This window comes from Alkalinema pantanalense CENA528, assembly GCF_050753345.1.
Lineage (GTDB): Bacteria > Cyanobacteriota > Cyanobacteriia > Leptolyngbyales > Leptolyngbyaceae > Alkalinema > Alkalinema pantanalense.
In genome coordinates this window covers 1-57,671 of record NZ_JBLZFX010000017.1, presented here as the reverse complement: position 1 = coordinate 57,671, position 57,671 = coordinate 1, and the positions used below count along the sequence as shown (strand labels likewise).

General features: G+C 49.9%; 42 protein-coding genes (1 of these 42 running past the window's edge). 20 read left to right on the top strand and 22 right to left on the bottom strand.

Annotated elements, in window-relative coordinates; translation table 11 throughout:
- The 4 genes from ACN4EG_RS07965 to yidD form a co-directional block, all read right to left on the bottom strand.
- Window positions 1–1,597, bottom strand: the 5' portion of a protein-coding gene (locus ACN4EG_RS07965; protein ID WP_431628806.1) for a family 10 glycosylhydrolase. Its footprint begins 5 nt before the window's first position; 1,597 of the gene's 1,602 nt are visible here — the first part of the coding sequence; it begins with the start codon at window positions 1,595–1,597; its stop codon lies off the left edge, out of view.
- A 207-nt stretch (window positions 1,598–1,804) separates the two neighbouring features.
- The gene (locus ACN4EG_RS07960; protein ID WP_431628805.1) at window positions 1,805–1,993 is read right to left on the bottom strand and encodes a hypothetical protein; all 189 of its coding nucleotides are present in this window, start codon (window positions 1,991–1,993) and stop codon (window positions 1,805–1,807) included.
- Complete coding sequence (locus ACN4EG_RS07955; protein WP_431628804.1) at window positions 1,977–2,684, bottom strand: M15 family metallopeptidase; 708 nt, start codon at window positions 2,682–2,684, stop codon at window positions 1,977–1,979. Before ACN4EG_RS07955 ends, ACN4EG_RS07960 begins: the two co-directional genes overlap by 17 nt.
- 258 nt (window positions 2,685–2,942) lie before the next feature.
- The gene (gene yidD, locus ACN4EG_RS07950; RefSeq protein ID WP_431628803.1) at window positions 2,943–3,158 is read right to left on the bottom strand and encodes a membrane protein insertion efficiency factor YidD; all 216 of its coding nucleotides are present in this window, start codon (window positions 3,156–3,158) and stop codon (window positions 2,943–2,945) included.
- 306 nt (window positions 3,159–3,464) lie between these two features.
- Between yidD and ACN4EG_RS07945 the strand changes: the two genes are divergently transcribed.
- Window positions 3,465–4,538, top strand: coding sequence for a diguanylate cyclase domain-containing protein (locus tag ACN4EG_RS07945; RefSeq protein ID WP_431628802.1), 1,074 nt, complete (start codon window positions 3,465–3,467; stop codon window positions 4,536–4,538).
- A gap of 1 nt (window position 4,539) precedes the next feature.
- Here the strand turns inward: ACN4EG_RS07945 and cofG are convergent, their stop codons facing one another.
- Complete coding sequence (cofG, locus tag ACN4EG_RS07940) at window positions 4,540–5,499, bottom strand: 7,8-didemethyl-8-hydroxy-5-deazariboflavin synthase subunit CofG (RefSeq protein ID WP_431628801.1); 960 nt, start codon at window positions 5,497–5,499, stop codon at window positions 4,540–4,542.
- 502 nt (window positions 5,500–6,001) lie between these two features.
- On the opposite strand from cofG, the gene smc reads away from it, so the two are divergent.
- From smc to ACN4EG_RS07905, 7 genes are all read left to right on the top strand, one after another.
- Entirely contained in the window at window positions 6,002–9,634 is a 3,633-nt protein-coding gene (smc, locus tag ACN4EG_RS07935; protein WP_431628800.1) for a chromosome segregation protein SMC, read from the top strand.
- Between the two features lie 325 nt (window positions 9,635–9,959).
- A complete protein-coding gene (locus ACN4EG_RS07930; RefSeq protein WP_431628799.1) occupies window positions 9,960–10,892 on the top strand; it encodes a phytanoyl-CoA dioxygenase family protein in 933 nt (310 codons plus the stop codon).
- 149 nt (window positions 10,893–11,041) lie between these two features.
- Window positions 11,042–12,265, top strand: coding sequence for a class I SAM-dependent methyltransferase (locus ACN4EG_RS07925; RefSeq protein ID WP_431628798.1), 1,224 nt, complete (start codon window positions 11,042–11,044; stop codon window positions 12,263–12,265).
- Between the two features lie 338 nt (window positions 12,266–12,603).
- Window positions 12,604–13,818, top strand: coding sequence for an L-2-hydroxyglutarate oxidase (gene lhgO, locus ACN4EG_RS07920; RefSeq protein ID WP_431628797.1), 1,215 nt, complete (start codon window positions 12,604–12,606; stop codon window positions 13,816–13,818).
- Between the two features lie 233 nt (window positions 13,819–14,051).
- A complete protein-coding gene (locus ACN4EG_RS07915) occupies window positions 14,052–15,647 on the top strand; it encodes a VanZ family protein (RefSeq protein ID WP_431628796.1) in 1,596 nt (531 codons plus the stop codon).
- 304 nt (window positions 15,648–15,951) lie between these two features.
- On the top strand, window positions 15,952–17,457 hold the full coding sequence (locus ACN4EG_RS07910) for a polysaccharide biosynthesis/export family protein (protein ID WP_431628795.1): 1,506 nt from the start codon (window positions 15,952–15,954) through the stop codon (window positions 17,455–17,457).
- Window positions 17,458–17,557: 100 nt separating this feature from the next.
- On the top strand, window positions 17,558–19,786 hold the full coding sequence (locus tag ACN4EG_RS07905; protein WP_431628794.1) for a GumC family protein: 2,229 nt from the start codon (window positions 17,558–17,560) through the stop codon (window positions 19,784–19,786).
- A 10-nt stretch (window positions 19,787–19,796) separates the two neighbouring features.
- Here the strand turns inward: ACN4EG_RS07905 and ACN4EG_RS07900 are convergent, their stop codons facing one another.
- Complete coding sequence (locus ACN4EG_RS07900) at window positions 19,797–20,555, bottom strand: fatty acid desaturase (protein ID WP_431628793.1); 759 nt, start codon at window positions 20,553–20,555, stop codon at window positions 19,797–19,799.
- A gap of 331 nt (window positions 20,556–20,886) precedes the next feature.
- Here ACN4EG_RS07900 and ACN4EG_RS07895 point away from each other — a divergent pair, with 331 nt between their 5' ends.
- Window positions 20,887–22,494: an Hsp70 family protein gene (locus tag ACN4EG_RS07895; RefSeq protein WP_431628792.1), complete on the top strand. Its 1,608-nt coding sequence runs from the start codon at window positions 20,887–20,889 to the stop codon at window positions 22,492–22,494.
- 45 nt (window positions 22,495–22,539) lie between these two features.
- Here the strand turns inward: ACN4EG_RS07895 and ACN4EG_RS07890 are convergent, their stop codons facing one another.
- Both ACN4EG_RS07890 and ACN4EG_RS07885 read right to left on the bottom strand, forming a co-directional pair.
- On the bottom strand, window positions 22,540–23,691 hold the full coding sequence (locus ACN4EG_RS07890) for a hybrid sensor histidine kinase/response regulator (RefSeq protein ID WP_431628791.1): 1,152 nt from the start codon (window positions 23,689–23,691) through the stop codon (window positions 22,540–22,542).
- A 184-nt stretch (window positions 23,692–23,875) separates the two neighbouring features.
- Entirely contained in the window at window positions 23,876–25,198 is a 1,323-nt protein-coding gene (locus ACN4EG_RS07885) for a PAS domain-containing sensor histidine kinase (protein ID WP_431628790.1), read from the bottom strand.
- Between the two features lie 455 nt (window positions 25,199–25,653).
- Between ACN4EG_RS07885 and ACN4EG_RS07880 the strand changes: the two genes are divergently transcribed.
- Window positions 25,654–28,113 carry a GGDEF domain-containing response regulator gene (locus ACN4EG_RS07880; RefSeq protein WP_431628789.1) on the top strand — a complete coding sequence of 820 codons (2,460 nt, stop codon included), beginning with the start codon at window positions 25,654–25,656 and terminating at the stop codon, window positions 28,111–28,113.
- Window positions 28,114–29,338: 1,225 nt separating this feature from the next.
- On the opposite strand, the gene ACN4EG_RS07875 is transcribed toward ACN4EG_RS07880, so the two are convergent.
- From ACN4EG_RS07875 to hisH, 8 genes are all read right to left on the bottom strand, one after another.
- Window positions 29,339–30,085 carry a hypothetical protein gene (locus ACN4EG_RS07875; protein ID WP_431628788.1) on the bottom strand — a complete coding sequence of 249 codons (747 nt, stop codon included), beginning with the start codon at window positions 30,083–30,085 and terminating at the stop codon, window positions 29,339–29,341.
- A 493-nt stretch (window positions 30,086–30,578) separates the two neighbouring features.
- Window positions 30,579–30,791 carry a hypothetical protein gene (locus tag ACN4EG_RS07870; protein WP_431628787.1) on the bottom strand — a complete coding sequence of 71 codons (213 nt, stop codon included), beginning with the start codon at window positions 30,789–30,791 and terminating at the stop codon, window positions 30,579–30,581.
- A 734-nt stretch (window positions 30,792–31,525) separates the two neighbouring features.
- Complete coding sequence (locus ACN4EG_RS07865; RefSeq protein WP_431628786.1) at window positions 31,526–32,074, bottom strand: SH3 domain-containing protein; 549 nt, start codon at window positions 32,072–32,074, stop codon at window positions 31,526–31,528.
- A 229-nt stretch (window positions 32,075–32,303) separates the two neighbouring features.
- A complete protein-coding gene (locus ACN4EG_RS07860; protein ID WP_431628785.1) occupies window positions 32,304–32,717 on the bottom strand; it encodes a hypothetical protein in 414 nt (137 codons plus the stop codon).
- Window positions 32,718–33,090: 373 nt separating this feature from the next.
- The gene (locus tag ACN4EG_RS07855; RefSeq protein WP_431628784.1) at window positions 33,091–34,299 is read right to left on the bottom strand and encodes a 4-hydroxy-3-methylbut-2-enyl diphosphate reductase; all 1,209 of its coding nucleotides are present in this window, start codon (window positions 34,297–34,299) and stop codon (window positions 33,091–33,093) included.
- A gap of 137 nt (window positions 34,300–34,436) precedes the next feature.
- A complete protein-coding gene (locus ACN4EG_RS07850; RefSeq protein WP_431628783.1) occupies window positions 34,437–35,522 on the bottom strand; it encodes a GDSL-type esterase/lipase family protein in 1,086 nt (361 codons plus the stop codon).
- Window positions 35,523–35,551: 29 nt separating this feature from the next.
- Window positions 35,552–36,133 (bottom strand): 16S rRNA (guanine(966)-N(2))-methyltransferase RsmD, encoded by a 582-nt coding sequence (gene rsmD, locus ACN4EG_RS07845; protein ID WP_431628782.1) that lies wholly within the window; start codon window positions 36,131–36,133, stop codon window positions 35,552–35,554.
- A 15-nt stretch (window positions 36,134–36,148) separates the two neighbouring features.
- On the bottom strand, window positions 36,149–36,790 hold the full coding sequence (hisH, locus tag ACN4EG_RS07840) for an imidazole glycerol phosphate synthase subunit HisH (RefSeq protein ID WP_431628781.1): 642 nt from the start codon (window positions 36,788–36,790) through the stop codon (window positions 36,149–36,151).
- Between the two features lie 656 nt (window positions 36,791–37,446).
- On the opposite strand from hisH, the gene hpf reads away from it, so the two are divergent.
- Window positions 37,447–38,115, top strand: a complete 669-nt coding sequence (gene hpf, locus ACN4EG_RS07835; protein WP_431628780.1) for a ribosome hibernation-promoting factor, HPF/YfiA family — start codon at window positions 37,447–37,449, stop codon at window positions 38,113–38,115.
- A 163-nt stretch (window positions 38,116–38,278) separates the two neighbouring features.
- Here hpf and murG read toward each other — a convergent pair whose 3' ends face one another.
- From murG to ACN4EG_RS07820, 3 genes are all read right to left on the bottom strand, one after another.
- The gene (gene murG, locus ACN4EG_RS07830) at window positions 38,279–39,370 is read right to left on the bottom strand and encodes an undecaprenyldiphospho-muramoylpentapeptide beta-N-acetylglucosaminyltransferase (RefSeq protein ID WP_431628779.1); all 1,092 of its coding nucleotides are present in this window, start codon (window positions 39,368–39,370) and stop codon (window positions 38,279–38,281) included.
- A 9-nt stretch (window positions 39,371–39,379) separates the two neighbouring features.
- A complete protein-coding gene (locus ACN4EG_RS07825; protein WP_431628778.1) occupies window positions 39,380–40,129 on the bottom strand; it encodes a phosphorylase family protein in 750 nt (249 codons plus the stop codon).
- Window positions 40,130–40,219: 90 nt separating this feature from the next.
- On the bottom strand, window positions 40,220–40,903 hold the full coding sequence (locus tag ACN4EG_RS07820) for a hypothetical protein (RefSeq protein ID WP_431628777.1): 684 nt from the start codon (window positions 40,901–40,903) through the stop codon (window positions 40,220–40,222).
- A 424-nt stretch (window positions 40,904–41,327) separates the two neighbouring features.
- On the opposite strand from ACN4EG_RS07820, the gene hpnA reads away from it, so the two are divergent.
- From hpnA to ACN4EG_RS07800, 4 genes are all read left to right on the top strand, one after another.
- Complete coding sequence (gene hpnA, locus ACN4EG_RS07815; protein ID WP_431628776.1) at window positions 41,328–42,320, top strand: hopanoid-associated sugar epimerase; 993 nt, start codon at window positions 41,328–41,330, stop codon at window positions 42,318–42,320.
- Between the two features lie 232 nt (window positions 42,321–42,552).
- The gene (locus ACN4EG_RS07810; protein WP_431628775.1) at window positions 42,553–44,634 is read left to right on the top strand and encodes a thioredoxin domain-containing protein; all 2,082 of its coding nucleotides are present in this window, start codon (window positions 42,553–42,555) and stop codon (window positions 44,632–44,634) included.
- Between the two features lie 61 nt (window positions 44,635–44,695).
- A complete protein-coding gene (locus ACN4EG_RS07805) occupies window positions 44,696–45,649 on the top strand; it encodes a class I SAM-dependent methyltransferase (protein WP_431628774.1) in 954 nt (317 codons plus the stop codon).
- Window positions 45,650–46,831: 1,182 nt separating this feature from the next.
- The gene (locus ACN4EG_RS07800) at window positions 46,832–48,199 is read left to right on the top strand and encodes a glycosyltransferase family 4 protein (RefSeq protein ID WP_431628773.1); all 1,368 of its coding nucleotides are present in this window, start codon (window positions 46,832–46,834) and stop codon (window positions 48,197–48,199) included.
- 139 nt (window positions 48,200–48,338) lie between these two features.
- Here the strand turns inward: ACN4EG_RS07800 and ACN4EG_RS07795 are convergent, their stop codons facing one another.
- Window positions 48,339–49,478: a quinone-dependent dihydroorotate dehydrogenase gene (locus ACN4EG_RS07795; protein ID WP_431628772.1), complete on the bottom strand. Its 1,140-nt coding sequence runs from the start codon at window positions 49,476–49,478 to the stop codon at window positions 48,339–48,341.
- 469 nt (window positions 49,479–49,947) lie between these two features.
- Between ACN4EG_RS07795 and ACN4EG_RS07790 the strand changes: the two genes are divergently transcribed.
- The 3 genes from ACN4EG_RS07790 (at window position 49,948) to ACN4EG_RS07780 (ending at window position 55,486) form a co-directional block, all read left to right on the top strand.
- A complete protein-coding gene (locus tag ACN4EG_RS07790) occupies window positions 49,948–52,740 on the top strand; it encodes a sensor histidine kinase (RefSeq protein ID WP_431628771.1) in 2,793 nt (930 codons plus the stop codon).
- A 314-nt stretch (window positions 52,741–53,054) separates the two neighbouring features.
- Entirely contained in the window at window positions 53,055–53,543 is a 489-nt protein-coding gene (locus ACN4EG_RS07785; RefSeq protein ID WP_431628770.1) for a hypothetical protein, read from the top strand.
- A gap of 167 nt (window positions 53,544–53,710) precedes the next feature.
- Window positions 53,711–55,486 (top strand): peptidoglycan D,D-transpeptidase FtsI family protein, encoded by a 1,776-nt coding sequence (locus tag ACN4EG_RS07780; RefSeq protein ID WP_431628769.1) that lies wholly within the window; start codon window positions 53,711–53,713, stop codon window positions 55,484–55,486.
- A 106-nt stretch (window positions 55,487–55,592) separates the two neighbouring features.
- Here the strand turns inward: ACN4EG_RS07780 and ACN4EG_RS07775 are convergent, their stop codons facing one another.
- Window positions 55,593–56,579, bottom strand: a complete 987-nt coding sequence (locus tag ACN4EG_RS07775) for a cation diffusion facilitator family transporter (protein WP_431628768.1) — start codon at window positions 56,577–56,579, stop codon at window positions 55,593–55,595.
- 42 nt (window positions 56,580–56,621) lie between these two features.
- On the opposite strand from ACN4EG_RS07775, the gene ACN4EG_RS07770 reads away from it, so the two are divergent.
- Window positions 56,622–56,930, top strand: coding sequence for a hypothetical protein (locus ACN4EG_RS07770; protein WP_431628767.1), 309 nt, complete (start codon window positions 56,622–56,624; stop codon window positions 56,928–56,930).
- Here the strand turns inward: ACN4EG_RS07770 and ACN4EG_RS07765 are convergent.
- On the bottom strand, window positions 56,927–57,106 hold the full coding sequence (locus ACN4EG_RS07765; RefSeq protein ID WP_431628766.1) for a KGK domain-containing protein: 180 nt from the start codon (window positions 57,104–57,106) through the stop codon (window positions 56,927–56,929). The two genes, ACN4EG_RS07770 and ACN4EG_RS07765, sit on opposite strands and share 4 nt — an antisense overlap.
- Window positions 57,107–57,276: 170 nt before the next feature.
- Here ACN4EG_RS07765 and ACN4EG_RS07760 point away from each other — a divergent pair, with 170 nt between their 5' ends.
- Entirely contained in the window at window positions 57,277–57,543 is a 267-nt protein-coding gene (locus ACN4EG_RS07760) for a hypothetical protein (RefSeq protein WP_431628765.1), read from the top strand.
- Window positions 57,544–57,671 lie beyond the last annotated feature (128 nt).

The following is a 57,671-nucleotide window of genomic DNA, read 5'->3' as shown; positions in this document are numbered from 1 at the left end:
ACTGGCGCGATCGACAGAACTTACGATCGCGATCGTATTCCGGTTCCTGCCAGGAAAAGGCAAAATGACTCACCGTGTCCACTTGGGGGAAAATTCGGCGAATTTCCTGCATCTGCACTTCCAAGGGCGGACGGTTGCTGATGGATTGTTGCCAAATTCCTGCCAATACAGGCTTAACAATATTGCGGTTCATCGATTTATCCAAAGTCCGTTGCACTTGGCTGGTGATGCAGTTGGCTTCTCCGCAGGTGGCGTAGGACATGGGATGACGCTCAATGTTTTCAGGGAAACGATCCCAAGGTTGCAGGCGGGAATCATAGCCCTGACCAACCGTTTGGTTCGCATCCGGGAAAAAGACAGCTCCGGTAGGCAGCCCAGCCTGTTGGGCCACATTACTCGCGAGAACTAAATAATCTACAACACCCTGCATGGCATGTCCCACTGCTAAGCGCCACAATTCTTTCTGCAAGAGGGTTTGGCGCTGGCTAAGGGAGAGTTTATTTTCCTGGGGATTGGCCGATCGACCATGCCAGAGGGGCGGATCGAGTTCCTGGGGATAGCGGCGATCGACCTCTTGAATATCACTCGTCGTAATGCCGCCCTGTTGTAAGTAGCGATCGATCAAATCTCGACCTTTATTATTCAGCGCCCTTTGCAAAATTGCAGTACGAGATGCCTCCCCATAGATCCAGAGATCGCGGACATCATTGGCGACAGATTCCTTACCTCGACCTTTGGGATAGCGAATGTAGTCGAATAACATGCCATCGGGTTTACGCTTGGCCACTTCCTGCACCATGGCGAGATAATCCTGTCGCAGAGTGGGATGGTAAGGATCGGCAAAGGCTTCGTCGGGGTTGAAGGTGTTGTTGAGTTCCTTGGTGGCAAGATTGGTGTCGATCGTGGTTTGTCCGCGACCATTCACCGCGATCGTGCCTCGTTTATCTAGCTTGGTGACGTAGGGATAGCCCACATTTAGGCTGAACATCCAGCTATACACCTTCAGGCCGCGCTGCCGCCCTTTGCGAATCACCTCCGCCAACAGATCCACCTGATCCTGTCCCGGCGTTTGGATCATCGACTGCCAAGCCGTACGATTACTGGCCTTGGGTAGCAGGACTTGGCCATTAAAGAAGGTCTCGACGTAAACCTGGTTGTACCCCCGATCGACGATGCGATCTAAAACGGCTTCGAGGGCACCGGGACGGGTATCACAGGCATAGAGCCGCAGCCACATCCCTTGGTTGCGGAGCCAGTTCTGCTGCCGACATTGGCGCAGATAATCAGCATGCTGTTTAGTTAGTTCGTCATAGCGTTTTTGGCTTTCCCGATCGCCCTGAACGGCCTTTTTCCGAAGCGTATCCTTTTGTTCAATGGCTTGGGCGGTCTGTTGGCAATAGGCCGGAAACGCCTGAGAACTGGGTTGGGCGGTGCGGGCGATCGAGGGATTCGAGATCGAGGGATTCACGATCGACGGGCTTTGCGCTTGGGCCGCTACAGGACTGATCCAAAAACTTTGGCTCAACAGGCTAGTTAGGATAAATCCATGACCGAGGTACAAGCAGCTTTGATTCCATGTTTGCCCAAAGGTGGGCATTGTTCTATTCCGGGGGGGTCTATGAGTCCAAACCATGCGTTATAAAGAATCCTTCCATCACCAAAAATCTGACTACCGTTCTCTAGGTTGAGGTTCCACAAATCAAAAGAAACCAGCGAAAAAAGCTTGGAGACGGGTTTGAAACTCAGCTTGTATTCCCAATCGCCCTAAAGCACTTTTACAAAATGCCCTAAAGCACCATCACAATTACTGCACTGCCCGATCTGCCTGCAAACAAATGCTCCCGAAATAACCGCCCAGGGAAGCCATGACTTGATCCAGTAAGGTAAGCCTGTTAACTGCCACTGGATTCTCTGACCGATCGATCGAGTCCGGGAAATTTTGCAACTGTAAACTCAAAATTGAGAGCAGCGGAAATTTAGATGGCTCGGCCATAGCAGGCAACAAAAGTCCGACTAGGATCCTGCCGCTGACTGAGCCATGCCCACAATTGATCGCCCCAGGAAAAATGCCACCACTCATGGTAGTGCCGCTGAAACCCAGCCCGACCCATGACGTAGTTCAGCAGTTGCCGATGGGTATCATACCGCTCTGCTGAAGCATCCGGTAACCCAACATAGTGATCGGGATACGATCGCGGCGAGAGTTCATCGATTTCGGATCCCATGTCTACGACCTCTCCCGTTTCGTCCACCAAAGTCAGATCGATCGCAGCTCCGGTGCTATGGGGCGGTGGCGTCAGGGGATTGGGATTTGGCATGGCCCAAAACTGATAGACCTGTTGCAGGGCTTCGGTGCGTTGGGGTTCGGTTAAAGCCTCGATCGTCCATCCGCGCTCTGCGACCACTGCTTGAAACGTATAGTCCACCATGAACTGCTGTACTAAGATTGGGCGATAGGCATCAAAAATTTGTAACCGCCAACCGGGTTTAAGTTGTTGCAAATATTGCTGGGCCTGGATGAGTCGATCGTGAACCCCCTGCCGCACGGAAAACGGTGAGCGATCGCCGTAGGGGGCTCCTAATTTCTCATAGGGATGGGGGTTGACCAAGCAAAAAATTTGGGAACTGAGGGACACCAGCGGTTCATGACACTCTTCGATCGGAATACGTTGGTACGGTTTCATGGAATGGCCCGCAGAGATCACAGGGTACAGGGTACTCGGGATTCCTGCATTTGCAGTGATTTTTTAGCTAAAACCACCCAAACTCTAATTTTTATCTTGATTTAATTCCTATCCTGAATATTTACGTCGGTAATAGATATTGTTCTCGCTCTGGCATTACCTCGTGAAGTCCAACTGTGATATCCAACTGTGATGTCCAACTGTGATAGATAGAGGTGGCTTTTTGATCTGGATGCTGGATACTGCCCTCTTCCTGTATTACGTTGGTGGTACTGGGTCGTAGCCACTTCCACCCCAGGGGTGACAACGGCAAATTCGGCGGGTCGCTAACCAACTGCCTTTGAGCGGGCCATGGGTGTCGATCGCCTCGATCGCGTACTGGGAACAGGTGGGTGTGTAACGACAGCAAGGCAGATACAAGGGCGAAATGAGGATGCGATAGCCTCGAATTAAACCTAGTAATAAGACTTTCATTTTTGCATGTCCCTCTAACGCAGAGACCTTTGGGGGATTCCCATAGATCTTAATCAGTAATCCCTCCCTTCCATCTTTAGATTACTAAACAACGTAGCGAGGATTCTAGGATTTATAGGTGTAATTGTGGGAAAAAGGGGATTGTAGAAGGCTTGTTGAGGGCTAATAGTCCGTAATTTCTAGGAACAATAAATAGAATTGTTAGAGAATCGCTGAAGGTATCGGAAGTTCCAAAAAAGTTGGGAATAATGACTTGTAGGGCAACCTAAATTTATTCAGTTGCCGTAAGAAAGTTGCGCAGATCGAATGCCAACCTTGAGCTGCGGGGAGATTCAGCATCCCCAAACCAATGGAAACTATTTGATGCCAGATGTCATGACCTTCTCACCCCATAATCCGCCATTGATCCTAGTGGCAGATGATGACAAGGTAATGCGGGTTTGTCTACGTCAAGCCATGGAACAAGAAGGCTACCAAGTCGTCGAAGTGATGGATGGCGAAAGTTGCCTCGCTGCTTATACCCAACTGCGTCCAGATGTTGTGTTGCTGGATGCGGTGATGCCCACTATGGATGGTTTTACCTGCTGTACTCACATTCAAAATCTGGAAAATGGCAATCCCTATACTCCCATCCTGATGATTACAGGGTTGGAAGATGAGGCATCTGTAGAACAAGCATTTGCGTCTGGGGCATTTGATTTTGTCAGCAAACCGATTCATTGGGCCGTTTTACGGCAACGGGTCAAGCGGTTGATACAGCAAGTCCGTCTTTATCACCACTTACAGGCTACAAATGATGAACTGATTCGGTTGGCTGCCTCCGATGGATTAACCCAAATTGCCAACCGTCGTCGGTTTGATCAATACCTGCATCAGGAATGGCATCGTCTGCTTCGAGAGCACCTACCAATCTCTCTCATTCTCTGCGATATTGATTTTTTCAAAATTTATAATGATACCTATGGTCATCAAACTGGAGATGATTGCCTGCGTAAAGTGGCCAAGGAACTGGAGTTTTCGGCTCGTCGATCGGTGGATTTAGTGGCGCGCTACGGGGGAGAAGAATTTGCGGTCATTTTACCCAATACCGACATAGAAGGTGCAATTCAAGTCGCCCAGGCGATCCACAAGAGTATTGATGCCTTAGCGATTCCCCATCTCGGATCCAACGTTAGTGACGTGGTGACCGTTAGTATGGGGGTCAGCTCTACAATTCCCTCCCAGTTAATTGACCCCAAAATGCTAATTACAGTAGCCGATCAAGCGCTGTATCAAGCCAAAGCTGCCGGTCGGAACCAGTTTAAAACATTGGAAATTCCTAGGACATTGGAACTTTCTGAGACACGGGAACTTCCTAAGACACTGGAAATCCCCAAGTAGACTACGATCGACCCAACGCATAACGCCAGCGGGTCACAGCCGTTTGGAGATTGGGCAACAACCACCGATCGTACTGAGGGTAAAGGGGTAGACGAGGAACCAATTGCCACCCTGCGGGTTCTAAGCACGCTCGCAGTTGGCTGGGGGTGGGATGGGGATAGTCAGGATTCACTTCATCGATCGGGCTCAGTCCTCCCAAATCTCTGGCTCCGGCTTCTAGACAGGCCAAGAGAATCTCCGGTTGGTGCACTAAGTTGGGTGGAATTTGCAGGGTAATACTCTCTGGCAGAATGGATCGGGCGGTATGAACCAATTCAGGCAGTGCCTCTAGCGGAAATCCCTCGCTAACCCAGGTTTCACTGGTACCGGGGCTATAGGGTTGCAGAATGCATTCTTGGATATGGCCGTATTGGGCCTGAATGTGAGCGATCGCTTCCAGACTGGCAATGCGATCGTCCGGCTGCTCCCCCAGTCCTAGCAAAATTCCTGTGGTAAAAGGAATTTTTAGCTCTCCTGCTTGGATCAGTTGCTGGTAGCGCAGTTCTGGATCCTTGCTAGGGGCATGGCGATGGACGGTTTGCAAAAGATCGGGGGTGAGTTGTTCTAGCATCAGTCCCATAGAGACATTGACCGCCTTGAGTTGCTGCATTTCTTGGCGAGATAATGGCCCCACATTAGTATGGGGTAACAATCCTAGATCAAGCGCCAGTTGACAGAGTTGCTCAATATGCTGCAACCAAGCCGATCGCTGGGGACTCTGGGGATGCACCTCGCCACTGAGGATTAAAATTTCACAGGTGGTTGGGGGTAGCGCCCGTAGTTGGGCTACAGCTTGGTCGATCGCTAACCAACCCTGGGAACCTAGATCCACTCGGAAATTGCAGTAACTACAGCGATTGAAGCATTCATGGGTCGGTACCAAGGTATAGGCAGGGCTATAGGTGACTTGTGGGTTCGGCATCCTCTGCTCAGTTAAATAAAAATCTGGGTTAGATGAACATCGAACATCTGGACTAGATACAAAATGTAGGTTGAGCGAAAACCGGGCTTCCTAGAATTCGAGCATTGCTGCACGACGTCCAAACATCCATTACCGTTTAGGTTACAAGGTGCCGATTATTCTAAAGATCAGGTAAATTAAATCAAGTTCACTCGGTATATTCCTCGATCGAGATTCTACAGAGAGACCTCTGTCCACTATCCTTAGGCCAACGCTTGACGACCCGCTCCCAGTTCCATACCCCATTTCTAGGATTATTAGGGATTCATCGGCCTGAAACTGACGGATAGCAGTAAACTTGGCTTTTCAAGGTAGCACAATTGTACTAAACTAAATATAGTGGTTCATTTCCCCTAAAAGACACTACACTAGACAGCAATTTTCATTGTGCATAATCCCTGTACGGCGTCTCGATCGCTCTCTTTCTCTATTTTTTGCTCAGCCCTGCTAGTCCCCGAAGCCTGTGTTTGTTAAACGCCTGGAACTCACCAATTTCAAGTCCTTTGGGGGCACAACTCAGGTGCCTGTTTTGCCTGGATTTACTGTTATTTCCGGGCCGAACGGTTCTGGGAAGTCGAATCTATTGGATGCCATTCTGTTCTGTTTGGGTTTAGCGGGCTCCAAGGGAATGCGGGCGGAGCGCTTGCCGGACTTGGTCAATCAGTCCCAATCTAGCCGAGGCCGCACCGTCGAAGCCAGTGTGACGGTGACCTTTGATCTGTCAGACGATCGGGAATTGTTAGAAGCGATTCGGCAGGAGGCGATCGAGGCGGGGCAGGAGGATGCCCGCTTTAGCGTACAGCGTACGGAAGCGGGGCAGGTGATTGAGTGGAGTGTCACCCGTAAGCTGCGCGTCACCCAGCAGGGAACCTACACCTCCAACTACTACATTAACAATGAGCCTTGCACGTTGACAGAACTGCACGATCAGCTCAATCGCCTTCGGGTTTATCCAGAAGGCTACAACGTTGTGCTGCAAGGGGATGTGACGCGGATTATTTCCATGAATCCTCGGGAGCGGCGAGAAATTATTGATGAACTGGCGGGGGTGGCTTCCTTCGATCGTAAGATTACCCAAGCGAAGGAAAAGCTGGATGCGGTCAAGGATCGAGAAGATAAATACCGCATTGTGGAGAAAGAACTGATTGACCAGCGCGATCGGCTCTCCCAGGATCGGGCTAAGGCGGAAAAATACAAAAAACTACGGGCGGAATTGCAGGCCAAGGCGCAATGGGAGGCGGTGTTCCGATTCCAGCAATCCCAAACCCAGGCGGAAAAGTTGCAGGCTCAAATTGTTTCTGGGGAAGCGGAAATTGCCACCCTGACCCAGCAGATTGCCACCGCCGAAGCAACAATTAAGACCACGGGAGTTGAACTGGATGCCCTCAATGCCAAAGTTCGCGCTTTAGGGGAAGCGGAGCAAATTGCCCTACAGTCCCAGTTGGCGACCCGTGAAGCCGAAATGCGGCAGTTGACCCGTCAGGAACAGGATTTGCAAACCAGCGATCGAGACTTGCAAGCGGCGATCGGCAAAACCCAGCAGGAACTAGCCGATCAGCGGGACTTGTTGAACCGCCTGATCCAGGAGCAATCTAGTACGGAAACCCAGGAGTTAGCCAGCCTGACCCAGGTTCGCAATCAAGCCCAAGCCAACTTGGAGCAGGCAAGGCATGCGGCCAGTCAATCGGCAGCCAGTGCAGAAGCATGGGTGCAGGAGCAAACACACCTGCGCCATCAGATTGATACGATTTTGCAAACGCTGGATCCCCAACGGACGGAACAAGCTCGGTTACGGGAGCGGGCCAGTCAGCTAGAACGGCAAATTGAAGAGCAAACCCGCACCCGTGATTCTTTCCAGCAACAGCTAACGGAACGGCAGACAGAACAGGAAACTCTGGCAACGGCATTACAGGCTGCAACAGAACGGGTACAGTCCTTAGCACAGTCGATCGCGGCGATCGATCAAGAGTTGCAAATTCAGAAGGATACGCAAACGCGATTACAGAACGAACAGAGAGAAAAGCAACGCAAGCTCGATAAATTAGAAGCGCAGAAACAAGCTGTGCAGGAAGCCCAAGGCACCTTTGCCACCCAAGTGATTTTGGGGCTTGGCATGTCTGGCGTGCATGGGTTGGTGGCCCAACTGGGTCGGGTGGAATCGACCTATCAGACGGCGTTGGAAATTGCGGCGGGGGCTCGGTTGGGCCACTTGGTGGTGGATGATGATTCGATCGCGGCGGCGGCGATCGAGATCCTCAAACAACAAAGGGCGGGGCGGGCGACGTTTTTACCCTTAAACAAAATCCGGGCTCCCCAGATCCCCGATGCCTCGACGATTCGGACGCTAAACGGTTGTGTGGGCTATGCCATTGACTTGGTAGACTGCGACGATCGCTATTGGGATGTCTTTGCCTATGTTTTTGGCGGCACGGTCGTCTTTGAAAATATCAGTGCGGCGCGGCGACACCTGGGCAAATTCCGCATGGTGACGCTGGATGGGGAACTGTTGGAGTCTAGCGGGGCGATGACCGGGGGCAGCATTGGCAAATCTGCATTGCACTTTGGGACGGGGCAGGTGGGCGAGTCAGCGGAGGTGCTGGCCCTGCGGGAACGGCTGGGGGAAATTGATACGATTTTGTTCCGCTGCGAGGACGCGATCGCCAAGGCGACGATCGCCCACCAGAACACCACAAAGCAACTGATTGAATCGCGCCAACAACATCGGGAATTACAACTCCAGTCAGAACAGTTGACCAAAGACCTCGATCGTCTGACCAGTCAGCGGGAGTCTTTAGATCAACAAATCCGTAGTCAATCCCAGGAACAGGAAGCGGCACGATCGCGATTACAGGAACTCGATCGATCTCTGCCCGATCAGGAAGCGCAATTAGCAACGTTGCGGCAAACGCTGGAAACCCTGGAACAGTCCCAAACCCACAGCGAATGGCAACAAATCCAAGCCCACCTGCGGCAACTGGAAACGGAACTGGATCAGCGGGAAAAGGCACTGCGGACTGTTGAGCAACGGTTAGCCGATATTGTCAATCAAAAGCAGCGATCGCAGGAACGCATTGAACAGGGCGAAACGCGATTACAGGAACTGCGCGAACAGCAAACGCATGCCTTGCAGCAAACGACGGAACTGCAAGCCCAGCGGATTGACATTCAAGCCAAAATTACGGAACTGCAAGCGGCCTTGGTGGAATTGGATAAAACCTTGGGTGAGGAACGCCACAAGCGCGATGCCTTGGATAAACAACTGCGGGAACTGCAAACCCAACGCCAGCAGGCCGATTGGCAACGCCAAAAGGTTCAGGAATCCCAAGCCACCCGACGGCAGGAGTTATCCACCTTGCAGGAACAGATCGAGCAGCAGAAACTGGAACTGCCCGATCCACTGCCGGAAATCCCAGAGGATGCGACGCGGGATGTGGCTCAGTTGCAGCACGAGATTCGATCGCTGCAAAAACGTCTTCAAGCTATGGAGCCGGTCAATATGCTGGCCTTGGAGGAATACGAACGCACCCAAGAACGCTTGCAGGAACTTAGCGACAAGCTGGCCACCCTCGGCGAAGAGCGCACGGAATTGTTGCTCCGCATTGAGAATTTCACCACCCTGCGGGTACGGGCTTTCCGGGAAGCCTTTGATGCCGTGGATGAAAACTTCCAACAAATTTTTGCCACCCTGTCCGACGGGGATGGGAGGTTGCAATTAGAGGATCAACAGGATCCCTTTAATGGCGGGTTAAATTTAATTGCTCACCCCAAGGGAAAACCTGTACAACGGTTGGCATCCATGTCTGGGGGGGAAAAGTCGCTGACGGCATTAAGTTTTATCTTTGCGCTGCAACGCTATCGCCCCTCACCCTTCTATGCCTTTGATGAAGTCGATATGTTTTTGGACGGAGCCAATGTAGAGAAGTTGGCCAAAATGATTAAACATCAGGCACAATCGGCTCAGTTTATTGTAGTGAGTCTGCGGCGTCCGATGATTGAGTCTGCCCAGCGGACGATCGGTGTGACCCAAGCGCGGGGAGCCTATACCCAGGTGTTGGGTATTCAACTGGAAGGCCAAGCCCAAACTGCTTCGGGCTAACCATTTTCGGGTTAAAACTGCGATCGAGTGACCGCCTAGGCTGGATGAAGAGCTGAATTCGGTTAAAGACTTTGTAAAATCTTTAACCTAGGTAAACGGAGTTAGCCGACGGATTGTTCGTTGCCCCTCTAGGGTCTAACCCCTTCTCTAGACTGGGATAGTTGCGTAAATCTCACAATTCTCCTTTGAAGACTCAATGAAGTCGCTTGTTGAGTTCTAAGGAAGCGGCTAGAGTCGTGGGTAGCGTAAAAACACGGATCATTCAGATACCCATCCGGGTGGTTAATACTGGTATCTCGGTTCAGGGAATTAAGGATTTATTGCTATGCACACTGTTTATTTTGATGCCAACGTGAGCGATGATCTACGGCGGCAACGGCTTTATGACGGTCAGATCTTCGTGTATTCCCCCCGCCCTAGCACGATCTCGCTGATTGACCATGCTCGTACCATGATCGAAGAAGCCTTTGGTGGCTTAGATCCCAAGCTGGCGCAGTATGAAATGTCGGTTGAGCAGTATGTGGAAATCGTCGCTCCCCTGAAGCCCCAGTTTATCCACCATCCCAAGACCAAAGGGCTGATTCAGGATATTTTGCGCGAATTGGCCTGCGATCTGGAATCCACCTACCTGGATGTACCCCGTCTCCGCATGGTGACGGCAAATAATTACCTGACCAGTGGCGTTGGCTATGCCCACCATCCCCACCGAGATACTTGGTACTCTGCACCCATGTGCCAACTGAACTGGTGGTTGCCCATTTACGACATTGAATCGGAATGCTCCATGGCCTTCCATCCTAAATACTGGAGCCAAGGGGTAACCAATGAATCCCATACCTTTAACTACTACGATTGGAACCGCAACGGACGTAAAAACGCCTCCCAACACATCAAGTCCGATACCCGCAAACAACCCCACGCCACCGAGACGATCGAGCTAGAGCCGCAGGTGCGCTTTGTTTGTCCTCCCGGTGGGATTGTCCTGTTTGCAGGGGCACAAATGCACTCCACCGTTCCCAACACCGCCGGCTTCACCCGCTACAGCATTGATTTCCGCACGGTTCACCTAGATGAAGTCGTAAAAATGAGCGGCGCACCCAACGTAGATTCCCACCCGACAGGCACCTCTCTGCGCGATTTTATGCGGGGGAGTGATCTGAGCCGCCTGCCGGAAGAGATTGTGGCCAAGTACGATGTTGGTGTTGATCAGGCTCCTGAAGACGCTTTGATTTTCACACCAGAAACAGTCAAAGCCTAGGTATCGTTGCCTAGGTATCGTTGTAACCGTAGATATTGCAACATTATCAAAACACTAGTGTGGTTACGATCGTACTAGTGTTGGAACTGCAAATATTGTAACCGTCAATTTTGCGATCGTATTCGTCTAGCTCAGCACTATTGGAAATCATGACTCAAACCTCTACCACCAACCCTATCCCCGCTGGAACCCGCCCTATCCAGCAAGCCTGCCCTAGCTGCGGCCATGGTGAACTCCATGTCTTCTATGAAGTGCGGAATGTGCCGGTTCATAGTTGCCTGATGATGAGCAGTGAAGAGGAAGCGGTGAATTTTCCCACGGGGGATGTGGTGTTGGGCCTCTGTCCCCATTGCGGTTTTATTACCAATGTGGCCTACGATGCCAACCATGCCGACTACTCCCCCATCTACGAAGACCAGCAAAGTTTCTCACCCACCTTCAATTCCTTCGCGGGACGGTTGGCTCAACGGCTAATTGATAAGTACAATCTTAACGATAAGCACATTGTCGAAATTGGATGTAGCAAAGGTGATTTTTTGCTGATGATGTGCGAACTCAGCAATAGTTCCGGTGTAGGAATCGATCCCAGCGCGATCGTAGGACGGGTTCAGAGTGCTGCGGTCAGTCGTGTGAAATTTATCCAAGAATACTATTCTGAAAAGCATAGCGATCAGGTGGGTGAATTCATCTGCTGTCGCCACACCCTAGAGCACATTCACCAAACGGAAGAACTGGTGCAAACCGTGCGGAAATCTATTGGCGATCGGCTGGATACGATCGTCTTTTTTGAGATTCCTGACATGGGCCGGGTGCTGCGTGACCAAGCCTTTGAAGATATCTACTACGAGCACTGCTCCTACTTTACGCCCGGAACCCTGGCACGCCTCTTCCGCAAGTCTGGCTTTGAGGTGATTGATCTGTACTTAGATTACGGCGATCAATACTTAATGATTGAAGCCAAACCCGTGGCTGGCATTTCCGACAAAATCCATCCCGCTGAGGAAACTGTCGAGGCCGTGGCCCAGGATGTGGAACGGTTCGCGACCCAAATCGGGCCGAAGCTAGAACATTGGAAAATCCACTTGGAAACCATGAAAGCAGAGGGCAAACGGGTTGCAGTCTGGGGGTCTGGCTCTAAATGTGTGGCCTTTTTAACCACGCTGAACACCAAGGAATTGGTGGAATGCATTGTGGATATTAACCCCCACCGTCAGGGCCGTTTTATTCCCGGCGTAGGCAAGCAGATCCAGTCGCCGGAATTCCTTAAGGAATACCAGCCGGATGAAGTGATTGTCATGAATGCAATCTACTGTGATGAAATTCAAACCATGCTGGATGGGATGGGTGTAAAAACCACCGTTGTTGCGATTTAATTAACGGTTTCAAGATGGACAAGCTGGTTTGGGACGATCGCGGAGCCATTTCCGAGAATGCCTGAGCCAGCTTATTTATGTTTTGATTTTTATATTGTGATTAGCATAAGACTGATGTGCTCTGAGGTTAGGGAACAGCGCATAAATAAAATCCCAATTGGGTAAGGGTAGGAGAGTAAAAGGGTAGGAGGGTAGGGGAATGAAGAGGGGATATTATTTCTTTGCAAATCCCTTATGTCAGAGATAGGCTAGCGCTTGGCGATCATCCAATCAGGAGACATTCCAGTCAGGACACATTGAAAGGAATTAATCAGGGCGAATCAAATAGGGGGAATCGGATGTACGACTATGCGATCGTGGGTGGCGGTATTGTGGGTCTTTCCACCGCGATGACCCTGGGGCAGCGCTATCCCCAGGCCAAGATTTTGCTATTGGAAAAAGAAGCAGAATGGGCGCACCACCAAACGGGCAATAACAGCGGAGTCATCCACTCAGGGATTTACTACAAGCCCGGTAGCTTTAAGGCCAAGTTCTGTCGGGATGGCAGCCGATCGATGGTGCAATTTTGCCAGGAGCATAACCTGCCCCACGAAGTTTGCGGCAAGGTGATTGTGGCAACGGAACCGGAAGAGTTGCCGTTGTTGGAGAATCTCTATCAACGGGGATTACAGAATGGTTTGCCTGTGCGCAAAATTACCGCTGAAGAAGTGAAGGACTACGAACCCCATGTCGCTTGTTTGGCGGGGATTCACGTCGCTTCCACGGGCATTGCTGACTACAAAGCCGTCTGCCGGAAATATGCCGAATTAGCCCAGCAGCAAGGGGCTGATTTGCGCTGTAATACCCGCGTCGATCGCATTGTTGCCAAGTCCTCCGGTGCGGTGTTGGAAACCTCCGCAGGGACATTTGAAGCGCGATTTTTGATCAACTGTGCGGGGTTGCAGAGCGATCGCATTGCCCAGCAAACCGGAGCCAGCGTCCCGGCCAAAATCGTGCCCTTCCGGGGGGAATACTACGAACTCGTTCCCGACAAACGCCATTTGGTGAAGGGATTGATTTACCCCGTGCCCAATCCCAGCTTTCCCTTTCTGGGTGTACACTTCACCCGCATGATTGACGGTACCGTGCACGCAGGCCCTAACGCTGTGCTCAGTCTCAAACGCGAGGGCTATCACAAAACCGATTTTGACTGGCGGGATGCGTGGGAAACGCTGACCTATGGCGGTTTTTGGAAATTAGCAGCCAAGCATGCTGATCAGGGAGCCCAGGAAGTCCTGCGATCGATCTTCAAATCGCTGTTTGTGAGCAGTCTGCAACGGTTGATTCCTGAGGTGCAATCGGCGGATTTAATTCCCACCCATGCTGGGGTACGGGCGCAAGCACTACAGCCCGATGGCAAACTGGTGGACGATTTTCTGTTGATACCGGAGGGTGCTGCGTTGCATGTTTGTAACGCACCATCCCCTGCGGCCACCTCCTCCTTGGAAATCGGACAGGCGATCGTAGCTCAAATTCCTGCTCCTGTTTCTACACAAGTTAGCCTGCATTCTTAGACACAGGCAGGCGATCGAAAATCCGCTCGATTGTCTGAAGCTGTTTCTTCTCAAGCTGTTTTTGTCTGAAACAATTTCACGGTTATCTTTCTCATTCACGATTTTCTTGAAGCACCAACCTGCCTAAGCGTCATTGAATCACTCACTATTAAGTCACGATATCAGTCACCAAGTAAGTCCCCAATCTACTCGGTCTAATTAACTCAATCTTTGCTGAATTTGGAGAATGGATAATGACGCGCTCTGAAACCCGGTCTAGGCAAATTTTTTCCCACTTTCACTGGTCATGGTTCTTGCTGCTCGTCAGTACGATCGTGATTCTGGTTGGCACCCTATTGCCCTTCAAGTTTTCGATCGCAGATTGGAGCCTGAAGGACGCGATCGACGAATTTTTCTTCAGCACAACGAATTGGGAAGATCGATACAACAATGTTCTGCTATTCATGCCCTACGGGTTTGCGTGGGTAGCTTGGTTGCATTGGCAAAGGCGGCGGCAATCTGCTCCAACAGTATTCCTCCACCGCTTTTCCCCTTGGCTAATCACGGTTTTTGCCAGTATGGGCCTGTCCTGTCTGGTGGAAACGTTGCAGACCTTTCTGCCCTCCCGATCGACCAGCCTTAACGATTTAGTCACAAACACGCTAGGTGGATTCCTAGGGGCAGGACTTTGGTGGTTAGCAAAGCAGTGGTTGAGATCGGATGCCCGTTGGTGGCAGTGGGTGAAGCGGGGTTGGCGGAATCCCCGTGTGGTTGCCCTGCTGTTGATTACTTGGGCCGGAATCATGATCCTCTTGCCGATCGGGCTTCAGAAATCCGCCCAAATTCAAGGTTGGGATAGTCATTATCCTTTAGCGATTGGCAATGAAGTCACCGGCGATCGCCCCTGGGATGGCGAAGTCAAAGCCTTCATGATGGCCGATCGCGCCTTAGCTGAAGACGAAATTGCCCAGTTGTTGCAGATGCCCTCCCCCGCTTTACCGAATCCCATTGCGGACTATCACTTTGAAGGCCCAGGGCCCTACGGCGATCGCAGCGGCCATGGGCCGACCTTAACTTGGCAAGGCAAAGTCTCCGAAGCCGTTGCAGGGAGCCAGGGTGCCGTGACTCACCCAGAGCAATGGCTGCTGTCTACTCAGCCCGCTGCCCACATCTCCACTGCGATCGAACGATCTCAGGAATTAACCGCTGTGGTTATCGCGAAAACCCACACCCTGGATCAAACGGGGCCAGCTCGGATTATTTCTCTTTCTCAAGATACTACTCATCGAAATTTCACCCTGGGTCAAGGGGGTGATAACGTTACCGTTCGTCTACGAACCCCCATGGCGGGTAACAATGGTGATCTGATTAGCCTCACGGTGCCAAATGCGCTGACGCCCCATCAAGTCCATCGCTTTGTCGTGACCTATCAGCAAGGAATGCTTGCGCTATACATCGATCGTCCCGATCAACGTCATGTTTTGCAGTTGACCCCAGAGATTAGCTTAGTTCGCTATCTATTTCCCAATAATGGTCGTAGCCTTCGCCTCACACCTAAGGCAATGTTGGCTTACCAGAGCTTTTATTACCTATTTTTCTGTGCACCTTTAGGCGTTCTGCTCGGCCAAAGTCTAAGCATTACTAGAATGAATGCAGTCTTGAAAAGCTTGGTGATCACGATCGGATTGGCAGTGCCCACCTTAGGATTAACTCTGTCAATGAGCCAGACTCAAGGATTTGGGTGGCTGTTGTGGGGGGGCTGTCTGGGGTTGGCCAGCCTCGCCCTAGGCAGCTTTTTATGGATCCAAAGCCAGCTAATCAAAAGGCAAGGTTCGATCGTTAAGGGTTAAATACCCCCTAGCTTAAGGTTCGGCCTTAGATGAAGAGTTTGCAAATCCTCTGGGATGATGAGGTTCAATAATTTCACCGAGGTGTTAGAACTGGGGAAGTGTTAATAGGAACTATTTTGCTTCTGGATAGTCTTTTTCAGTAACCTTTCTCTGGAAATCTTAAATTCTCGGTTCATTATTTCCGTTAAGTCGTTAAAGTTAAATCGTTAAAGTTAAATCGTTGAATCGCAGTCGTTCTTATTTTTGGCGTTCCACAGGTTGCTTCCCTATGGTTGTCCGACTTTATCCTCTTTCCAATTGCAGCATGGGTCTCGTGCGTGTTGGCCTGTTGAAAACCTGCGCAGTTAGTACCAGTCTGCTAGCAACCATGGTTGGTTTGCTGCCGTCCATTGCCCTCGCGCAAACCTCACTCCCCCGCCGATCGACGCAATTCCCTCCCAATGCGGTTGCCCCAATCGTCAATCGTCCTCCTCTGGATGAAGACTACATCCTTGGCCCCGGCGATCGGGTCAAAATTGATGTACTCAAAGCGCCCCAATACTCCCTAGAAACGCAAGTTTTAGTGGACGGGACGATTAGCTTGCTGCAATTCGGATCCTTACCGGTGCGGGGGCTGTCCCTGACGGAAGCAACGGCCCGCGCAACTGAAAAGTATCGTAAAGTTTTGCGCTATCCCGTCGTGACCATCACGCTATTAGCGCCGCGCCCAGTCAAAGTGACCGTTGCCGGAGAAGTCAGTCGACGGGGAGCCTATGACGTGACGCTGAACCCGGTTAGTGATACGGGTAATATCGTCGGCTCCGCAAACTTACCGACCTTAACCCGTGCCCTCAAGCTCGCCGGAGGCATTAACCAATCCGCTGATCTGAATCGCATTGAAATTCGTCGAGCCCAGCGGGGTGGAGCAGGGCAAGTATACACCGTTAACCTCTGGGAATTTGTCCGCAATGGGGACACCAGCCAAGATGTGGTGCTGCGGGATGGGGACTCCATTTTTGTGCCTGCTGCCGAAAAACTTGATTTGACCGAGTCTTATCAGTTGGCAACAACCAGTTTTTCCGCAGAAAAAATTCAACCCCTTAACATTACAGTGGTCGGCGAGGTCTATCGTCCCGGTACCCACACAGTGGAAAGCAGCGTTCGGGTTCCCACGGCAGGGATTCCGGGGGAAGCGCGGGATTCCTTTAACCAAGCCCGCATTTTCCCAACCCTTACCCGCGCAATTCAAACCGCTGGGGGTATCAAGCCGATGGCTAATCTGCGGAATATTGAAGTTCGACGAATTAGTCAGCAAGGTACCCAGCAAATTTTTAACATTGATCTCTGGGCTTTATTACAAACGGGAGATCAAACTCAAGATCTGATTTTGCAAGATCGCGATACGATCGTCGTACCCCAGGCAACCAATCTCACGAATGCTGAAATTGCCACTGCCTCTGCTGCAAGTTTTTCTCCCGATCGCATCCGTGTTGCTGTCATGGGTGAAGTCGGGACACCGGGTGTCATCGAAGTTCCTCCTAATACGCCGTTGAACAAAGCCATTTTGACCGCAGGCGGTTTTAACAATCGGGCTGTTCGGAGTAAAGTGGATTTTGTACGGTTAAACACCGATGGAACGGCGGTTAAACGGGAGGTTAAAGTCAATCTATCCGCAGGGTTTGATGAAGTAAATAACCCTCCTCTGCGTAATGAAGATGTCATCATCGTACGACGGTCAGGATTGTCGGTGTTTGGAGAGTCTGCTCAAGTATTTGGGCCGCTAGGCACCATTGTGAATGTATTCCGAGCCATCTTCGATCGGAATAATTAATCCCATCGTCATATTTGGACGATGCTGAAAAACAGGTCTCCATCCTGAAATTACGCGGTCCTCACTGCAATTGTTTGTTTAATCCCCCCTTGAGGTCAGAATGGAAAGCGGATTTCCCCCATCAATTCCCCCCTCGTCCACGCCTGGAAATGGGCAACGGCCCTCCTGGTTGCCCGCCATTGGAGGAAATCAGCCTCGCCCGAACGAAGAGAATGATGTTCTAGATATTAGCCAGTTGCTGTCTATTCTTAAGCGGCGAGCTTTGATTATTCTAGGCGTCACCACCGTGGTGGCAACAGCAGCAGCAGCCAAAGGGAAGCTTGATCCAACCTATCGAGCCACTCTACAAATTCTGACTCGACCGGTTACCGTGGAAAACCAAGTGGTTTCCTCCTTGCCCCAGGCACTGCGAGAAGAACAGCGATCGCCCTCCGGAATTGCCAAGGGCTACGACGAAACTAAACTGCGCCTGTTAATCAGTCCGGCTTTAGTCGATCCAGTGGTTAACGAACTGAAAGGGAAATATCCCGATATCAGTTATGGATCAATTGTCAAAGGACTGCAAGTCAAGCCCGTGGGCGAAACGGATATCTTTGAGGTTCAGTACAATGACTCCAGTAGCGAACGGGTAAAAGATATTCTGGAAGCGCTGGGAAAACGCTACATTGACTATGCCCTCCAAGATCGACTGGCGGATACTAAAAAGGGAATTACTTTTATTGACGAGCAATTGAAGCCGTTAAAAGATCAGGTGAGCTACTGGCAAGGAAAATTGCAGACTTTCCGGCAGCAGAATACCTTCTTTGATCCTGAATCCCAGAGCCGGGAACTTTCAGAGCAGGTGGCGACCTTCCGACGGCAACGGCTAGACAATGAGGTGCAGTTGAAGCAGTCCATGGGGCTTTACCAGGAATTGCAAAACGAAATCGATCGATCACCCAGCGATCGCACAGCCACCATTGCCCTGAAGCAAAGCGACACCTACAAACAACTATTAGGACAATTGCTGGCACTGGATGCCAGGATTGCTGAACAGGGCAGTATTTATGAAGCGGGTTCCGAAGATATGCAAATTCTTCGGGATAATCGGGCCAAGCTCATGCCTCTGTTGGAACGAGAAGCGGAACGGGTTCGGGAAGAAGTGGCCAGCCAAGTGCGGGACTATGCAGAGCGCGATCGCGCTCTGCGCAAAACAGAAGATGAACTGGCCCAACGCATTAAAAATCTTTCTAATGTAGCTCGGGAATATACTGATATTCAACGGGAACTGAAGGTCTCTACGGACAACCTTGATCAGTTCTTGGCTAAGCGATCGGCCTTAGATATCGATGCAGGTCAGCGGCAAACCCCCTGGGAAATTGTCACCCCTACGCTCTATCCCGAATTGTCAAGCTTGAAGACCAATTTGCTCCTCGGCGGCGTATTGGGCTTGGTACTAGGCATTATTACTGCTGTGATCGTCGATCGTATGAGTAATGTCTTTCATACCCCGCAGGAAATTAAGAAAGCGAGTAAGTTACCGCTATTGGGCGTTATTCCGTTTAACCAAGAACTCTCTGCCTTGGGGGATTCCTCTACCGCAGCTAACCTCTTTCAGCCCAATCGCCTAATGCTGACGGCCAACCAGCCTAATGCCTTTGGCACATTACCCTTTTTAGAATCCTTTCGGTTACTACAAACTAATCTTCGCCTCCTGAATGCCGATCGTCCGATTCGAGCAATCTCAATCAGTTCTCCCACTCCCCAGGATGGCAAATCCACAACAGCGACCTATCTGGCGCAAGCCGCCGCTTCCATGGGGCAACGGGTTCTGCTGGTGGACACAGAGTTACGTTATCCACAATTGCATAGCCGACTTGGGGTGTCCAATGCCCACGGACTCAGTGACTTGATTACGACCCAAGGAGATCCCCAAGCTTTTATTCAAGTCTCTTCTTTGAATGAGCAAATTCACGTACTTACGGCAGGCCAACCGACTGCTGATCCAGTGACTTTACTCTCCTCTAGTTATATGGAGGAGATCATGGCACACCTGCAAGAGCGCTACGACTTGGTGATTTACGATACGCCGCCCCTAGCGGGCCTTTCCGATGCGCATCTGGTGGCCGCCAAAACCGATGGTCTACTACTAGTGGCACGGGTGGGCAAAACCAACCGAGATGCCTACGAGCACGTCCTAGAAACGCTGAACTTCTTACCGACAAAAGTATTTGGAGTGGTGGCGAATGATTCGCGTAAAGTGCCGACGAATCTCTATACCGCCTACTACCTAGATCCCAGTAACCCTCCTCCCAGTTCTCCCCTGTCAACGCCTGTACGCTCGCGCTAGGATCTGCCTGTTAAGAACCCATGCGCATGCGACGAGCTGCCGGTAATTGCCACCAAGCTAAGTGAGGCAGTTCATGGTGCTCCTCATGGTAGCCAAAGTGGTAACAGGTGATGAACGACCAAAACTCTGAGAAGGCCGTACTACGGGCGTGGCAGGGATTATGATAGCCCTCTGCGGGTTCGCGGTGGGGTAAAAAAGTACCAAAGAAAAAGAGTTGGAAAGAACTGGCAACCGAAGGCAATACCCAAAAACAGGTCAAGTTAGCTTCCTCAATATGGAAAAGCTGATGAACTACGTGGAAGCTGCAAATCAGCAGAAATAAGCGGATCCAGCTCCAGTAGTTGACCATAAACTGGGCATACCACCCAAAAAAGTGAGTCCAGCGACCATTGTGGTAGTCAGGATCGCCCGGTCGGGCTGGAATAGCATGGTGAAGATGATGCATCTCGGCCATTTTCTTAAAGGGAAACATGGCATAGCAAAATAGAGCGATCTGACCAATGCAATCGTTCAGCTGGCGATCGCGGGGAGCCACAGATCCATGCATTGCATCATGAGCGGTCACAAATAATCCTGTGTAAAGAAACGTTTGACAGAGAAACCCTAGGCAGCGGATGCCCCAAGAGATCTGTTGCCAGTCAAGACTCAACCACAGCGCTGTGCTGAGAGCCCAAGTTCCTAATACACCGCAGGCCACGGTGACCCCACGATATTGACTTCGATCGGGAATAGAAATCACTGGTTGAAGTCGCCGTAGCCAATCCACCATGGTCGTTTGCCCATCCTGCAAGGAGTCGAGATATAAAACTTTGTATATCTTAACGCTTCTTCACTAAATCCATGGGAATTGCGGGTTTGAGGACCGTGATTTCAGTCCAAATAGAGAGATTTGCTAGGATTTGGGAGGGGTATTGTTAGCCAGTGAGCGACACTCAGGGAAGACGCGGGAGGGAACTTGGCCCAAAAGGACAAAACCGATCGCCCTTGTGCCGAATCACGGCTTCGCCACTCTGTGTTTAGCTCAATCTGCAAATGGCTAAATTGCCAATTTTGACTAAATTTCTGCTGATCCGTTTCCTGTTGAGGATTGAAGCAAATCTATGACCTACGCGATCGACTTTGGGACGAGTAACACTGTAATTGCCCGTTGGAATGCAGTCAGTCAACAAGCCGAAACCCTATCGGTACCCGAGTTATCGCTCAAACTGGCACAAAATCCGCCTTTAATCCCCAGCTTGCTCTATGTGGAAGATGCTGCTCGGGGCAACGTTGTTGCAGGTCAGCAGGTACGCGATCGAGCCTTAGATTTAGCGAGTGACGCGCGATTTTTTCGGAATTTTAAACGTGGCATTGGCTCGACAGTCCAAGGGTTTGTGCCAGAGCTGGATGGTCGGGCGATCGAATTTCCCCAGGTGGGCCGCTGGTTTTTAGGTCAGGTAATCCAGCAAGTTAGCCAACTCAATCCTGATATTCTCGATTCGATCGTCTTTACCGTCCCGGTTGATAGCTTTGAAGCCTATCGGCTCTGGTTAGGAACGGTCTGCGAAGAATTGCAAATTAACCAAGTGCGTATGTTGGATGAACCAACCGCAGCAGCCCTAGGCTACGGGTTAGCCGATCAAGAATGTCTGTTGGTCGTGGATTTCGGCGGCGGGACGTTGGATCTCTCCTTAGTTCAACTGGATACCCGTTTAATTCAACAATCTGCAGGGCAATCCTTGGGATTTATTTTGAAATGGGGACAAAAATCCTTTGCGGAAACGTCTGGCCAGAAGGTAAAAACGGCTCGAGTTCTGGCCAAGGCCGGACAGAATTTGGGGGGGGCGGATATCGATCATTGGTTGGTTGATCATTTTGTGCAGACCCAAGGCTTAAAAGTCAGTCCCGTCACGACTCGTTTGGCAGAACGATTAAAAATTGCCCTGTCGCTACAAACCCAAGCCCAGGAAGTCTTTTTTAATGACGAAACCTTTGAGAGCTACGAGTTAGCCTTGACCCGCGATCGTTTTAATACAATCCTGCAAGAACATCAGTTTTTTGCCCGCCTGGACGACGCCATGCATCAAGTGCTGCAACAGGCCAAACGGCAAGGCTTGGACATGCAGGATATTGGTGCAGTGCTGTTGGTGGGAGGAACCTCCCAGATTCCAGCGGTACAAACCTGGCTGCACCAGTACTTTGATCCCAGCAAGATTCGATCGGATAAACCCTTTGAAGCAATCGCCCAAGGTGCTTTGCAACTCGATCGAGGGGTCGAGCTCAAGGATTTTCTCTACCACGGCTATGGTGTGCGCTTTTGGGATCGTCGAATCAACGCCCATAACTGGCATCCCATTATTCGCACAGGCCAGCCTTACCCGATGGAAAAAGCAGTCGAAATTGTCCTGGGGGCTTCCCGAGAACACCAACCTAGCATTGAACTAATCATCGGGGAACTGGGTAACGAAACCGGACAAACGGAAGTATATTTCGATGGAGATCGTTTAGTAACCCGCAATCTTTCCAGCCAAGTTACGACGGTTCAACCGCTTAACGATAAAGAGGGGGCACGGAATATTGCAGAACTTGATCCGCCGGGAGTACCGGGCAGCGATCGGATCAAAGTGCAGTTTCAGGTAGATGCTCAGCGCTTTTTGCGAATTACGGTGGAGGATTTATTAACGCAGCGCACGCTCGTAGAAGATCAACCGGTGGTGCAGTTGAACTAGTAGATCCTGGCACCTGCTAGCCCCGACTAGCTAGCGGGCGCAAGATTAGCTAGCCCAGGGAATTGTTGTTTCAATGGTCGCGGGCTGACAATTCGGGAGCCGCACAGTAAACGTCGTCCCCTTACCCAACTGGCTTTCAAAAGAAATGTTGCCATTGTGGGCGTCAATACACTGTTTGACGATCGCCAGCCCTAAGCCTGTGCCTTGAATCATCCCAACGTTAGATGCTCGATAAAACAGCTTAAACAGATTTGCTTGATCCGCTGGGGGGATCCCAATTCCTGTATCTTTCACAACTATTCGAACTTCGGCTTCACTGTGGCTCAGTTCCACTTCAACCGAACTACTAGGAGGCGAGTATTTCAGGGCATTCAATAGCAAATTCGTCACGATATGTTTAGTCAACTTAGGATCCAAAAGAACTGGAATATCCTCTGGCGACAGTGTCGATGGGCTAGAGATTAACTGAATGCTATGGTTTTGGAGGCTTACTGCTTTGGTCTCATCAATAATCTTTTGACAAAACTCTTCAAGATTGATGGCGACTGGGTAGCAGGAAATTTCTCGCGTGGTGGACTCGTTCATGATCAACACATCTTCCAGCATTTCCCGGAGATGTTCGAGGGCCGATCTCGCTTGATGGAGGTAAGTGCGACGTTTTGTCTCAGTCAGTTGAGCAGGATAGTTTTCCAACATATCCAAGGTGATGGAAATAATGCTTAACGGCGTCCGGAATTCGTGGGACACCAAGCCAATAAACTGGGACTTGAGTTGATTGAGTTCTCGTTCCCGTTCCAGTGCTTTCTGAATCGCAGTTTCAGCTTGATATTTACTAATGGCAATTTCGATCGTTGTGATCAAGTCCTTATTAGAAAAAGGTTTAATCACATAACCAAAGGGTGAAACAGCCTTTGCTTGTTCAAAAGTGCCCAGATCACCATGGGCCGTTAAAAAAATGACGGGAACGTTATAGATCGATCGAATCTGATCCGCAATGTCGATGCCCGCCATGACTCCATTCAAACAGATATCCATCAAAATCAAGTCAGGCCGAGTCTCCTCCACCAGAGAAATTGCCGCTTCAGCCGAATCAGTGATACCTACAACTCCATAGTTTAAATGGATCAATCGGTGGCGAAGATCCATGGCAATGATGGGTTCATCTTCAACAACCAAAATTTGAAGACTGGGTGGCATGTTTAGCATCCACAAGATAAGCGTAGGAGAACCAATAGGGAAGACACGATCACCATAGAACTAACCCCAAACTTTAACCATTTCTGCTGTACATCTCTGACTTTTTCTGACTTTTAGTGTCCAGGACTTTAGCGTCCAATTTTGTCCATCTTAAAGAGCACCCCCTCTAGGTGTCTATTATTCACTAAACTCTCATAAATTGCAGCACAAATCGGCTACCTGTCCTTCGATCTACTTCCAGAGTCCCCCGTAATTTAGCGGCCAAGGCTGTGACCAATTGGAAACCCAAAGAATCTGTATGATAGATATCTACACCAATGGGTAAACCGACTCCGCTATCGGAAACCGTCAAACTACACATTTGATTATCGTCTTGTTGAAAAATACAATGGATCTCTCCTGCAGACTGGTTAGGAAAAGCATATTTAAATGCATTAGTGATTAATTCATTCATAATTAATCCGCAGGGAATCGCTTGATTCATTGCGAGATCAACATTAGCAATGTCTAAATGTAACGTAGGACAATGATTATCTTGATGATAGGATTGCAGCAAATTATATGCAAGTTGTTCTGCATAATCTCGAAAATTGATATGACTAAAGGTTGAAGATTGACAAAGTTGCTCGTGAATCAGTGCCATTGCTTGAATGCGTGACTGGGCCTCGGATAGAGAGTCAATCAGACTCGAAGAGGTAATTGAGCCAGCTTGAAGATTTAACAAGCTCGACACCATTTGCATATTATTCTTAATCCGATGATGAATTTCTTGAAGGAAAATTTCTTTTTCGTGGAGTGCTTGGAAAAATTGGGTTTCCTTATTTTTAAAAGCAGTAACATTGTGGATAACAGCTATGACGGATTCCACTTCGTCCCTTCGCTCCAATTCCGGTATCACAAGGACTTGATAAGACTGCAGGCTGGAATGAGATTGATAACTAAACTCAAAACAACCCTGCTTTTTTTGTAAAAATACCTGTTGTAGCTCGCGAGTCCAGAGATCGCATACCTGTTGGGGAATCTTGAATTCTGAGAGATGCTTCCCGATCATCGCATCGGCTTCAATGCCACACTCCTGAAAGACTACAGGATTAACATAGATACAGCGAAGTTGACGATCGTAGCGAACGATAATATCCGGCAGCTTTTCTACCAACGGCTGAAAGAGATACTGTTGATGTTTTAATTCCTGGCGAGCGGCACTAAGGGCTTGGGCTTGGCAAATAATTTGACGTTCCAGATCGTGATTAATCTTCTGTAGGGTGGCATCCCGTGCTTTCAAAGCCTTAATTTCAGATTCCAGTTCAGCGATAGAAGGTTTTTGTCCATCTAACCCTATAGAGGTAGGTATTTCAGATTGATGCTCTGTGGCGTGATGCTCTGTGGCGTGATGCTCTGTGGTTTGCTCGATCGCTTCACTTTGGATTGTAGATTGCTCCATTGAGAACTGCTCAGCCCCAGGCTGTTCCATGTTCAGAGATTGTTGAATCGAATAGGAGTGAATCATGTTCGTTGTGCGATCGGTGATATCTTAGGAAACACCTATTCAGCAGTTTACGGTACTTCAATGATCCTATACAGGATATTCCTTCACGGGCGTTTATTCTGAACTTCATAGTTTCCCTATCCGAGCCATTATCGCCCCATCGCAATCCAGCAGGATCATAAAGACAAGCCTAATCCAATGAAGTAAAATCTAACGAAGAAGCGGATGGATGTGATCAATCTCACAGCATTTCTGTGAGCTCGCTGCGATAGTTAGTAAATTGTAGAATAGATTTGATCTTTCGCTGCATTGTAGGTAATTAAAAATAGGTAGTTAAAAACTCACTTTGGAGAGGATGATCACTACGTTAAGAGATTAAAAGTACCATAGGCCGTCCTAATATCGAGAAGTCATTCTTTTTAGAATGTACTTCAGCATATTTGGGCAGCCATGATTGAAATCACGTTAGGTTTGTAATGAAAATCTTGCTGGTAGAAGATAATCAGTACCTTGCTCAACAACTAGCTGATGCTCTATCTGTGCAGCGTTACACTGTCGATGTTGCCTTTGATGGCTTGGAGGGTTGGGAGTATCTTCAGGGTGCTGATTACGATGTAGTCATTTTGGATGTCATGCTCCCGCGTCTAGATGGAGTCAGCCTATGTCGCCGTATTCGAGAGTGTGGAAATCAGATTCCGATCTTGATGCTAACAGCCAGAGGCACGAGTCAAGATAAAATTGAAGGACTGGACGCTGGCGCAGATGACTACCTCACCAAGCCGATTCGAGTTGACGAATTAGGAGCCCGCATTCGGGCTTTACTGAGGCGGGGAGGCTATCGCGAGGCATCACCCATTTTAAGTTGGGGAGATTTAACCCTTAATCCTAATCTCTGCGAAGTATTCTTTGCGGGGCAACCCTTGGCTCTCACCCCCAAAGAGTATTCGTTGCTAGAACTCTTCATGCGCAACAATCAGCGGGTCTATAGCCGTCAAGCAATTCTGGATCAGCTTTGGTCATTATCAGATGATCTACCCGGTGAAGATACCGTCAAATCCCACATTAAGGGACTCCGACAAAAACTCAAAGCCGTTGGTGCAAAGGATTTGATTGAAACAGTCTATGGTTTGGGGTATCGCTTAAATAGTGCCTACCTTAAGGCTTCCAAGGTGGATCAGTTGCACAGTACGAATGAAACACCAGAATCTACAGCAGCTGAGATTGAGTCCTATTCTGAGAGCGCAACGAATTCCTCGAAGACAAATCTGCGTCAACACTATTCAATTTTACTGGTCGATCACCGAACAACTTGGGCTGACACGGTTTTTGCTGGAGACTCCTTTCAGACGTTTCGGGTGCAAGTGGTGGCGTCGTTGACAGCGGTACAAGATGCATTGACTCGCCATTGGCCCGATTTAGTCATGGTTTCACTGTCCTTTGATCCGGGGTGTGATACTGTGCTGGCACTGCTCCAAGAATTGCTCCAGGAAATGCCCGAAATCCCAGTGCTGATCCTAACAGATGGAGATGCATTTACCGATCGACGATCGGTAATGGGGTATCGGTATGCAGGATTCCTCGATCGGTCAAGCCCAGTACAGATGATTTTGGAGACCTTGCAGTCTTTACTAGAGTGCCCCAGTACCGAGAATCCCTCCACTCTGTTAGTGGTGAGTGAGAGCGTGGCAACAGGGCAACTGGTTACCTCCCTGATGTCCCCTTGGAGGTTGCAAGTGCATGTGCTCTATGACTTACAATCGCTATGGCAAAGCCTAGAAACGACTCCTCCCGATTTATTGATCCTGGATAGTCAAGCATTTTCAGGAGCAAGTTTTGAAGTGTGTCAACTGCTGCGACAGGATCGGCGCTGGGGCTGGTTACCCATCATGATGTTAGGAGCCTCTACGTCCGAGGAGATTCAAAAAGCATTTACCTCTGGGGCCGATGATTTTGCCAGTTTGCCAATTATTGGTTCAGAAATGGTAACCAGAATTTTGAACCGTTTAGAGAGAACTCAAGTTTTGCGATTGCACCCAGAAATTGATCGCTTAACAGGACTTTCTCAGCGATCGGCGGCTATCCAAGAGCTGAATCGCTTGATCCAATTAGCGAAACGAGCCCAGGTAGTCAATTATTTCAGCATTCTGTCGATCGATAACTTACAAATCATTAATGAACAGTACGGTTATCAAGTGGGTGATCAAGTTTTAAAACAAGTGGGGCAATGCCTATTACAATACACGCGATCGGGGGATATTGTTGCTCGTTGGGGCGGAGCGACCATTGTCATTGGAGGCTATGGAGCAACGGAGCAAGAAGGCCATGAGGAGATTGCCCTCGCCCTAGAACATTTGCGTAGCCAACCTCTGCCATTGTCCCAGGGCGAATCCTTAAAGATAACCTTTAGTGCGGGCGTTACCCAATATCCCACCCATGGACAAACGCTACAAGCGCTGTATCAGTCCGCTGAGGTAGCCTTAAACACAGCGCGCAATCGGGGTGGCAATCAGGTGGTTACCACCAGTCAGTTATCCGATCGTGCTCCTGAGATTACAATCTTGCAGGGGGATTTACCCCTATCTCAAGCCCTAACCCAGGTGTTGCAAACTCGAGGCTATTGCGTCACGATCCAGCCCAATAGTCAGCTTGCCCAAGCTGCTTTATTAGCAACGGCTCAAACGGGTAAGCCCCAGATTTTATTTTTAGCTGAGGACATTACGCCAGACAGTGGGCTGAAGGTTCTCAAATGGTTGATGAAGCAACCTTTAAACTCTACATTGCGGGTTCTTTGGCTGGCTAAGGATACTCAGGAAGCTGAGAAAGCCATGCAATTGGGAGCTGCAGAGTATGTACTTTATCCCTGCGAACTCTCAGCAATTCTTCAAGCCTTTATTCGGTTACAGGCCATCCATGATCTGCACTATTCCCGACTCTAGACCTCTAACCTGAGTCAGTATCCAGCCTTACGCTTCTTTCGTTCTCCGACATCCCTATTGTGTGTGATAGCCATTTTGTCTTGTGATCGCTCGAAGGCAGAAAAGGCCGCTCAAGGAAAATTGGGGTTTTCCCAGTGGCGGTGCATCGGGTGATTAAACGGTCGAATACTTGAATGGAACACCGATACAAGTCTTGGGGCAAGAACTTTTAAGTGGACGCTGGAAGATGCCCGAAACAAGCTCAGTCTCTGCTTTATGAGTCCTATGGTGAAACGACTAGCGACTTAGAAAGATCTCAAATGGGGCGTATAGAAATCATAGAAACCAATCTCTTCGAGCGGTGATGGGCGATCCAGCCTACTGGGTACACACGACTCTGAAATTTATGAACACAAGTCCTGAAACTTTTGATCTGTCTCAATTTTAGAAATCATTCCAATTCTCAATAATTTTAAATTGTTGAAAATTACCAACGAGAAATCAAGGTTCTGGGGCCAACATTCCTGGGCATCCGATTTCTGGAAAATGAGTCGAGATTAACCTGTGTGTACACAATAGGTTATCAAGCAGAGTTAACGATGCGATCGAGCACATTTTTCAGACTCCCCTTAGGGCACCCCAAACAAAAAAACTCCTCAGGCATCCTCTAAGCGACTCCGAAAAATTGCAATTATATCAATTTTGCGGAATTCACTAAGTAGAATATCTGAGGCAGGTGTTTTGTCCTTTTGATCTTTCGCACAATACTTATCGTAGATATTAATTGTGAAGAAAGAGGGCAGATAACCAATTAGAATTTTTCAATCAACTGAATTAGATATTTTGTCCTATTCTCACGATACAGGCTGAGACCCCTCCATAGTGACGCCATTATTGCGGTGACACCATCATTTCAGTGACACCATCATGATAGGAGTCCCCTTTACCATAAATCTATCTATGAAGGTCATCGACCGCCTCAGGTTAAGCCTCGCACAATGGAGAAAGTAACGACTGCTACAATACTAGAAACTAGTTTACAAATGAAAAATCCTCAGAATTGACTTAGGAATTCCGATCGATGAAAGCAATCAAGGAACGGAATTTGCTAAGTGAAACTCTGAGGAGGGATTTGTCCTTATTAGATCTTTCGCACACTCCCTAATAGTAGGTAGAAAATGTGGAAAAACCGAGTACTTTTCACAGTTAAACCAGATAAAAATAATACCCGGAACGCTCTGATGGATTAAGCTATCGCGGGTATGCGGTAAATCTCTGATTGGGCGGGGGATCCGTAGGGATCTTCAATGGGGAATTGGGCTCTAAAACGCCGTAGTATGGGGTACAAAGCTTTCACCCAACTGAGTAAATCTTGATCCTGCTTAATTAAGACAGCATAGCTAGAAGATTGCAAGCTTACCCAGAACTCATAGCCATCTTTACTGGGAGTGACAATCACCGGGACTTTTTGTTCTTGAAGAACCCAAGCTACGATACAAGCATGGCCTCGCTGATGACTCAAAATTGTGTAGACTCGACCATAGAGGATGCCATCGTAAAGCAGTCCCTCCCGAACAGCATCGTCATAATAGAACGAATAGCGGGAAAACACCGCATCCTCTGAGACTGTAGGAAGCTGAGCAGACAGGGGCCACCGTAAGTTTAATGCCTGAAAGAGCTGCTGTTGAACCGTATAGAGTTGATCCGATGTATCACTGGTTTCAGATTTGCTAGCGTTCTCCGACAGTTCATGATAGAGGGAGATGAGAGTTTCTAGGGGTTGAGGTCTTCCCGATCGTCGCCCTGGCAGTAAGGTATGGGCCTCTGAGAGCGAAGAAATGACAGCAGTGGCCTCTGCATGATGAATTAGGGGCGCGGAGCTAAGATACTGACTTAATAATTTACGAAGGCGATAGCGAGAAATGGGAGATAATTGCTGAATTTCTCTCTTTTGTAATTCTGTAATGATGGGGGGAGCGTTAAGAGCCCGCATAGAGCAACTCCTTGACACAGCGCGGTGTCTATAGCGATCTGAGCACTGGTTTCAACTTAATTAGAATTTTAAGAAGCGATCGTGGAAAACCTGAGAATTTTAAGTTGTGATATCATCGACAAATGTTATGTGAGTGAGATCACAAATGCCACCTTTCTAGTGTTTTTCTAGAGCAAGTAACGTAAATGACAAGAGTGCATCCCAGTTTTGCAAATTTACCCTCATCCCCCAACCCCTTCTCCTATTTTGGGCTACTGTGTACACACATCTCTGAAATCTGTGATCACAAGTTCTGAAACCCTTTCCCAGCATCAATTTCGAAAAACGATTCGGTTCTCAACAACTTTAGACTATTGAGAATTGGCAACGAGAAATCAAGGTTCTAGAGGGTAAGGTCTTTGGAAAACGAGTCTGAGATCGACTTGTGTATACACGGTAGCCCGCACTGGGAGAGGGATTTAGGGGGATCTGCGAATTTAGGGCGATTGACCCACTAAGCCCGATCTCGCTCCATCACACTCACATAGCGCCACGTCGAACCCGGAACCGGAACCGGAGGACTCCAGCGCACCCGATCGCTAAATCGCAAAACATACAACTGATTAATCGTCGTCTGCACATCCTGCTGCGTCCCCACCAGGTACACATGCATCGGCTTACGATCGTCCTCGATCACCCGATCGAGTTCTGCAAAATTAATCACCATGGGACTTCTCCTAAATGTGGTAGCGGGAAGAAATCCCAAAAATTAAAGCCACCCTTTGCGCAGGACAAATAGGGTGGCCCGATCGAATGTTACAATCCGTGTCAGACCGCCCAGCTGCCGTTACAGCTTGGGGGTTTAGCTACCCTTTGTTGTTCCAGCAACGCTGGGTAGCGCTCTAATTTCTGGGGTACAGCCAACTCAATCGGTAAACAACACGGTTGTAACTGGCCTTGGAAGATAAGCCTACGGACAAACCAGGGGAAAAGTCAACTATATTTCAAAAAGTTGCAACCCCGTAACACTTAGCAACACACTACTCACAGCTAAAAATAAAAAAGCACCGATCGTCGTATACAACTCACAGCTTATTTAGAATCAACTCAGCATCCTTCACAGCATTGCACTTAACGTAACTAACAGACAAATTATTTATTCCAAAAACACCACATAAACCACAAAAATAAATCTTATTTCAAATTGTATTTATCATAAAAATAGCCATTAATCCCAGTGATGTAGATTGAGATCAATAGCTATTTATTGGAATAATCTAAGTTTGACAAATAAAACTGTCCCTCACAAATCCCCCGTACTGGGACGGAGAGTACACTTTCGGGGGGTGTCGGGGGAGTAGAGTCCCCTGACAACGCAGGGGGGCGGGGAGAAGTTCCCCGATCTTCGCTGCGCAGCAGCCCCGACGATCGAGCCACACCACGAATTCATCGAACTCATATTTAATTAGCCGGACAGGTGATAATACAACCCTGAGGCCACACCGAAATCAAATCCTCCCGCACCCAACCCTTCGAGCCATTGGGATAGGTAATGTAATACCAACGATAGCCCGCATCCCGCGACGATCGACCCACCGTTACCAAATCCCCCACAACCCCAGTATGAACCACATTCCCCTTCAAACTAGGAGCCGATCGAATATTAATCACATCATCCGGAGATCCAGCCAGGGTGCCATAGGTTTGATTACTAGACTTAAAACTTACTAATTCACCAGCAACCCAGCCTTCGGTTCGTAATTTACCCGTCGATCGTAAATAATACCAATACAAACCACTGTCTGGGCTAGTTGTAATTCTTAGAACTTCCACAGGCGTTCCATGGGGCAAGCTATCGAGCGACCTCGTTTTAAGCGAAGGCCCTGATCGAACCATCGCGCCCCAACCTTCACTATCGATCGAAGCAGGCCGAGCCATCCCAGGCAACGCATTCACCATCACCAAACCCAAACCCAGCAATCCAATCACACTACGTTTAATCAAACTCATCATCATCTCCGGGAAATCAGCAAAATTGTGCCAACTGGTTTAGCGTCGTATCACCCTGGCTTAGTTCTCAATACAGCAATTCTCTAGAACTTCCTGAAAAACCCCTGTATTTTGTCATTTTTCAGAATTCAGGTAGATATTTGGTTTACAGATCTTGTTGGATTCATAAATCCACATCTGAAATACTTATGCAGCTTGCAATGGATTGAGTAGAATTCCTGAAAGTTGGCTATTTATAGCGTCCTGTCCACTTACTTAACTGGATTGACCGAGTTTTGCCAGTCTCAGGATCATACCGCTTGAAACCATAACCTCCAGAACCAAAGGCCACAAATTCGTAAGAATAACCATCAATGAGTGCAGTGCCCGATCGAACACCATTGTTGAACTCTGTTATTTCCTGGAAGGTAATTTGTGTCTTTACGCCATCAAACCACGTAATGGTCGCCTTTTGAGGAACAAAGGTTCTAGTTCCGTACTGTTCATCTAGACTGCCTTCGAATACCACATCGCATTTATCATCATTAATCGTTTGATTATCTGACTCAAACCGACATTCTGCACCATAGGGCTTTGCCTGGGCAATCGCAGAGAAAGTGAGACTGGCTGCAAGTACACTAACTGCTAAAAATATGCGTAGCATAACAACTCCAAAAGGGTTAATCACTAGAACTCCTGAGCATAAATATCCTGTAACCAGAGACTATTCTGAATTCTTGTCAGGATAATTAGCGTTGCTAACTTCTCCAAGTTGAATCTTGGTCTTTGAAGAAAGCCTGTAGGATGAAATCTATAAACTTTAGTTTTCCCTCAGGATGCCGCAGGCTCGACAAATGCATACTTGTTATCTAGGAACTCGCAAACACTAGTCTTAATGATGATTCCCCCTCAATTCCTGCGCTAGAGATGACCAACACCAGAAAAGAGGGGGAATATCGAAGTATTTAGTCAAAGTCCCCCTTATTAAGGGGGATTTAGGGGGATCGAATCCACGCGATCGACGAGATTTTCGATAACTAGCTGGCAACCAATTCCAACTTTTGCGCGAAGATTTTTTCGATCACCTCTTCCACCACCTTATCCGGTGTCGAAGCTCCCGAAGTAATCCCCACAACGATGTCACCCTCCGGCAACCAGTTCTCCTGTAACATCAACTCCTGCCCCAACGGCTTATGCTCCAACCGATTGTTGGACAAAATCCGCTCGGCACTATCAATGTGATAGGACGGAATCTCCCGTTCCACCGCAATTTCCTGCAAATGCGTCGTATTGGACGAGTTATAACCGCCAATCACCACCATCAGATCCAGCTTGTCTTCCACCAGATCAAACATCGCATCCTGCCGTTCCTGGGTCGCATCACAGATCGTATTAAAACTCTGGAAATGCTCATTCAGCTTATCTGGCCCGTACTTCTGCATCATCGTCCGTTCCAGCAACTTACCGATCGCCTCCGTCTCGCCCTTCAGCATCGTCGTCTGATTCGCAATTCCCACCCGCTGCAAATCCCGATCGGGGTCGAATCCCACCGACATCGCCTTGCTGAACTTCGCCATAAACTCCGCCTTGTCGCCACCGTGCAGAATATAATTCGCCACATATTCCGCCTGCGCCATATTCAGCACAATTAAATAAGTCCCTGCAAAGGAACTCGTCGCAACGGTTTCCTCATGGTTGTACTTCCCGTGAATAATCGAAGTGTATTGCACCTTCTTGTGCTTCTCCACCGTATTCCACACCTTCGACACCCAAGGACAGGTCGTATCCACGATCGTACAACCCCGATCGTTGAGCAATTGCATTTCCTGCACACTCGCCCCAAACGCAGGCAGAATCACCACATCCCCCGCCTGCACCCCAGAGAAATCCTTTTGGCCATTCTCCACAGAGATAAATTCCACATTCATCTCCCGCAGCCGTTGGTTCACCGAAGGATTGTGAATAATCTCATTCGTAATCCAAATGCGCTCCGTCGGGAAATGCGTCCGGGTTTCATAGGCCATCGCCACCGCACGCTCCACCCCCCAACAAAAGCCAAACGCTTCGGCCAAACGAATCGTCACATTGCCCCGCTTCAGGACGTAATTCTTCTCCCGAATCTCTTGAATCAGCGGACTTTGGTACTCCGATTCCATGGTGCTGGCCACTTCCTCCCCATGGCCAAACCCCTTACGGTGATAGTTATCAGAATTGTTCAGCGATCGTTTAAAAGCTTTTGTATCCATTCCTCTTCACCCCGGAGAAACGTTTCCCCACTGCGGTTTTCATGCTTTCCCATGATAAAGGAGGTCTGGGGCATTCTCCTAGCCTTCTGCGCCCCAGACCATGGTATTCCTACCCAAGTTAGACCCGATCGTCTCTATTACTGCCCTTCAGGAGCGCTCGATTCAGAACTAGTAGATTCGCTCGTCACGGATTTGGTCGCTTCCGAGGTCGCTTCAGGACTTGTCTGCCCACCCGCTTCAGGACTAGCCGCCGTTGCCCCAGCCGCCGCACCAGAAGCCTCACCCGTCTCCTGCTCGGGAGGCGTAATCGTCGGTTGAGCCAGCTTCGTTTGGCTAAACACCGTTAACGCCGTCCGCCAGACGTTGTAGCCTTCCCGATTCAAATGCAGACCATCGGTGCTGAGGTCTTGGCGCAGCAGACCATCACCATCCGCAAACAGGGGATAAAGATTCAGGAAAAAGACCTGCTCCTCCTGGGCGATCGCGGCAATCTGTTGGTTCAGCTTAAAAATTTGCTCATTGGAAACTTTCAGCAAAGCGTCCCGATCCTTCACCGTAGACCGTTCTCCCCCATGGGGCAGCAGCGCTTGCAGCACAATTTCGCTATTGGGATGTTTTTCCTTCAGCGTTTGCACCGTCTGGCGAAGATTCGCCACCACCTGATCCTCCGGAACCCCCTTAATCAGATCATTCACGCCCACCATCAGAAAAATCGTCTGGGGCTTCGTTTCATCCAGGAAATTCAAGCGCTTCAGCAAGCCAGCAGAATTCTCCCCCGAAATCCCTTGGTTCAGCCAAGTCCGATCGCTCGGCAACAACTCCGTGGGAAACCAGAGGCTCAGGGAATCCCCCAGCAACACCGTCAAGCGATCGGGTGCTTTTTTAGCCACGGCGTTGGCTTCCTTCTGCAAAATTTCCAACCACTGCTCATAGCCCAGTTGTTGCCGATTTCCGGCCTCCGCTGGATCGGTCATAGGAGCAACCGTTGGCTCCGGGCTAGCGATCGGCGCAACGTTGGGCTGGGGCAGCGGTAACAAAGTCAACAATTGCGGCTTCCAGACAACTAATGACACCGCCAGTAACACCAAGCCATTGACCGCGATCGACAGCGCAGCCCAGAGGGGAACGCCTTTGCGGGGTGGGGCTGGTTGCTGCGGCACTTGAGACGAGGGAGCTTGGGAAGAGGGAGCTTGGGCTGACCGAGTTTGCGCAGGCTGGATCATGATCTTAAAGTCAGAAGGTTGAACGGCCACTAATGTACCAGAGCCTCGCCCATTTCGATCGCCTCTTCTGACCCCTCCCGCCGGAAAAAAGTCACCGCCGTATTGCCATAGCTTTTCTCCCGGCAGCACACCAAACCGGGGATCGTCACGTCCAAACGCCCTGGCCGATGCTCAGCCGCAATTTCTCCCTGGGGTGCCAAAAGGTCATATTCTACGATCGCCCTTAATACAGGTTCATACAAATTGCCATCATAGGGTGGATCAAAATAAATGTGATCGAACTGTTGCCCCGCCAAACTAGGCAGACGCTTCACCACATCCCCCCGCAGAATTTGGAAACGCTGCTCCGGTTGGGCCACCCGTTGCCAGTTTTCCTGGGCGATCGCCCAGGCCTTGGGAAACTGCTCAATGCCCACCACCCGCGCCGCCCCTCGACACAGCGCTTCCGCCCCCATCGCGCCACTCCCCACACAGAGATCTAACCAGCGACAGCCGGAAATCGTCCCCTGCCAAACGTTAAACACCGCCTCCCGCACTTTGCCCGTCGTGGGGCGAGTTTCCAGCCCCGGCAAGGTTTTCAGCAGCCGATTGCCATAAATTCGTAGGCTCATGCAATCTGTCCCACCCTAGACAGCCACGGCCTGTCTCGAATTCACCCATTGGACAAAATTGGCGAGAAGGTGCATTCCCGCGTCGGAGGATTTTTCCGGGTGGAACTGTACCGCCATTAGGTTACCCGTGGCGATCGCGGCAGTCACCGTTTGCGTGCCATGGGTAATCGTCGCGGCTCGCACCTGTGGGTCAGCTGGATCCACATAGTAGGAATGGACAAAATACATCCAGGACTGTTCCGGAATGCCCTGCCACAGCGGACAATCCGGCTGATTCAGGCTCAAGCGATTCCAGCCCATGTGGGGAATGGTAATACTAGGTTCCGGCTGGAAGCGGCGCACGGTACCGGGCACAATGCCTAACCCCGGCTCCTGTCCCTCTTCGCTGGATTCAAACAACACCTGCAACCCCATGCAAATGCCGAGGAACGGCTTACCCGCCGCGATCGCCTGCTTAATCGGCCCTTCCAACCCCCGCGATCGAATCCCCTGCACCGTCGGATCCCAAGACCCCACCCCCGGCAGCACGATCGCATCTGCCTTTTCCAGTTCCGTAGCAGAATCCGTCACCTGGGGAGAAGCACCCGCCGCTTCTAATCCTTTGCAGGCCGAGTGGAGATTTCCTGCGTCATAGTCAATTACGGCAATGGTGGCCATCGTTGCTCTCCCTTCAGCACGCTTTAGCCTACCTATTTTAAGGTGTGAATGCTCTTTTCATCTGTGCTGGCTCCAGTCCCCTGAACGGCAACTGCTCTTCATCCCAACTGACTTCGGCCCCAACTTACCAAGGTAGCACTTGCCATCGGAGAATTTACGAGCTTTTCCAGACAGTTAAATCAAGAATTGTCACAGGATGCAACACACTTTTAAAACTAATCGTTTTGATCCAAGGAAGATGTTAGGTTAAATACATAACCTGATTCAGCGATGCATCTTGAAAACCATCTCGCACTACAAATCTATTGTGCATATGAGACTCGCCCAATGAACTCACCCTAGCCTATCTCCAGGATGGAGAAAGCTCTAGTGGTGGGTTTTTTAGTCAAGGTGTTAGCATCGGGTTACGTCTGTAGAACTTCAGGGAAATGACTTGATTCGGAAAGTAACACTCCACGTTTTCCAACAGTTTTATTTAAATCAGGCCACGATCGGGAAACATTTTCGTTATACTTTCTAACATCATCGTCACAGACCTTGTTAGAACGCTATAGATGTCGTTTGTATGATGTCATTTGTGTAATGTGATTTGTGTATTGCTTACACAAATTTATTTGAATGCTCAACTAACCCATCCTTTCAGGGGAGGAAGCTCTATGAAGCTTGTTATCCAGGGCAAAAATATCGATATTACGGATGCGATTCGTGAGTATGTCCATCAGAAGATTGAAAAGGCAGCGTCCCATTTTGACCATCTATTAACCGAAGTGGATGTCGATCTGTCGGTCGAACGGAACCCCCGGATAACTCCCAGGCAAACTGCGGAGGTTACGATTTTTGTAAACGGATCGAATGTGGTACGAGCCCAAGAGAGTTCCGAGAACCTCTACGCTAGCATTGACATGGTGGCAGACAAACTGGCTCGACAACTCCGCAAGTACAAAGAAAAACGCCGGGAACGCAACCGGGAACCGGTCAAAACCTCTGTGGCATTGGCTGAACAGCCTGTAGTAACCGATCTGAACCTCGATCGAGATCCTGCTTTACCGTCAGATGTGGTACGGGTGAAATACTTTGCCATGCCCCCCATGACCATGGAAGATGCCCTTGAGCAATTGGAGAATATTGATCACGATTTTTACATGTTCTGTAATGTAGAAACGAGTGAAATCAATGTGATTTATAAACGCAATCACGGTGGCTATGGTGTGATTCAGCCCCGAAAGAATAATGGGCATACCCACCATTTATCCAACGGCCATGAAAAGAATGGTCATGCTGCGGTTGATGAGATGCGCCATGTGGTTGCCGCGATGGATGGTTAGTGTTTAATGATGGTTCATGTTTAATGACGAGTTGTTGATACTGGATTGTTAATGGCTGGTTGTTAGTTGAAAAACAGCACGATCGATTCGATCGTGCTGTTTTGTATTTAAGGGCTAATAATTGCAATCCTACCAATAATTGCAATCCTGCTTTTTTGATGATTTATCTGTGGGAATGGCGTTCAATTAACTGACGCAGTAAGTCCGCCACTTGAGTTGCACTATCCGGTACAGCTAGTGATTCTGCCTGCGTTGCCATTTTCTTTAACGTATCTGGAGAATCTAGCAATTCCAAAACGATCGATTGTAGGGTTTCCGGAATCAGTTGTTCTTGCCGGAACATTTCCGCCGCCCCCGCTTCCACAAAGACCCGTGCATTAAAGGCTTGGTGATCTTCCGCCGCAAAGGGATAGGGAATTAGAATCGACGGAGTACGCGCGATCGCCAGTTCGGTGAGCGTTCCCGCCCCCGCCCGACTGATGGCCAAGTTGGCGCGACGAAATAGAGCCGCCATATTGTGATAGAACGATCGGGCAATATATTGCGGATGCTGTAAACTTTGGGCTTCTGCATCGGATTCCCCCGTCAAGTGCACCACCCAAATGCCCCGATCGAACCAAGTCGGACAGCACTGCCGCACCAACCGATTCACCGCCACTGCGCCCTGACTGCCCCCCACAACGACGACTAACGGGACGTTTTCAGGAATGCCCAAATCGTCCAAATTATCTACCGATTCCGGGGCTGCCAGAAACTGCGCCCGCACGGGCGTTCCCGTGTACACCGTCTTCGCCTTGAGGTACTGAGCCGCCGCTTGGAAACCGATCGCCACGGCAGTACAGCGCGGCGCAAAGAACCGAGTCACCTTACCCGGTAGCGCATTGGACTCATGCAGCACCACGGGCAGCCCCAACGTTCGGGCCGCTAAAATCGCCGGAGCGGAAATGTACCCCCCGGTGGTGAACACACCGTCAAATTTCCCCTGTTTCAGAATTTTGCGAACCGACCCAATCGCCCGAATCAGCTTAATCAGGGTTTTAATCGTTCCCAGCCCCGGCTTGCCCTGGAAGCCCGCCACCCGCACGGTATGCAAACGGTAGCGATCGCCCACCAGTTGCACTTCCAAGCGATCGGGCACCCCCAGCCATTCAATGTGATAGTCCGAAAGTTGTTCGGCGATCGCAACGGCGGGAAACACATGCCCTCCAGTTCCACTAGCCGCCACTAAGAGCCGACGGGACGATTGAGACACCACGGTTTATCTTCAGTCTTGAGATGGACAGGGTGATTGTATCAGTTCTCCACTCAAGCGCTCCAGGATTTTCAGAGCCGTCAGGGAACCCCGGATGAGTCGCACTGCCGCGATCGGGCGTTGCACCATGGCCAGGGCTAGGGCCAACGGGCGCAATTGGCCTTGGTCATCAAACCCCTGGGAGAGGTCAGGTAAGTCGTGCTGGGCATCGTCACTGATCACCCGCACGATCGCCACCGGAATGTTGTAGCGGCTAAAAAATTCCAAAATCGCCGTATTTTCCATGTCCACCACGTCGGCCTGAACCTGCTGGGCGAGCTGCTGCTTTTCCTGGGCGAGGTGAATCACCCGATCGCAGCTGATCCCCTTGGCGGGTTGCAATGCCAGACTAGCAGCCCTATCCGACGCTAACCCAATCTGGCGGAGATCCGCGCAGTCCCACTGTTTTCCCTGAGGATCCAGACAGGCGCGATAGACCACGGTAGATCCGATCGCAGCTTGATCCCCCCGATCGTGCAGGGCACCGCACAGCCCCAGCACCAGCACCGCCGATGGCAACGGAGTTTGCTTGCGTACCAACTGTTCCAGCCAGCGCTGAACGGGCGACAAGCCCGCCGGGATTGCTAAAACCTGAGGTAAGGCTGGGGGCGATTCTTGAAGAAAGACCTGCGGCGATCGATTGGCAATGCGCTGGGATTCCAGCCCTCGGCACACCGCTTGATACTCTGCCCCCTGGGGCACCAAAATCGTTAGAACACTCACAGTCACTCAGCCACAATCCAGGTCTTCTAGAGTGTGCCATGGTTTTGCACCGACCCCGCCCGCAAATCCTCCCATCTCCTACCCGCTTTCTTAACGGGTACTCATACAAACAATGTCAACCCCATAGCGTTTCGGATCCCCTGCAAAAACTTGATTATTCTGCGCTTTAAACACATCACGGCGTTGGGAATCACAGGAACCCATCGGTAAAACTCGCAGGGAACTTGAAGATTTTGGGGGAGACGGGAAAAAACTTTGTACCGCCGTTGGAGTAACCTCCAAAGCAGGCTGATCACCCCCACAGAAAATATCGACTTGATCCCTCGCATCCCGGAAAAGCGCCGTTTCCCCCGTCGTGACCAAACACCAATCCTGGGGATAGCTGCGGGTGGCTAGGGTGCCGATCGAACTACGGGTTTTTGCCTTGGGCAGCGCAACCTGGGAAATGGTTTTCACCGATTGCGGCTTGGCGCTGGGATTGACTGCTAGTTTCTGCCCCTGATGCCGAGGAGAAGATTGTCGTTTTAGAGAGACTGTTTTTTGGGGCTTAGTCGCTTTAGATTTCGTTGTTTTAGTAGCTTTTACACCAGCAGAAGCGCGCTGAACGGTGGCCGTCGTGGGCCGGGTCTTCGCTTCAGCCAAGCGCACGATCGAACCGCTCAGGGCAAATACCCCCACAATCCCCGCTATCCAGAAAGAGCGACCTGTTCCATGGATGGAGCGATCGGAAATTTTGCGCAAAGAATGAACTAAGCTGCGGTAGGTCAGCACCATACAAATGATCTCCTAGTTATACCAAGGGTATCAATAGACTCTTGCAAGAACTCCCCTCAGACAATGGACTCAAGTGGCCCCAGACCGTCGATCCAGACCATAAGATCCAGACCATAGATCTAGACCGTAGCCCCCGGAAATCATCATCGGATTACGAACTCAAACCTATGCACGATCGAAACAATATCGAAACAATGTTGAAAAAACAGTGTTCATCGGTATTTTACGGGTAGTCTTTTCATTTTTTCAATCCTGCATCATCCACAAATTAGGCGTGAGCGATCGTACAAAAATCGCTCAAAAGCCTATGAATAGACTATTCCATCCATTGCTTTAGCCATTTTGCAATCCGAAAACGTAAAGAATTCCTGGCAAAACCTGTAACAATAGGAAATTGTTACGTAACAATTGTGCTTCCTAAACCATGAAAGCATTTGTGACGGGTGGCACGGGTTTTGTGGGAGCCAATCTCGTGCGGCTATTGTTGGCTCAAGGGTACAGCGTACGAGCCTTAGTGCGGCCCCAGCGATCGCGCACCAATCTAGCAGATTTAGATCATGACGAAAATTTGGAACTCGTCGAAGGGGATTTAACCGATCCCAACTTAGTTCGCTTGTTACAAGGTTGTGAAGCACTCTTCCATGTAGCAGCCCATTATTCTCTCTGGCAGCGCGATCGAGAGTTGCTCTACCAAGCCAATGTATTAGGCACCCGGAATATTCTGCAAGCAGCACGCCAAGCCGGGATTGAACGCACTGTATACACCAGTTCCGTCGCTGCGATCGGCATTGATCCCAACGCTCCAACCACCAACGAAATCTATCAATCCTCCCCAAATAAGTTAATCGGTGTGTATAAACAATCGAAATACTGGGCAGAACAGGAAGCCATTCAAGCAGCCCAATCCGGCCAACACATTGTGATTGTGAATCCCAGCAGTCCGATCGGCCCCTGGGATGTCAAACCCACCCCCACAGGAGACATTATTTTGCGCTTTCTACGTCGCAAAATGCCCGCCTATGTGGATACCGGATTAAACTTTATCCACGTCCAAGATGTCTGCTGGGGACACCTACGGGCATTGGAAAAAGGTCGATCGGGCGATCGCTACATCCTCGGCCACCAAAATCTTTCCCTCAAAGCATTTTTAGATGAATTGGCGGATCTGACGGGATTGCCTGCGCCCAAGCACAGCATTCCCAGTTGGATTCCCCTTGGGGTTGCTTGGCTCGATGAAAAACTGCTGGCCCGCTTAGGTAAAACGCCATCCGTCCCGATCGATGGGGTGCGCATGGCTCAACAGCGGATGTTCTATGATGCCAGCAAAGCTGTGCGAGAATTAAATTTACCCCAAACCCCCATTCGTCAAGCGATTCAAGAAGCCGTTGATTGGTTTTATCAGCAGGGATATGTTTAGTCCCAGCTAATCCCAGCCCAATTCCTGGATTGCTGACCTACAGCATGACCTATGCGTCCACAGTGCATTGATGTTCCTGATTCACAATTTAAAAAAACGTAACCTTTCACCGTCTAACTTTCCGGCTCTAACTTTTTACGGTTGAGCTTTTACAATCGAATTCAAGCCACCCCGTCGATGGATGGTTGCCTGATTGATTCCTTGATTCATCCGTTGTTATTAATCTTTTACCATGCCAAATTATCTCGCCCAGGCGCAAAGTCTCTATCTTCGCAAACATGCCAATAACCCGATCGATTGGTGGTACTGGTGCGATGAAGCCTTAGAAGCTGCGCGGCGGGACAATAAACCTATTTTTCTTTCGATCGGCTATTCCAGTTGTCATTGGTGCACCGTGATGGAGGGCGAAGCTTTTTCCGATCCCATCATTGCGGATTACCTCAATACCTACTTTTTGCCCATTAAAGTCGATCGGGAAGAACGCCCCGATCTCGATAGCATTTACATGCAAGCCTTGCAGATGATGACGGGGCAGGGGGGCTGGCCGCTCAATATTTTTCTGACGCCCGACGAGTTAATTCCCTTCTATGGCGGCACCTATTTTCCCGTCGAACCCAAATATGGACGGGCCGGTTTTTTGCAAGTGTTGCAATCATTGCGTAAATTCTATGATCAAGATAAAGCAAAGCTAGGAGAAATCACTGAAGAAATCCTGGGTGGATTGCAAAAAATGGCTTTGCTCAATCCCGATGCCGCGATCGATCTCGCCGTTCTGCGCAAGGGATTAGGCTACAGCACATCCATTGTTGCAGGCAAAAACCCTGGCCCTAGTTTTCCGATGATTCCCTATGCGGATGCGGCCCTGCGAGACACACGCTTAGCCGTAGAAACCCACGAGAATACTGCAGAAATTGCCGTGCAACGGGGCCTAGATTTGGCCTTGGGGGGCATTTTTGATCACGTTGCAGGTGGGTTTCACCGCTATACGGTGGATCCCACTTGGACAGTCCCCCACTTTGAAAAAATGCTCTACGACAATGGCCAAATTATGGAATATTTGGCAAACCTCTGGAGCTTGGGCACCCAGGACGCCAGTTTTGCCCGATCGATCGATCGCACTGTCCAATGGTTGCAACGGGAAATGACCGCGCCCGAAGGCTATTTCTACGCCGCCCAGGATGCCGATAGTTTCGTAACACCGGATGACGCAGAACCCGAGGAAGGAGCCTTCTACATTTGGCACTTTGACGACCTGCAAGCCCAACTGACGATCGCCGAATTACAAGAACTCACCGCACAATTTACCGTCACCCCCGCTGGCAATTTTGAAGGCTCCAATGTCCTACAACGCAGTCACCCAGGAGCATTAAGTTCGACGGCAGAAACGGCCCTAGAAAAACTATTTACCCTACGCTACGGCGCGATCCCAGCCCAGGTAATAACCTTCCCCCCCGCCCCCGATAATCAAGCGGCAAAAACCTATCTTTGGCCGGGGCGCATCCCCGCCGTAACGGACACCAAAATGATTCTGGCGTGGAACAGCTTGATGATTTCCGGGCTGGCACGGGCGGCTGCGGTCTTAGGCCACAGCAAATATTTAGATTTGGCGACCCATTGTGCCCAATTTATCCTCACCCAGCAACGGCAAAACTCACGCCTCTATCGCTTAAATTACAGTGGACAGGTCAGCGTTCCTGCCCAATCAGAAGACTATGCATTTTTGATTAAAGCCTTGTTAGATCTACACCAAGCGACGTTAGCGATCGCGCCCGATCAGGCCGATCCCTGGCTAACTGCGGCGATCGAGGTACAAACGGAATTTGACCTCTATCTATGGAGTGAAGAAAATGGCGGATATTTCAATACTGCGAAGGATGCTAGCCAAGATTTGTTACTACGGGAGCGGAGTTACTTGGATAATGCAACCCCCTCCGCCAACGGAATCGCGATCGCGAATCTAGTCAGATTATCCCTGCTAACAGAGCAGTTAAGTTATCGTGATCGAGCGGAAAAAGCACTGATGGCCTTCAGTAGCATTCTTCAGCGATCGCCTCAGTCCTGCCCCAGCTTATTTACAGCCCTAGACTGGTTCCACCATGGCACCCTGATCCGTACCACCCCAGACGGCATCACCCAATTAGCCCAGGATTACCTCCCCACAACTGTCTTGCAACTGACCCATGATCTGCCTCCAGGATCAGTGGGACTCCTGTGCCAGGGATTGGCTTGTCAAGAACCCGCACGATCGTGGGATCATTTATGGGAACAGATTCGGGCGATTTATTCTGTGGACTCAATGCCAAAGGGATCCTAAAATCCTAGAATTAAATCAATGGAATAAATAGACTTTTATAGATGATTAGGTGAGGACAACGATGACAACAACCAAAACGAAGCCAGATTGGGCTGGGGAAGATTTCTTATCACGGGCTGTCAATGTCCTCATCCAAACTAAGCCGATTTACCAACTGATGAAGCGGCAGGCACGGCAAGTCCTGATCAAGACCGCTGAAAAAAATGGGGTAGCATGGCGCAAAAATTACGCCACCTTAGCCGCTTCCGGCCTCCAGGATCGGCTGGCAGAGGTTACCAATCCCACCGTTACCTACCCCGACTATTACCAAGTCCCCTTCCACGCCTACGATGCGGGCAACCTCTGCTGGGATGCCGCCTTTGAAGCAGAATCCGCCACCTATGCCATGGCATTACGGGTCTGGAAGAATGAGCCGCTAACCTGGCAGGTTGCCCACGATCGCCTGCGATCGACCTTCCACCAAGTCCTAGCCGACTGCGGCCCGGATACCGTGCAGGATGTGCTGGATATCGGCTGTTCCGTGGGAATCTCGACCTTTACGCTCCACCGCTTCTATCAACAACGGCAGCAGACGCCTGTGCGAACGATCGGGCTGGATCTGTCGCCCCACATGCTAGCGGTGGCGCAACAGCGGGATGTGAACCATGAAATTACCCAATGGCTCCATGCCCAAGCGGAACGATCGGGCCTCCCCGATGCCTCCTTCGATTTAATTACCCTGCAATTTGTGCTCCATGAACTGCCCCAAGCGGCCACCCGCCAAATTTTCCAAGAAGTGTTACGGTTGCTACGGCCCGGTGGCTGTTTCGCGATCGTAGATAACAATCCCAAATCTCCAGTGATTCAAAACCTGCCTCCAGTTTTATTTACGTTGATGAAAAGTACAGAACCCTGGAGTGATGAATATTACACCTTTGATGTGGAAGCGAATCTAGAAAAAACGGGATTTACCAACGTAAAAACGGTTGCCAGTGATCCGCGCCATCGAACGATCGTGTCGTTTAAATCACCCTAATCTCAGAGAAATTGCAAAGAATATTTTCAGAAATTCAAGAAGAATCACTGAAGCATTGCTAGAGAAATCAGAGTCTTTATTACAGAGGCAGGATAAAGGTTATTGCTGAAAAACACACGAAAAAAAAGCATGAAATACACTGCCATGATTCTCAATAACGGTGTATTTAGCCACAATTCCTAGTAGAAACAGGCTTAAAAGGTTCGGATATCCGAACCTTTTTTTGATAGCTCTCCTAGGAAGTCTGAAGTCCCTTTCTTTTTTACTCTCAATCTCAGAAAAGTTATTTTAAAAAGCTTTTATTATTCACCTTATCGGGATTTTTTCTCTTAAACTAATAGAAATTTAATGGGCTTAGAATGATTTAGGTGGGGCTATCCGTACTTTTGTCTCTGGAATCAATAAGTCTATAACTCTTCATGTAGAAGCTGTTTGTTATAGATGTTCAACTTGTTACTCATGTAGCAAACACAGTACTAAAGATACGGTACTAATCACTGAATACAAGAACACAGTCACTGAATACAGGACTAATCACTTCTTGAGGTCTTTCGATCGGGTTCAACCTATTGACCAGTTAGGATGATTAAGGAGATTAGTTATGAATCGAACACATAGTCCTAATAGGTGGAAGCGAGTTTCCCTATTATCCCCTCCGTACTTGAAACTGTTCTGAATTAGGATTTTAGTTTCTGGATGATTTTGCAACACACTTCGAATCTCACTCTTTAGTTAGGCTTTCATCTAGTTCTTTAGAGTGTGTTCTTCACGAGCTTTCAACAATAGAGTACCTTTAACTGCTATTTTAGCTTCTTCTAGTTAAATGCTCTTAGCGCGATTATTTTAGCTCAATTGTTGCATTATTCATCTATTGCTCATTGAATCAACAGTGTATTGATTGACACCCATTCATTGAAATTAAGAAGTCGGCTATGAAGTCGCAAATAAAGTCAGCCATGAAGTTAAACACGTTTACTACTCAATACTTCGTACTGCTAATTAATTACGGCTAGCTAAGGATTAACAGTTAAGTACTAACAGGAGTGATAAGCGTCAAAACCTAATCCTGTTCCTGAATGCATAGTTGATTCGTTTTTTTCGAGATTAACAATTAGATAATCTGACCCTCATAGAGTCTGATTATCAAGTGCATTGAATATCCATCGTTTTGAGGTCAATATGATGTCTAAGTCCAACAGTCAACCATTAGTATCTAAAATTCTCCAAACCAATTTACAGCCCAAAGTCTCGCAAACCAAATTTCCAGACTTTGCAGCTTCCAGTCCCCGATCGCGCCAATCGATCGCGCTCATTTCAGTCCATGGCGATCCAGCAGTAGAAATTGGTCGAGAAGAAGCAGGTGGCCAGAATGTGTATGTGCGCGAAGTCGGGGAAGCCCTCGCTAAACTGGGTTGGCAAGTGGATATGTTTACCCGTAAGAGCCATGCCGACCAGCCCAAAATCGTGCACCATGCCCCCGGTTGTCGCACAATTCGTTTAACCGCAGGCCCAGAAGAATTCATTGCGCGGGATAATTTGTTTCAATACTTGCCCGAATTCGTGGAAGCGTTTCAGAAATTCCAAACCAAAGAAGGCACAAACTATCCCTTGATTCACACGAATTATTGGATGTCTGCTTGGGTCGGCCTACAACTGAAGCAACGGAGCAACATTCAGTTAATTCATACCTACCACTCCCTGGGATCCGTTAAATATAAAACCGTAGAACACAAGCCCCCCATTGCCCACACCCGCCTACAGGTCGAACAAGCCATTCTCGAATCCGGTGATTGTGTGGTGTCCACCAGTCCCCAAGAACTAGAACATCTACGATCGCTCGTCTCCCAAGACGGTTATGTCGAAATCATTCCCTGTGGTACCGATATCGAGCGGTTCCATCGTCAATCCAGAAATGACGCACGACACCAACTTGGGTTTACCGCTGAGGAGTCGATCGTGCTCTATGTTGGACGCTTTGACCCCCGCAAAGGAATTGAAACCCTAGTCCGTGCCTTTGCGCAATTGCAAACCCCGGACAGCACCCCAAAAAAACTGGTCATTGTCGGCGGCAGTGACCCGAACAATATCGACGGCCAAGAGCGTTGCCGCATTGAGCAACTGACCCAGGAACTTGGCATTGCCGATTGCACCGTTTTTGCCGGACAAATTGGCCACGATCGCTTGCCGTTGTACTACACCGCTGCAGATGTCTGTGCGATTCCCAGCCATTACGAACCCTTTGGTCTAGTCGCTGTGGAAGCAATGGCCTGCGGTACCCCCGTTGTTGCTTCTGATGTTGGCGGCTTGAAGTTCACCGTCATTCCTGAAGAAACGGGTTTACTCGTGCCCCCTCAGGATGTAGAAGGCTTTACGGCTGCCATCGATCGCCTGTTAACAGATGATCTCTGGACTCAAAAGCTACGGCGTCAGGCGGCTGCACGGGTACATCAAAACTTTAGCTGGGCTGGTGTCGGCGCACAATTGAGTAATTTGTATCGCCGCATGTTAGCCCAATCTCTCAGCCATCCCACGCTCATCAAGGCATCCTAAGGATCCGTAAGGTCGTTACCCTGACCCAGCGCTGGTTCTTGGGGAAGATAAAATTGGGCGATCAACCCACTGCTAGATTAGATCGCCCAGTTTATCGGTTGGAATCGCCCTATGGTATCGTCGCCCTCAGGCAGACCCGCTATGGAACACGGTGATCCAACCCTACAGCATCGGAGATCGAGACCAAACCCACTGCATCCATTTTTTGAACCAGTCCTTGCAGAATTCGCTTAACCATACCGGGCCCTTCATAGATCCATCCCGTGTAGACCTGTAGCAAACTCGCTCCAGCCGTAATTTTCTCCCAGGCGTCCTCAGCCGTAAAAATTCCTCCCACGCCAACAATTGGTAAACGCCCTTGGGTCTGTTGGTAAATTAGCCGGATCACCTCCGTTGATCTCGCCTTCACAGGTGCGCCACTGATCCCCCCCGCTTCTTCTTGGACAGATTTTCCGGTCGCGGCCAAAATTTTCGTTGTCAGACCATCCCGCCGAATCGTTGTATTCGTTGCAATCATGCCCGCAAGTTGATATTGTTGGGCCAAGTCCACCACAGCCCGAATATCCTCATCGGCCAAATCCGGCGCAATTTTCACCAAGAGCGGTTTGCGATCGCAATTTTCCTGTTGAAGTGCCGCAAAGATGGGTTCTAGTTGATCGATCGACTGGAGCGATCGCAAGCCCGGTGTATTGGGCGAACTGACATTGACCACGAAATAATCACCCAGCGCTTTTAACTGCTGAAAGCTGGCTAAGTAATCCTGCGCAGCCTCCTCAAGAGGCGTGATTTTAGACTTGCCCAGGTTGATCCCGATCGGGAACTGCTGTGGTCTAGCCCGATGTCCACTTAATTGATGGGCGAGGGCGGTGGCCCCTTGGTTATTGAACCCCATACGGTTTAATGCGGCCCAATCATCCATCAAACGAAACAACCTAGGTTTTGGGTTTCCCGGCTGAGCTTGAGCCGTCACCGTGCCCACCTCAGCAAACCCAAAACCAAAGGCAGGCCAAATTCCCGCCGCCATCCCATCCTTATCAAAGCCTGCCGCCAACCCGATCGGGTTTGTAAACGGACAGTCCCAAAGCGTCTGGTTTAATCGCGGCTCAGACAGCCCATAAATAGCCTCCATCCGCTGCATCAGCCACAGGCGAAGACTCATCGGCGCTTTAGCATCCAACCAATGCAACCTCTCTAGGGTTTGGTGATGCAGCCATTCTGGGTCAGCCTTGAGGCCAGAAAACAGAATAGGACGGACGATCGTAGAATAAAAGTCAATCAAGGTCAGTTCCCAAAATTATCAAGAAAACAGCAGATCCTTTGAAATCCTCGTAGACAGAGAGGCTCCCTGCTGAGGGCCCCCCCCGTACACCTAATTTAAAACTCTCCCAACCTTTGCAATAAAGAGTGGCATTAAGATTAACGGAACAGTGGCATTCTATAGAAAAGAATCAAAAATTATGGCGGATTAGTTTGAGTCTCAGGGGGAATTTGCTATAACGAGACAGCAATCTGAGTCTCCACAGACTTAATTAGTGGATAACTGGGAGAATGAGTGGGGATAGCGTGTTTGGCAAACAAATCTTTTTAAGAAATAAAAAATTCTGGTTTCCCTGAAATCTGGTAAAACCCCCAGATTTCAGGGAACTTTAAAAGTTAAGTTGTAGCTTCCAAACATCGTCACTTCAACCCGTTGACCATCTGTCCAGAGTCTGAGTCCTTCACTGAGTTTGCCAAACCACGCTTTGCCCATGGGTCCTGTCAAAGAACCAAATCTCTATGAACAACAGCTCGTCACGCTGGGGCAAGTCCTGCAAACCCTGCGAGAGGCTGATGATAGTGACTTTTTGATTGAAACAACGCTCAGTTATCTGCGTTCAACCTTTTCTCCCGAGTACGACCTTATTTGGATTGGGTTATACGATCGAGCTGACCATCGCATGGTCGGTAAAGGTGGCCATATCATAGTCCACCAGAATGCAGATTTTCTTCGGCAACGGTTTACGCTCACCGCAGGCGATTTACTGGAGCAAGTAGTGTTCCAGCAATCCCCCATCGCCCTAGCCGATTTACAGCAGGAAATGCGGGCAGGAGAATGGCGACGGATTGCCCAAAAGCACAACATTCAGGGCACGATGATTTTTCCGATCTGCCATCGCGATCGCTGTTTTGGGGTAGTCATCTTGGGCTCCCAGCGTTGGGGAACCTTTCCGACAACTGAAGAAAAAACCTGCTTAATGATGGTTGTCGGTGAATTAGCCACCACCCTCCATCGAGCAGAACTGGAGTGGCAACGTCAACAGATTAAGCGTCCCGATCGATCGCTCCTCGCACTCTTGCATCAAATGCGATCACTCAGTAATTTGGGCCAACGCCTTGAGGCTGTTATCGAGGAAACCCATCGCTTTGTCCTGCCCAACCGCACCAACGTCTATTGGTTTGAACCCAATCAGCGCTATTTTTGGCGACGCTTGAGTAACCACGCTAGGACAACGGGCTTTCTCGACATCAATAATCCAGCTCCGGGGATTACGGCCCAAGAGATCGGCAGTTTCTATCAATCTCTATTGAACGATCAAGTCGTCGCGATCGGAGAAGCCCACAGTTCCCTACGAGCCGATGCCACCGCCCGCCTGATGCAACTGATCCGAGCTCGATCTCTCTTGGCAGCTCCGATTCTCTATCAACGCCAATTGCTAGGATTTCTCGCCGTTGAAGGCAACGAACCTCGAATTTGGCAAGAGGAAGAAAAACAATTTCTGCGGGGCGCAGCCCAAATGTTAGCCATGGCTGCACCACTGGAAGAAATGGAAACCGTCATTCAGCAAACCCAACTAGATCACACCCTCACATCCGAAATCGCCCAATCGCTGTATAGCGCCCACGACTGGAAATCCACCATTTCTCGGGCGGCCTCCCTGCTGGGTAAACGGCTAAAAGCCGAACGGTTTATCGTGGCCCTCTATGACAAAACCCATCAGCGGTTTGAGTTGTGCTATCAAAATCAGCCCAAAAATCGCCGTGCTTGCTCGATGTTTTTGCCTGCATTGAGTGATATCGATCGTCAATTATTAGAGCGCACCCCAAAGGCTATAGGCATCGAGAATCTCGAAGATGATTTACGGTTTGCAGCTTGGCGCAACCAACTCTTGGAAGTCGGCGTGCGATCGTTGGTGGTCAGTCCCACGGCAGCAGGCCAAGCCCAGAGTGGCCTGCTCATTATTTGCCATGAAATGCCTCGATCGTGGACCCAGGCAGAACAGGATTTAGTAGGCGGTGTGGCCCAGCAAATTGGTCTGATTCTGCACCAATGGCAACTCCAAAAACGCCTAGATCAGCAACAACAGTTATCCAATAGTATTCAGCGCAGCATGACGGGGATGCGCCAGAGTTTGACCATCGAGGCATTGGAACAATCGGCGCTGCGATCGATCGCCAGCGTCTTGGATGCCCCCTTAGCCTTTCTCGTCTCCTGGTTTCCAGGCCGTCGGGTTGGGCGCTTAGTGGTCTCCACCGATTCCTCCGATCGTCGTTATGCCCTAGGGAGTAACCTGAAAGTCTCTGTACATGCTGATCCCCTGCTGCGCATGGCCCTAGAACACGCAGGTGTCATGGTCTTGCGAGCCAGCCAAGTGCCAGGAGAAAGTCGGCAATGGTTGAATACCCAGGGGATGGGGCAACTACTCGCAATTTGTCTCCGCACCAATGCAGAAGATGAACCCGCAGGCGTGTTATTTGTTGCCGATGGTGATCAACGGCAGTGGGACGATCGCTATCTCAGCGCCTTGGAACTCCTTGCAGGCGAACTTGCGGGGACTCGCCGCCACCTCAAACTGGAACGCACCCTGCAAAGCGAACGGCTCAAACTGGAGCAAATTGGCTGGTACAAGCACCGTCACCTAGAAGAAATCTATCGATCTACCCACGCTGGTGTTCAGAAGCTCCTCGACTTGGCAAAACCCGGCGCAGATTCGCTCATGGCCACCCGCCAACAGCAAATTCTGCGTCAGATGCAAGATACGCTGTCTCCGCTGGCAACCACGCTAGCCGAAGAACAATGGCAACTGAAGTTCCGTCAAGAAACCCTGCCGCTGATTGGCCTCGTGCGGCGCACGATGGATCGCGCTGATGCCATTCTCAAAGAACGCCAGTTGTGGTCGCAGGTACACCATGAAGATAATCCCGTGGTTGTCGGCGATGCCGCCAAGCTGGAAATGGTGCTCTATGAACTGCTTCTCAGTGCTTGCCTGCGATCGCAGGCAGGAGGCCGGATTGATATTTGGTGTCGTCAGTTCGATCGCCGTTGGATTGAGGTGGCCATTACCGATGATGGCACGATCGAATCTCGCCTACTCCAAGATTTAGAAGGCAATTCTCTATTAGACCCCTTAGCTCCTAGCACCCTGAGCCAACCACCAGGACTTCACCTCGCAGTCTGCCGAGAATTCATCACGGCGATGCAAGGGGATTTTAGCCTCAGTCGGCTGGAAGACGGGCGAATTATGAGTCGCTTGATGTTACCGTCGGGCCAGGGCAATCGATAATCCCTCTTACCCTCTTCACAGAGAGAATGCTTGGGGATCTCACCAAATTTAGTCACAATTGTGTCCGAATTTGACACAATTGTGACTAAATTTGCACCGTTCCGGTAGCCGCCTCAAGCAATCTACGGAAATTTACAAATTAACGGAGATCTTTCGGGACAGGTGTGCTTAAAATATAGGGCATTCTTCAATGTGTGGTTCTCAAATTGAGACTCCCCATTCTCACATTGTAATTAGGTCTATCGCGGTCTATGTCTATAGGTATGCGTCCTCGTCCATCTGGCAAACGACTCCCTAGGTCGTCCTCTCGTCCTATGCGCCAGACACAGGCGGATCCCAGGAAAACCGCCCGTCCCCTTCGCGCTCAGGGGGAACCCAAGCAGACCTCTACTGTGACGCCTCTTCGCGCACGAACCACGGTTCGTCCGTTGCCGCCCCCTGCCCATGTGCCATCATGGTTGCGATCGCTCTTGCAAGTACAGCAATGGAGCGTGGGTGTGACTTTAGTTCTAGCTGGCAGTGCGATCGTCACCTATGGGTTAACAATTTACTCCCAACAACTGTGGGGTAAGGAATTTGCACGCCTAGAGCAATTTCGGCGCAACGAACGGCAACTCACCGCCAATAGTGAGCTCATGAAGAATGAAATTGCCAAAAATGCCAAACCCGCTGACTATGGCTTGGTTCCTCGAAGTACAGATCACTTGATTTTGATCAAACCCGCTCCTCCCCGACCGCCTAAAGACGTAAAGTCGTCAGAACAGGAGGCTCAATCCCGTCCAATTTCCCCTGTTGGCTATTAAGACAATTTGCGGCTAAATCACAGCCCTCTTCATCTACCTCTTGACCCATCCATCCCATCCAGGGATGTTATGGGTTCACTGTTCCCTAAATTTGTAAGTTATTAGTTTTTCCAGAGTTAATTCCCTTCGGCTAATTCCCCTCCAGCTAATTACCCCAGGATACTAAGGTGCGTTACCCTTCTGAGGCTCGTCGTCGTCGTTCATTCCGATCGATCCGGTTTCCCAACAAACCGGAAACACGGCCTTCTGTGGGACGGCTTCGTTTGGTTTGGGGGGTTTTGCTGCTGGGAGTAGGGCTACTGGGTACCAACCTAGTGCGCCTCCAAGTGTTTCAGGCCAGCGACTTAGTAGAACGTGCGAAGCAACAGCAGACGACTTACCTCAAGCCCTTTGCGCCCCGCCGTCCGATCGTCGATCGCAACAACAATGTGGTCGCGATCGATCAACCCTCGATTACGCTCTACGCCCATCCTCGCTACTTTGCTGGACTTTCCACCGCTGAAGTTGCTGCGAAATTAGCACCGATTCTCGATCGTCCGGTAGCGGAATTACAAAAAAAACTAGATTCCGCCAAGAGTGGAATTCGCCTTGCCGATAGTTTGACAGAAGACACCGCCAACCGCATCAAAGAACTCTACATTGACGGCCTCGACTTTACCCCGTCCCAACAGCGGCTCTATCCCCAACAGGATGTAATGGCCAATATCTTGGGCTACGTGGACATGCAGCAGAAAAGTCAAGGCGGTGTGGAATTTAGCTACCAGCATTTGCTCGATCGGGCAGCAAAGGCAGTACGCCTCAACCGAACAGGCATGGGAACCATGTTGCCTGAAGGCATACCCAATGGGTTTGTCCATGAGGATGACCTACGGTTGCAACTGACGATCGATAACCGGATTCAGCGGGCGGTGCAAGGGATTTTGAATCGTCGGGTTAATGAATTTGGTGCCAAACGCGGCCTAGTGATGGTGATGGATGCCCAGGATGGCAGTATGTTGGCCATGGTCACGAATCCCACCTTCGATCCCAACCGCTATTGGGATGTGAAGGATATGGCTTCCTTTAAAAACTGGGCCTTGACGGATTTATACGAACCGGGGTCTACGTTTAAGCCGATTAATGTGGCGATCGCCTTGGAAGCGGGGACGATTAAGCTAACGGATTACTTTAACGATACGGGTGCGGTGACGGTTGAAGGCTGGACGATTAATAACGCTGACAATGCGGGGCGGGGGGCAATCAGTCTGACGGATGTGATGAAGTATTCCAGTAACGTGGGGATGGTACGGATTGCCCAAACGATGAAGCCGTCGGTGTACTACAGTTGGCTGGAGCGCATTGGCTTGGGGCAAACCTCGGAAATTGATCTGCCCTTTGAAGCTCCGGGCTACTTAAAAGATCGCAAAACCTATATGACTTCCCCGATCGAAGCGGCAACGACATCCTTTGGCCAGGGGTTTGCCTTAACGCCGATGCAACTGGTGAAGCTCCATGCCATGCTGGCGAATGGGGGCCGGATGGTGACCCCCCATGTGGTGCGTGGATTATATGACAGCCAAGGCAAGCCCCACTGGCAACCCCAGCGATCGATGCCGAAGCAAATCTTTTCCCCCAGCCATACTAATGCCATTTTGCGAATGATGGAGGCGGTGGTTGCGGAAGGGACGGGGAAAGCAGCACAGGTTCCGGGTTATCGGATTGCGGGGAAAACGGGAACGGCGCAAAAGGCGACGGAGGGCGGCGGCTATTCTGCGTCTAAATTTATTACCAGCTTTGTAGGAATTTTCCCGGTAGATCGTCCCCGCTATGTGGTGTTGGCGGTGTTGGATGAACCGGGGGGACTGGCCTACGGGGGAACCACGGCAGCCCCGATCGTTAAAGAGGTGATTGAAGTGGTGGCGGGGGTCGAGAAGGTTCCCCCTAGCAAAGCAGATCCCCAATAGTTTTTTTCAATAGTTTTTCCAATCATCGCGCTAATCGTTCCATTGATTGTTCGAGCAATCGCTATCGTACTTCCCTCAGCAATCTGCCAACAAAATCCTTCAGCGATTAGCGCCCGTCCAGTTCCCGATCGGGATTGCGTTTGGGCAGGTCTTGGGGATAGAGGGGTTCGCCATCAATTGGATCAATTTCGACGGCGACTTGGACGGGGCCGTAGCGATCGCGTAGATTGGCTTCGATTTGCTGTTTGACCCAGTTGCTGGCACTGTGGAATTCGGGGTGTAGAATAATGCGTAGGTCAATCCACACCTGACGACCGACAACGCCCCGCGATCGAATTTGATAACACTGAGTGACGCCTTGCACTTGTCGCACGATTTGGTTGATGGCTTCGGGGGCAATGGCAATTTGCCGCAGCATTAGAGGGAGTTGAATGTCGAGGACACGCCAGCAACTGAGTCCGGCGGTGATGACCATGGCGATCGTGACCAGTGGATCGAGCCAACTGTAGCCCTGCCATAGACCCAGCAGTGCAACGAGCAGAACGACGAGCAACCAAGCGTCTTTGAGGAAGTGTTGGGCGTTGGTGCCGAGGGCGAGACTACTGAAGCGTTGGGCTTGGCGGTTTTGAACGATCGCAAGGGCTACCTGAGCAACACAGACGCAGGCCAGGACTTGAATCATGGCGGGGGTGACGGTGAGGCGAGGCAGGTGGGCGAGGCTGGGGCTGGCGGTGAGTTGGTTAAGGGCAAGACTGGCGAGGCCCAAACCACCAAACCCGAGGAGGGAGACGAGAAATAGGGCGAGGGTAGATTCCAGGCGGCCATGGCTCCAGACTTCGCGTCCATTGTGGCGGTAGGGCAGAAGGACGGCGATGAGGCTAAGAACGGCGCTGAAGGCGTCAATGACGGTGTGGAGGGATTCGGCCAGCAGCATGAGCGATCGGGTTTCCCAACCAATCCAAATTTTCACAGCCAATGACAGGAGGGCTAACCAAAGGTTCGCCAAAAGTACCTGTTGACTGATGCGATCGCGGTTGCCTGTTTCTGCCATAGCCCATAAGCTACCACGGAATGCCGATCGTAAACTGTCCATGCGCCACACGTGTCAAATTCACTACACCCATGAGTCCCCATCATGGCACCGAATTCTGAAAACGCACGATATTTTTCGGTTAGGCGATCGAGGCTAGTGGAAGTGGGGATCGAAGCGGGGGTCGAAGCGATCGCGTTTTTGGGCGTTGCAGGTACGGCAGAGGGTTTGGAGGTTGCTGAGGTCGTTGCTGCCACCGTTGGCGAGGGGGATGATGTGATCGATTTCGAGTTTGGTGTGTGGGCTAGTTTTGCCACAGCTTTTGCATTGGTGGTTGTCGCGATCGAGGACGTACTGGCGCACCGCTTTCGGAATCGTGATTCGGATTGTTTTGTCAGGCATGGGGATGATTAGTCAGATATCGTTTGTCGAATTTCGTCTAAAGGGGAGGCTCCAGATTCTGAGTCGGGAACTGCCTCTACAGATTCTTCAGGTTCATCCGGCTGAAATTCTAAAACTAACCGAACCTTGCCAGACACCCATTGAACTGATTGACTGACACAAGTGAATGAAAGAGAGCTAAAAGACATACCCAGATTGAGGTTTGGGGATTGAGCAAGAAAGGGTGTAGGTGTTGTTAAGCAAAAAACAAACAAGAGCCATAAAACACGCCCCACGCTTGTATGATGTCGTGCTGGAGTTGATCCGTCAATGCCCTTGGTCAGATCTGCGCCATGCTTGGGTCTGTGCCTAGATAGTGGTGGGACTGTATGCCCAGAGCACCCAGCGCCGATTCTCTCGTTGGATGCACAATCCTCCAGGTGTAGATACGATCGCCTTTGGTGGAAAATCCCATCCTTACCCCGAAGAAGTCTTCATTGTCAGTGGTCGCCTTTATGATGCAGCATTTGATCTCTGGCTGAAAAGCGGTCACTATGCCAGCCGCCCACCTCAGGAATTACATGGCCCTTTTAAAAGCGATGTGGGATGCGTTGTCCTTGAAATTTCTTTTCCCAATCGTAGATAATTTGCAACTTCGATTTTTCAACAGACTTAGGGAACAGCGTATAAATAAAATCCCAATTGGGTAGGGGGTAGGAGAGTAAAAGGGTAGGAGGGTGGGGGGATGAAGAGGGGATATTATTTCTTGGCAAA

Excerpts from the sequence above, each read along its gene's own strand:
- ACN4EG_RS07955 (WP_431628804.1), bottom strand. The coding sequence starts at position 2,684 with ATGAAACCGTACCAACGTATTCCGATCGAAGAGTGTCATGAACCGCTG.
- ACN4EG_RS07930 (WP_431628799.1), top strand. The coding sequence starts at position 9,960 with ATGCACACTGTTTATTTTGATGCCAACGTGAGCGATGATCTACGGCGG.
- ACN4EG_RS07870 (WP_431628787.1), bottom strand. The coding sequence starts at position 30,791 with ATGGTGATTAATTTTGCAGAACTCGATCGGGTGATCGAGGACGATCGT.
- ACN4EG_RS07880 (WP_431628789.1), top strand. The coding sequence starts at position 25,654 with ATGAAAATCTTGCTGGTAGAAGATAATCAGTACCTTGCTCAACAACTA.
- ACN4EG_RS07885 (WP_431628790.1), bottom strand. The coding sequence starts at position 25,198 with ATGATTCACTCCTATTCGATTCAACAATCTCTGAACATGGAACAGCCT.
- hpnA (WP_431628776.1), top strand. The coding sequence starts at position 41,328 with ATGAAAGCATTTGTGACGGGTGGCACGGGTTTTGTGGGAGCCAATCTC.
- hisH (WP_431628781.1), bottom strand. The coding sequence starts at position 36,790 with ATGGCCACCATTGCCGTAATTGACTATGACGCAGGAAATCTCCACTCG.
- yidD (WP_431628803.1), bottom strand. The coding sequence starts at position 3,158 with ATGAAAGTCTTATTACTAGGTTTAATTCGAGGCTATCGCATCCTCATT.
- ACN4EG_RS07925 (WP_431628798.1), top strand. The coding sequence starts at position 11,042 with ATGACTCAAACCTCTACCACCAACCCTATCCCCGCTGGAACCCGCCCT.
- ACN4EG_RS07785 (WP_431628770.1), top strand. The coding sequence starts at position 53,055 with ATGCGCCAGACACAGGCGGATCCCAGGAAAACCGCCCGTCCCCTTCGC.
- ACN4EG_RS07945 (WP_431628802.1), top strand. The coding sequence starts at position 3,465 with ATGCCAACCTTGAGCTGCGGGGAGATTCAGCATCCCCAAACCAATGGA.
- ACN4EG_RS07905 (WP_431628794.1), top strand. The coding sequence starts at position 17,558 with ATGGAAAGCGGATTTCCCCCATCAATTCCCCCCTCGTCCACGCCTGGA.
- ACN4EG_RS07810 (WP_431628775.1), top strand. The coding sequence starts at position 42,553 with ATGCCAAATTATCTCGCCCAGGCGCAAAGTCTCTATCTTCGCAAACAT.
- lhgO (WP_431628797.1), top strand. The coding sequence starts at position 12,604 with ATGTACGACTATGCGATCGTGGGTGGCGGTATTGTGGGTCTTTCCACC.
- ACN4EG_RS07790 (WP_431628771.1), top strand. The coding sequence starts at position 49,948 with ATGGGTCCTGTCAAAGAACCAAATCTCTATGAACAACAGCTCGTCACG.
- ACN4EG_RS07895 (WP_431628792.1), top strand. The coding sequence starts at position 20,887 with ATGACCTACGCGATCGACTTTGGGACGAGTAACACTGTAATTGCCCGT.
- hpf (WP_431628780.1), top strand. The coding sequence starts at position 37,447 with ATGAAGCTTGTTATCCAGGGCAAAAATATCGATATTACGGATGCGATT.
- rsmD (WP_431628782.1), bottom strand. The coding sequence starts at position 36,133 with ATGAGCCTACGAATTTATGGCAATCGGCTGCTGAAAACCTTGCCGGGG.
- ACN4EG_RS07850 (WP_431628783.1), bottom strand. The coding sequence starts at position 35,522 with ATGATCCAGCCTGCGCAAACTCGGTCAGCCCAAGCTCCCTCTTCCCAA.
- ACN4EG_RS07875 (WP_431628788.1), bottom strand. The coding sequence starts at position 30,085 with ATGCGGGCTCTTAACGCTCCCCCCATCATTACAGAATTACAAAAGAGA.
- ACN4EG_RS07805 (WP_431628774.1), top strand. The coding sequence starts at position 44,696 with ATGACAACAACCAAAACGAAGCCAGATTGGGCTGGGGAAGATTTCTTA.
- ACN4EG_RS07860 (WP_431628785.1), bottom strand. The coding sequence starts at position 32,717 with ATGCTACGCATATTTTTAGCAGTTAGTGTACTTGCAGCCAGTCTCACT.
- cofG (WP_431628801.1), bottom strand. The coding sequence starts at position 5,499 with ATGCCGAACCCACAAGTCACCTATAGCCCTGCCTATACCTTGGTACCG.
- ACN4EG_RS07765 (WP_431628766.1), bottom strand. The coding sequence starts at position 57,106 with ATGTCTTTTAGCTCTCTTTCATTCACTTGTGTCAGTCAATCAGTTCAA.
- ACN4EG_RS07960 (WP_431628805.1), bottom strand. The coding sequence starts at position 1,993 with ATGGCCGAGCCATCTAAATTTCCGCTGCTCTCAATTTTGAGTTTACAG.
- ACN4EG_RS07775 (WP_431628768.1), bottom strand. The coding sequence starts at position 56,579 with ATGGACAGTTTACGATCGGCATTCCGTGGTAGCTTATGGGCTATGGCA.
- ACN4EG_RS07865 (WP_431628786.1), bottom strand. The coding sequence starts at position 32,074 with ATGAGTTTGATTAAACGTAGTGTGATTGGATTGCTGGGTTTGGGTTTG.
- ACN4EG_RS07910 (WP_431628795.1), top strand. The coding sequence starts at position 15,952 with ATGGGTCTCGTGCGTGTTGGCCTGTTGAAAACCTGCGCAGTTAGTACC.
- ACN4EG_RS07915 (WP_431628796.1), top strand. The coding sequence starts at position 14,052 with ATGACGCGCTCTGAAACCCGGTCTAGGCAAATTTTTTCCCACTTTCAC.
- ACN4EG_RS07890 (WP_431628791.1), bottom strand. The coding sequence starts at position 23,691 with ATGCCACCCAGTCTTCAAATTTTGGTTGTTGAAGATGAACCCATCATT.
- ACN4EG_RS07900 (WP_431628793.1), bottom strand. The coding sequence starts at position 20,555 with ATGGTGGATTGGCTACGGCGACTTCAACCAGTGATTTCTATTCCCGAT.
- ACN4EG_RS07800 (WP_431628773.1), top strand. The coding sequence starts at position 46,832 with ATGTCTAAGTCCAACAGTCAACCATTAGTATCTAAAATTCTCCAAACC.
- ACN4EG_RS07820 (WP_431628777.1), bottom strand. The coding sequence starts at position 40,903 with ATGGTGCTGACCTACCGCAGCTTAGTTCATTCTTTGCGCAAAATTTCC.
- ACN4EG_RS07855 (WP_431628784.1), bottom strand. The coding sequence starts at position 34,299 with ATGGATACAAAAGCTTTTAAACGATCGCTGAACAATTCTGATAACTAT.
- ACN4EG_RS07770 (WP_431628767.1), top strand. The coding sequence starts at position 56,622 with ATGGCACCGAATTCTGAAAACGCACGATATTTTTCGGTTAGGCGATCG.